This is a genomic window from Mycoplana sp. BE70, assembly GCF_031455855.1.
Classification (GTDB): domain Bacteria; phylum Pseudomonadota; class Alphaproteobacteria; order Rhizobiales; family Rhizobiaceae; genus Mycoplana.
Genome location: NZ_JAVDTM010000009.1, coordinates 57,015 through 114,100 on the forward strand (window position 1 = coordinate 57,015; position 57,086 = coordinate 114,100).

A 57,086-nucleotide genomic window follows, 5' to 3' on the forward strand; every position below is an offset into this window, starting at 1 on the left:
CGCCGCCCTCGATCAGTTCGTCCTTGATCTCGGAAAAATTCTCGATGATGCCGTTGTGGACAACGGCAATTCCGTCGGTGAAATGGGGATGGGCATTGCCCTCGGTCGGCGCGCCATGCGTGGCCCAACGGGTATGGGCGATGCCGATCGCTCCGGCGAGCGGCTCCTCGGCGAGCCGTGCCTCGAGATTGACGAGCTTGCCCTCGGCCCGCCTGCGCTCAAGCCGTCCGTCCCTGATGGTGGCAACCCCGGCCGAATCGTAACCACGGTATTCAAGGCGCTTGAGCGCCTCGACAAGCCGCCCGGCAACGGGCTCGCTACCGACGATGCCGACAATACCGCACATGAAATCACTCCATTCTGGGACGACGCGCCAACCTTTGTCCCTTGGCGAACAAGGGATGGTCGGCGTTCTGATTCGGCGCACATTCCGCAACGAAAATCGATTCCGCCTTTTGGAGATATGCAGTGGAAACTGCCGCATTCAGGTAGCGATTTCTGCAGTAAGCGCAATGGGTTCGCGCTCACTTTCGGTATCAGTCGTTAACGCCGCTCGGCTGAACTACGCCTTTTTCTTTGCCGCCTTGATCGCAGCATTGCGTTCGCGGATCAGCTTCGCCCGCTCCGGCTTGTTTTCCTGCCGGGCGCGGCCGAACGCGACGGCGTCGTCGGGTACGTCCTGAGTGATCACGCTGCCCGAGGCGACATAGGCGCCATCGCCGATCGTGACGGGTGCGACAAGCGCCGAATTCGAACCGATGAACGTGTTTGCCCCGATGCGGGTCTCGTGCTTGTTGATGCCGTCATAGTTGCAGGTGATGGTACCTGCACCGATGTTGCTGCCAGCGCCGATGAACGCGTCGCCGATATAGGTCAAGTGGTTCACCTTGGCGCCGGCGCCGATCTCAGCCTTCTTGACCTCGCAGAAATTGCCCACCTTGGCCTCGGCGCCGAGATTGGCGCCGGGTCGCAATCGGGCGAACGGACCGACGGCCGCCCCTGCGCCGACATGCGCACCTTCCAGATGTGAAAACGCGTGAATGACGGCACCGCTCTCCACCGTCACACCCGGGCCGAATACCACGTTAGGCTCGATCGTCACGTCGCGATCGATCCTGGTATCATGGGACAGGAACACGGTTTCCGGCGCGATCATGGAAACGCCGGACAGCATCATTTCCGTGCGCCTGCGCTGCTGCCAGAGCCGCTCGATGAAGGCGAGTTCGGCGCGGGTGTTGCAGCCGGTCAGTTCCTCCTCGGGCGCCTCGACGGCGGTGGTACGCCCGCCGGACGCGCGGGCAACCTCTACGATGTCGGTCAGATAGTATTCGCCCTTGACGTTGGCGTTGCCGATCCTGTCGATCAGCGCCAGCGCCTTGCGGCCGTCGATCGCCATCAGGCCGCCGTTGCAATAGGTAATCGTCCGCTCTTCGGCCGACGCGTCCTTTTCTTCGCGGATCGCGACCAGTTCGCCGTTCTCGACGATCAAACGCCCGTAGCCAAAGGGATCGGCGGCGCTGAAGCCAACGACGACGACGTCGCTGCCCGCCGCCAGGCCAGCGCGCGCCGCCTGGAGCGGCGCCGGCGTCAGAAGCGGCGTGTCACCGAACACGACCAGCACGTCGTCATAGCCCTTTTCAATCGCCGCTCGCGCGGCAAGGACCGCATGCGCTGTCCCCAGCCGTTCGTTCTGGATGTAGGTCTCGCCGCGGACCTGCGGATTTCTGGCCGCGGCTTCCACCTTCTCGGCGTCACGGCCGAGCACGAGCGCCACGTCCGTGATTCCCGCACCGGCCAGCGCATCGACCACATGGGCGATCATGGCGCGGTTGCCGATCGGATGCAGCACTTTCGACAGGGACGATTTCATGCGGGTGCTTTCCCCCGCGGCCAGTATGACAGCCAGGCAACTGCGGGTCGTCTCGTCCTTGCGCATGGTGCTCCTCGTTTCACTCGTGTGGATGCGGCCGGTTAACAACGGCACCCATAAACAGACAAAGGACTTTTCGCTACTCGCTGTTTCGCAATCGGCTTTCGACCAATAGCCCGCTCTCGTCGAGAATGGGATAGGCGACCGACACCAGATGCGCGTTGATGCGCTTGAGGTCGCGCAGCATGTCCAAATGGAGGGAACTGGTCTGCAGGCTCTCCAGGCGGCCATCGCGAAGACGTGAAAGGTGGCGCTCCGACGACTCCTTCTCCAGGCGCCGCACAGCGACCTTCACCTCCACGAGTTGCCGAGCCAATGCGAAATCGCGCGTGACAAGGATCGTCTGGGCGATGCGCAGGTTCTCGATCGTCAGGTTGAACAGCCCGGTCAGCTCGGCATAGCCATCGGCGGAGAAGCGCAGCCCGTTGGCGATCTTCTTGCGCACCTGCTCCTGCAGCCCCTTCTCGATGATGTCGCCGACATGCTCAAGGTTGATGGCGTAGTCGATGATGACGATCGACTGGGCCGAGTTCTCTTCGTTCAAACCCTGGTGACCGAGGCGGGACAGGTAGATCTTGATTGCCTGCTGCAACTCATCGACCTGCTTTTCAAGTCCGCCGATCATTTCGAGCTCGGCGGCATTGTTGTCCTCGAAAGCCTTCATCGTGTGAATCAGCATCGTCTCGATCAGATCGCCCACGCGCAGGACCTCGCGGGTAGCGCCCGACAACGCCACGACCGGGGTGGCAAGCGCCGTTTCGTCAAGATGCTGCGGTCCTGTTTCCGCTCTCGGGTCGTCCGGCACCAGCCGCTCCATCAGGCGCGCCAAGATGGGCGAAAGCGGCCAGAAGAACAGGGCGACGACGATGTTGAAGGCAAGATGGGCATCGACCGGCAACTTCGTCGCCGGCAACGGCAGATGGGCGAGCGCGTCGGCAGCCACTCCCGCGAACGGCAGAACGATCAAGCAGCCGATGGCCCGCACGAGCAGGTTCCCGATCGTCACGCGCCGCGCCGGCGCTGGGAGCCTCAGTGTTGCGATCACCGGCGGTATAGCACCGCCGAGGTTAGCGCCGAGCACCAGAACGACAGTCAAGGCGGGCGACAGTATCCCCATCGTCGTCAGCGACAGGATCAGCACGACAATGGCAAGGCTGGAGGAGGAAACGAAGGCAAGCGCGGTCGAAAAGACCAGCGCCACGGGCCACGCGCCATCCAGCAGGGCAAGAAACGCGGCCAGTGCCGGGGATTGACGCATAGGTTCGGTCGCCAGGCTCAACAGATGCAGCGACAGCAACATCAGGCCGACGCCGACCAGTGCGGCGCCTGCCCCTTGCCGGAAGGTCGAGCGAGAGCGGTACAGGACCACCCCGATCAAGATGACAAGCGGCGAGACCCACTCGATGCCGGTCGCGACGATCCAGGCTGTGACGGCAGTCCCGACATTTGCTCCCAGCAGCACGATCTGTGCCATGCGTGAGCGAATAAGATTCTTTTCGACAAAGGAGGCCGTCATCAGCGCGGTCGCGGTGGAGCTTTGCAGGGCGATCGTCGACAGGAAGCCCGCGACGAACGCTCGAAACGGTCCGCCGGTACCAAGTGCCAGCCCCTTGCGCAGGCGCCCACCAAAGGCACGCGTCACCCCGTCCTTGACCTGCGCCAGGCCAAACAGGAGCAGGGCCACCGCACCGAACAGATTGATCGTCACTATGGTCGATTCCATGCGAACACCTTTCCAGATCCGCCGGCCGCCCTCCTCGCGACAGCCCGGCAAATCACCGATGCGAACTTCGCAGAATGCGCGTGTTCTGCAATTCATCAATTATATCAGACGAAAATCATTCGCCGACGAAGGATTTCGTCGAACTCCGGCCTGTTTGCGCCAGCGGTACGACACCAACCGATGATTGCACGCCTGAAGCCGCGTCGGCAACGTCGTGGCCGCGACCATTTCGGGCTTCCCCAATATACTTCTATTCCGCCGAACTTTCCGTTATGAGACGAACTCCGACGGCGAGCCGCCGAACCAGCTAGGAATGCGAAGTATGCTCGAATCTTTGAGAAAAGGCGCCCAGACCTGGGTTGCGAAAGCCCTGTTGCTCATTCTTGTAGCCTCATTCGGCGTATGGGGTATTTCCAGCTCGCTCGTGACGGGCACCTCGAGCGCGGTGGTGACGGTAGGAGACGTAAAGGTGTCTCCGACCGATTTCCGCCTGGCATACGAACGCCAGATCGCATCGCTGTCGCAACGCTTCGGCACGCGCCTGACGAGCGAGCAGGCCCGCGCGTTCGGGGTCGAGAACCAGGTCTTCGCCGAACTGATCGCCGGCGCCGCGCTGGATCAGCTTTCCCGCGACATGAGCCTTGGGCTCAGCAAGGACCGCCTGGCACAACTGATCGCCGACGATCCGGCCTTCAAGGGACCGAACGGCAAGTTTGATCGCGTCGCCTTCTCCTCCATCCTTCGCAATGCCGGCCTCCGGGAAAACGACTATATCAGCAATCGCAGCCAGGTGGCCGTCCGCAGCCAGGTCGTCGAAGCCGTCTCCGATGGCTACAAGGCTCCGGCGACACTGACGGACGCGATCAAACAATACAGCAACGAGACCCGCAGCCTGGACTATGTGCTGCTCTCCAACGCGAATATCGAACCGGTCAAGGCGCCGGCCGAGGACGTGATCTCCGCCTGGTTTGAGGAAAACAAGGACAAGTATCGCGCGCCGGAATACCGCAAGATCGTCTATGTCGCCCTCGCCCCCCAGGACATTGCCGATCCGTCGACCATCGATGATGCGGCGGTGCGCGAAGACTACGAGAAGAACAAGGAGAAGTACCGTACCGCAGAGACGCGCACGGTCGAGCAACTGACCTTCGCCGATCGCAAGTCCGCCGACGAGGCCGCAGCGAAACTGGCTTCCGGCACGACCTACGATGCGCTGGTCGCCGAGCAAGGCAAGATGGCAACCGACGTTCTTCTCGGCGATTTCAGCAAGGCGACGATGCCGGACCAGACGCTGGCGGAGGCCGCCTTTGCGATCGCCGCGGACGGCGGCACATCGCCGGTCGTCGATGGAATGTTCGGCCCCGTCATCCTGCGGGCGACGAATATCAGGCCCGAAAACACCAAGTCGTTTGACGAGGTCAAGGACGAGTTGCGAAACGAGTTGGCGCTGGCGCAGGCGAGCCAGGACCTGATGGCCGTTCACGATCGCTTCGAGGAAGCCCAGGCGAACGGTGCGAAGCTCGAGGAAGCCGCCAGCCAGACCAAGCTCAAGGCCGTGACCATTGAAGCCATCGACAGCACCGGCAAGGGCAAGGATGGCGAGGACATTACCCTGCCCGAAGAAAGCGCCCTCCTGGCCGAGGCATTCAAGACCGACGTCGGGCTCGAGAGCCCGCCGGTCAACTATGGCCGCGATGGCTACATCTGGTACGAGGTCCTCGATATCCTCCCCGCGCGCGACCGCACGCTCGACGAGGCACGCGAGAAGGTCGTGGCAGATTGGACCGCACAACAGCAGCGCGAGGCGCTGGCGAAGAAGGCGGCCGAGATTGCCGAACGGGTCCGCAAGGGTGAAAAGCTCGCCGACATCGCAACGGACATGGGCATAGCAGTCGAGATGAAGGCCGGCCTGCGGCGCGGTGCTGAGGACCCGGTGCTCAGCCCGGCAGCGGTCGCCGCCGCCTTTGCGGGTCCCCACGGCCATGTGGCCAATGCACCGGGCACCGGCGACGAAGGCCAGATCGTGCTGCAAGTCACCGACGTAAACAGCGAGGCTGCTGGCGATGCGCTTGCCGGCGCGGATCAGCAGATCGAGGCAGTCGCGCGCGCAAGCGGCGACGACATCCTCGACCAGATGGTCAGCAGCCTGCAGTCGGCCTACGGCGTCTCGATCAACCGGGCGCTTGCTGAACGCAGCATGCAATAAATCAGCCCTCACACGGAAGCGGACATGTCTGACCTCAAACCATTCATCGCCAAGGTTGCCGCAGGACTGCCGCTCGATCGCGAGGAGGCCCGCGCCGCCTTCGAGATCATCATGTCCGGTTCGGCGACGCCCTCGCAGATCGGCGGCTTCCTGATGGCGCTCAGGGTTCGCGGCGAAACCGTTGACGAGATCTACGGGGCCGTCGGGTCGATGCGGGCGCGGATGCTGCCGGTTTCGGTGCCGGCTGAGGCAATCGATATCGTCGGAACCGGCGGTGATGGAGCCGGCACCTACAACATCTCGACGCTGGCCTCCATCATCGTCGCCGGTGCCGGTGTACCGGTTGCCAAGCACGGCAACCGGGCGCTCAGTTCGAAATCCGGTACCGCGGACGCGCTGTCCTGCCTGGGGGTCAAGCTCGACATCGGCCCGGAGGTGATTTCTCGCTGCGTCGCTGAAGCCGGCCTCGGTTTCATGTTCGCGACATTGCATCACCCGGCGATGAAGCACGTCGGCCCGTCGCGCGTCGAACTCGGCACGCGCACGATCTTCAACCTGCTTGGCCCGCTCTCGAATCCCGGCGGCGTGAAGTTCCAGCTGCTCGGCGTCTATGCCGCACAATGGTTGGTGCCGGTCGCCGAGGTGTTGCGCGACCTCGGTTCCGAACGTGTCTGGGTCGTGTATGGCTCCGGCCTCGACGAGATCACGACGACCGGGACGACGCAGGTTGCCGCGCTCGAAAACGGCAAGATCCGCACCTTCGAGCTATCGCCGGCCGACTTTGGCCTGCGACAGGTCACGTTGGACGACATTCGCGGCGGTGACGGTGCCCACAATGCCGAAGCGCTACTTGCGGTCCTGGACGGCGCTGCGACGCCCTATCGCGACATTTCGCTCGCCAACGCCGCCGCCGCGTTGATCGTCGCCGGCAAGGCGGGCGCGATCGGCGAAGCCATGGACATTGCGCGACAGTCGCTCGAAAGCGGCAACGCCCGCACGGCGCTCACCCGCCTCATCGCGGTTTCCAACGCCGGCGAATAAGGATAGGTTTGCTTCATGACCGACATTCTCAAGAAGATCGAGGCCTACAAGCGCGACGAGATCGAGGCTGCGAAGGCACGCGTGTCGCTCGCCGATTTGCGCGCCATGAGCCACGATCAGGAACCGCCACGCGGTTTCTTCGCCAACCTTCTGACGAAACGCTCCGCTGGCAGTTTCGGACTGATTGCCGAGATCAAGAAGGCCAGCCCTTCCAAGGGGCTGATCCGGCCGGATTTCGATCCGCCGGCTCTTGCAAAGGCCTATCAAGCCGGGGCGGCCGCCTGTCTCTCGGTCCTGACGGATGCGCCTAGTTTTCAGGGGGCACCCGAGTTCCTGACACAGGCGCGCGCGGCGTGCGACCTGCCCGCGCTGCGCAAGGACTTCATGTTCGATGCTTATCAGGTCCAGGAGGCACGCGCCTGGGGTGCCGACTGCATCCTGCTGATCATGGCATCGCTTTCCGATGGCGAAGCCGAGAGACTGGAGGATTCCGCCTTCTCGCTTGGAATGGACGTGCTGCTGGAAGTCCATGACGAGGCGGAGATGGAACGCGCACTGAAGCTGAAATCGAAGCTCCTCGGCATCAACAACCGGAACCTTCGGACCTTCGACGTCGATCTGGCCGTTTCCGAACGGCTGGCGCGGATGGTACCCGACGACCGGCTGCTCGTCGGCGAAAGCGGGATCTTCACCCATGACGACTGCCAGCGGCTGAAGGCCTCGGGGATTTCCACCTTCCTCGTCGGCGAAAGCCTGATGCGCCAAGACGACGTTACCGCCGCCACCCGCGCCCTCCTCACCGGCGCCTCCAGCGTGATGGCGGCGGAATGACGAAGACTGCCAGCAGCGCATTGACCCACATCGGCGCCTCGGGCGAGGCCAACATGGTCGATGTCGGCGAGAAAGCCGAGACCGTCCGCGTCGCGGTCGCCGAGGGGACGATCCGAATGCTCCCTGAAACGCTGGCGCTGATCCGAGAAGGAAACGCCAAAAAGGGCGACGTGATCGGCACGGCCCGGCTCGCCGGGATCATGGCGGCAAAGCAGACCGCCAACCTCATTCCGCTCTGTCATCCGTTGATGCTGACAAAGGTCTCGGTGGAAATCGTCGAAGATCCCGCCCTGCCCGGCCTCCGCGTTGAGGCGACCGCCAAGTTGACCGGCCGGACCGGGGTGGAGATGGAGGCACTCACCGCCGTCAGCGTAGCGTGCCTGACGATCTACGACATGGCCAAGGCGGTCGACCGTGAAATGGAAATCGGCGGCATCCGGCTGGTTGCGAAATCGGGTGGTCGATCGGGTGACTACCTGCGCGGGGAGAACAGCTGACCATGTCGCTTTTGCCGGTCGAAGATGCGCTGGAACGCCTGTTGAACGCAGCTAGACCGCCGGAACGAACAGAAAGCGTCCCGTTGCACGAAGCCTGCGATCGGGTTCTGGCGAGCGATGTCCTCGCACGGCTGACGCAGCCCCCGTTCGACAATTCCGCGATGGACGGCTATGCGTTGCGCCACGCCGACATCCTCGAGGTCGGAACGAAATTGCGGATCATCGGCCGGTCAGCGGCAGGCCATGCCTTCACGGGCTCTGTCGGCCCGGGCGAAGCGGTCCGGATCTTCACCGGCGCACCAATGCCCGCCGGGGCCGACACGGTTCTCCTGCAGGAGGACACCGAAAAGCTGGACGACGACCGCATCCGGACCAGGTTCCTTCCAGCATTTGGCCGCCACATCCGCCCGCGCGGCCAGGACTTTACCGAGGGCGAAGCCGTCCTGAAGCGGGGCGACCTGCTCGACGCGGGCAGGCTGACTGTCGGCGCGGCGATGAACCATCCCGTTCTGAACGTCTACGCGCGGCCGAAGGTGGCTCTGCTTGCAACCGGCGACGAGCTGGTGCCACCGGGGTCCACCCTCGGCGCAAGCCAGATCGTCGCGTCGAACAGCTATGGGGTCGCAGCGCTTGCACGCGAGGCCGGTGCCGAGGTGATCGATCTCGGCATTGCAGCGGACGAGCCGAACGCGATCCTCGACGCCGTCGAATGGGCGAAGGCGTGCGGCGCGGATGTATTGGTGACGTTGGGCGGCGCGTCGGTTGGAGATCTCGATCTGGTCCAGCCAGTGCTGCTGTCGGCCGGGATGGAACTTGATTTCTGGAAAATCGCGATGCGCCCCGGCAAGCCCCTGATGGTGGGCAGGCTCGGCGGCATGCAGATCCTGGGCCTTCCCGGCAATCCGGTTTCCAGCATGGTCTGCGCTTTGCTCTTCCTGGAGCCGCTGGTCCGGCGGCTGGCCCGCCTTCCGCAACCCGATCGCCGCACCTTCGCCGTCGCCGGGGCGCGCCTGGCCGCCAACGACCAGCGCCAGGATTACGTGCGGGCAAAAGTGACCGCGCGGGAAGACGGCGCGCTCGAAGCAACGCCGTTCACGAAGCAGGATTCCTCGATGATGAAGCTCTTCGCCGCGGCCGATTGCCTGATCGTGCGGCCGCCGCTTGCGGAAGCAACCGAGATCGGCGACCCGTGCGAAATCCTGCTGCTCCGTCCGCCGGTCCGCGCCCTCTAGCACACCTGCAGCGCTGCTGCGGTGCTCAGTCCTTGCCGTAGAGACGCTCGATCTCTTGCCTGGCTTTTTCGGCCAGCGGGTCGTCTGGATGCCGCTCGATGAAGAGCTCCAGCGCTTCACGGGTGCCTTTTGCCTTGAGACGGGCATATTCTGCCGCTATCGCCTCACCCGCGTTCGGGCCTTTTTGCATGGGCTCTCCCATCTGGGGGTTGCTGGATGTAGCCAGACTTTCCGGCGCGGAACACAAGAGAAACGCCACGACAACGGTCAGTACAGCGGTTGGCAACATGATGGCACGCCCCGGTATTCGCGTCTGCAGATCAGTTCCTCATCAATTCTAGCAGGCTTCACCGAGGATTCGACCGTATCAACGCCCTAAAATGCAAAACTCGGCCAGTTGCGTCGCCTGCTTATGGACAAGGACTTTTGTGAATGACCGGAATTGGAAAGAAGACCAAGACAATTTCCGCCACTGGCTCTGACTTCGTCGACTCGATCCTCAGCGACACGGCCTGGAGCGGCAGCGTCACCTACGCCTTTCCGACCTCAAAGAGTCAGTACAACTACTCCGGCGAGCCAAATCAAGGTTTCCGTGCCGTGTCGGACGGCGTGAAGAAGGCGGCTCTGTTTGCGATGGAGAAGTCGTATGGCTCCGCCGCAAACGACGGGTTCTCGGTTGAGGGTTTCACCAATCTCAGCTTTTCCGAGGGCAACGCCAGCACCGCCACGCTTCGCTTCGCCGAGTCCACCTATGACAACCCCACGGCGAAGGCCTATTTTCCGGGCCAATATCAGGAAGCCGGCGATCTCTGGTTTGGAACGGCGGAGGCGGGCAGCCAAAATGACCTGCGCACTCCTAAGGCCGGCAACTACGCCTGGCACACGCTGATCCACGAACTCGGTCATGCGCTCGGGTTGGAGCACGCCCATAGCGGCGAAGGCCTGGCAACGATGCCCCAGGAGTACAACTCGGTCGAATACACGGTCATGACCTACAGCACCTATGTCGGAGACAAGGTCGATCATTACAACTATGGAGACAACGACGCGCCGCAGACCTTCATGATGGCGGACATCTATGCGCTCCAGCACATGTATGGCGCCGACTATTCGACAAACTCGGGCAACACGACCTACAAGTGGAACCCCGGCAGCGGCCAGACCTATGTCAACGGCGAGGTCGGCATCTCGCCGGGGGCCAACCGGATCTTTGCGACCGTCTGGGACGGCGGCGGCAATGACACCTACGACCTTTCCTCCTACACGAAAGCCCTGGAACTCGACCTGCGGCCGGGCTCCTACTCGATGTTCAGCAAAGCGCAGCTCGCCGATCTCGGCGGCGGCCCGAACGATGGGTATGCACGCGGCAACATCTTTAACGCACTGCTGTACAAGGGCGACACGCGCTCCCTGATCGAGAACGCCAAGGGCGGCTCCGGCAGCGACGAGATCATCGGCAACCAGGCGACGAACAAACTGTACGGGAACGGCGGCAATGACAGGCTGTATGGCCAGGAGGGCTCCGATTACCTGTATGGCGGCAGCGGTGCTGACAAGCTGTATGGCGGAAGCGGCACCGATACGGCGATGTATTCAACGGCCACGAAGGGCGTGGCGGCCAGCCTCTCCAGTCCGTCGCTCAACACAAACGATGCGAAGGGCGACACCTATTCGTCGATCGAGAACCTGTACGGCACGAAATACGCCGACAAACTGATCGGCAACGGCTCTGCCAACCGTCTGACGGGCGGCGCCGGCAACGACGTTCTGGACGGGAACGGCGGCAACGACACGCTTGTCGGCGGAGCCGGAAATGACGACTTCGTCTTCAGGAAGGGCTATGGGAAAGACACGATACTCGACTTTACAGACGGATTCGATCAGATCGATCTACGCAGCTACGGGTTTGGCAGCGTCTCGAAAGTCCTGAGTTACGCCGCACAGGCAGGCTCGGATGTGCAGTTCACGTTTGCGCCGACGGACATTCTGGTTCTGAAGCACTTCGACGTTGCCGACCTGAACAAGGGCGACTTCTTGCTGGCTTGAGACAGCGTACGCCGGGAGAGGAGCCGAGTGCGCAAGGGCCCTCTCTTCGATCGCTTTTCACATTGATGCCCATTGCGAAGCAGCAGCGCTGAAAACCGCGCATAACGGTTGCAGGCTCTGCATCGCCCGCTGGCGATGTTGTGATATATCAACCGAGTCGTCCGAAAGCGGGGGCGACGGTGGTATTTCACGGAAACTCAGCCGATGACGAGCGCAACCGGGTCACAGGCCCACCTCGCCTACCTGACCCTCGAAGGCCTGATCGTCACCCTCAAGCTGGAGCCCGGTGCACCGGTCACGGAAAGGGAGCTCATCGATCTTGCCGGCCATGGCCGCACTCCGGTGCGCGAAGCGATCCAGAAGCTGGCCTGGCAGCGGATGATCGAGGTTAAGCCGCGCGTGGGCCTCCAGATCGCGCTCATCGGTGCGGACGATCACGTGCATGTTCTCGCCGCACGCCAACGACTTGAACCGCTCGCCGCAGAACTCGTCGCGTCACATGCCTCCGCCGAGGACCGAGAGCGGCTGCTCGATACGGCTGAGGCGATGACTGACAGCGTGCTCCGATCGGACATGGAAGGCTTTCTCGCCGCCGACAAGGCCTTCGACGAGATCATGGAATCCGCCTGTCCGAACAGGTTTCTCACCGCTGCGCTTGCACCGCTGCAACCCCATGCCAGACGGCTTTGGTTTGCAAGGGCCGACAATCGTCACATGAAACGGTCTGTCGATCTCCACTTGAAGGTGATCGGGGCAATCCGCGACGGCGACGCCACGGCGGCGGCCGCCACCATGTCCAGTTTGATGACCTATATCGGCGAGTTCTAGAGCCTATCGCGCCATGCTTCAGTGCAGCACTTGCGGCAGGCTGGCCGCGTCTGGCGGCCATGCTTCGGGTCGTGACAAAGGTACGATCAAACTAGTCGACGAAGGCGCGCTCGATGACGAATTCGCCCGGCTTGCTGTTGGCGCCCTCGGTCAGGCCCGCCTGTTCGAGCAGGGCCTTGGTCTCCTTCAGCATCGCCGCGGAGCCACAGATCATCGCGCGGTCGACCGCGGGGTCGAAGGGGGCGACGCCCAGGTCGGCGAACATCTTGCCGTTGCTGATCAGGTCGGTGATGCGCCCCTGGTACGGGAACGGTTCGCGGGTAACGGTCGCGTAATGGCGCAGTTTGCCCCCCACCACCTCAGACAGAAGCTCGTCCTTGGCGATCTCCTCGACCAGATCGAAACCGTATTTCAGTTCGGAAACCTCACGGCAGGTGTGGGTCAGGATCACCTCGTCGAACTTTTCATAGGTTTCCGGGTCGCGGATCAGGCTCGCGAACGGCGCGATGCCCGTTCCGGTCGAAAACATGTAGAGACGCTTGCCGGGAGTGAGTGCATCGAGCACGAGCGTACCGGTCGGCTTCTTGCGCATCAGCACCTGGTCGCCCTGCTTGATTTGCTGCAGATGCGACGTCAGCGGGCCATCCGGCACCTTGATCGAGAAGAATTCGAGTTCTTCGTCCCAGGAGGGGCTTGCAATCGAATAGGCGCGGTAGATCGGCTTGCCGTCCACCACTAGCCCGATCATGGCGAACTCACCCGAACGGAAGCGGAAGCCATCGGGCCGCGTCATGCGGAAACGGAACAGCCGATCGGTATAGTGCTGCACGTTCGTCACCGTTTCGGCATAGACCCCGGCGGGAACGGTGGCTGCGAGATCTTCAGTCTTGGCTGGCGCGTTCATACGTGGTCGGTTCCTACATTCGATCGGAAGTTTGTGCGTATAGGCAGATATTATATCGTACGCGGCGAAGAAAGGCATTGCGTTCCAATGGAACCCGGCCATGCGCAAATTGCATTCGTTCGCTTCTGGTCTAGTCACCAGTTATATAGTTTTTAAAGCGGAAACGGAAAAGGCCCACCGCCGGAAGCAACCGGCGACGAGCCCCATTTGCGACAATATGTCGTCAACCGAAGCGGCGCCAGCTATAGGATTTCGCATCCGTCGACGGCCTGGCCGTCGGTTGGTAATGGTTGGCAATGCCCGGAAGGCGGTTCTCCGCAAGCCGCTTCAGTGCCGTGGCGTTGGCCACCGCGAAACTGTCGATGCCGCAACGGAGCATCAGTGGGATCTGGTCGATCAGGACGTCCCCAACCGCCCTCACCTCGCCGGCAAAGCCGAGGCGCGAGCGCAGCAGTGACGCATGGCTGAACGCGCGCCCGTCGTTAAAGGCGGGGAACGCCACGGCGACCAATGCGATGCGGTCCAGGTGTCCGGCAAGCAGGCGCACGTCGTCCGCCGGCTTGATCAGCACGCCGAACCCGCTCTCCTTGCCCTCCGCTGCCCGCGCCAGAAAGTCTTCCAGGCCGATGATCGCCTTCTCGTTGGAGCCGACCTTGGTCTCTTCGGTCTCGATCACCCAGGGATCGTCGCCGACGAAGCCGGTTTCTTTCCAGATTTTCGTCATGCCACGCGCTCCCTCTACGCCGCTTCTGCCGTATTGCCGTAGAGTGCAGCCTTGAACGGCTGCGGACCGACACGGCGATAGGCGGCAAGGAAGGTTTCGGACGGATCAAGGCGCAAGCCGAGATAGGTGTCGACGATGGCCTCGATGGCATCCGTTACCTTCTCCGGCTCGAAGCCGCGGCCGATGATCTCGCCAATCGAAGTGTTTTCATCGCCCGAGCCGCCGAGCGTGATCTGATAGAGTTCCTCGCCCTTCTTCTCCACGCCAAGCAGGCCGATATGGCCGACATGGTGGTGGCCGCAGGCATTGATGCAGCCGGAGATCTTGATCTTCAGCTCACCGATCTCGGCCTGCCGCTCCGGCGAGGCGAAGCGTTCGGAAATTTCCTGGGCGACGGGGATCGAGCGGGCGTTGGCCAGGGCGCAGTAGTCGAGCCCGGGGCACGCGATGATGTCGGTGATCAATCCGGCATTCGCCGTGGCAAGCCCGGCGACCACAAGCGCGCGATAAACAGGCTCCAGGTCGGCGAGCGCCACATGCGGCAGGATCAGGTTCTGCTCGTGGCTGACGCGGATCTCGTCGAAGGCATATTCCTCGGCGATGTCGGCAACCGCCTCCATCTGCGCGTCCGTCGCGTCGCCGGGAATGCCGCCGATCGGCTTCAACGAGATCGTCACCATGCCGTAATCGGGGTGCTTGTGCGGCTGGACGTTCTGCTGGACCCAGCGGGCGAACTCCGGATCGGCCTTTTTCCACCGCGCCAGGCTTTCCCAGCCCTCGGCCCGCGGCTCGAACGCCGGTGGGGCGAAATAGGCGGCAATGGAGCGGATGTCGACGTCAGGCAGCGTCAGTTCGCCGTTCTTCAGTTCAGCGAATTCCACTTCGACCTGACGCGCCAGTTCCTCGACACCGGTCTCGTGCACGAGGATCTTGATGCGGGCCTTGTACTTGTTGTCGCGGCGGCCGTAGAGGTTGTACACGCGCATGATCGCGGTGATGTAGGACAGCAGGTCGGCTTCCGGGAGGAAGTCGCGGATCTTCTTGGCGACCAGCGGCGTGCGGCCCTGCCCGCCGCCGACATAGACGGCAAAGCCGATCGCACCCTTGTCGTTCTTCTTCAGGTGCAGGCCGATATCGTGAACCTGGATCGCCGCGCGGTCGCGCTCGGCGCCGGTAACGGCGATCTTGAATTTGCGTGGCAGGAAGGAAAACTCCGGGTGGACCGAGGACCACTGCCGCAGGATCTCGGCATAGGGCCGCGGATCAGCCACTTCGTCGGCAGCCGCGCCGGCGAAGTGGTCGGCAGTGACATTGCGGATGCAGTTGCCTGAGGTCTGGATCGCATGCATCTCGACACTGGCTAGATCGGCCATCGCGTCGGGCATGTCGGCAAGCTTCGGCCAGTTGAACTGGATGTTCTGGCGCGTGGTGAAATGGCCATAACCGCGGTCGTACTTGCGGGCGACGTGGGCGAGCATCCGCATCTGCCGGCTGTTCAGCGTGCCATAGGGGATCGCGACGCGCAGCATGTAGGCGTGCAACTGAAGATAGACGCCGTTCATCAGCCGCAGCGGCTTGAAGGCGTCCTCGGCGAGCTCACCGGACAGGCGGCGAGCCACCTGGTCGCGGAACTGAGCGACACGGCCGGCAACAAAGGCGTGGTCGAATTCATCGTAACGATACATGTCTGGTCCTTCAGGCCGCGGCCGCGCGGATCGTCTTGAGCCCGGCATAACCGGCTGCATAGGGAATGGATGGACCTTCGGCCCGAATACGTTCGCGCATGCGCAGCGGCCGCAGGGCACCATCGACGTCCTCGACGTCGACAACGTTGACGTCGACCACCTTGTTGTCGGCAAAGGCCTGCCGGCCAGTTGTTTCCAGCGCTTCGACGGCCTCCTTGTGCCGGGCGACGAAAGCGGCCTGCAGCGACTCGTTCCAGTTGCCGGCGGCGTCGAGCCAAACGGATATGCCATCTGCAAGGCGATTTGCGGTCAGAACCTTCTGTACCATGTCATGCTCCCAAGAATGCGGTTTCCACCGTCTCGCGGTTGCGGACGAGCGGAACGGAATGTTCGAAATTGGCGCCGGCGACAGCGTCGCCGATGATGACCATGACCGGGCCGGTCAACTCGTCGCGATGCTCCAGGTCCGGCAGATCCTTGAGCGTGCCGTGCAGGAGGCGCCTGTCGGCCCGGCTGGCATTCTCGATCACAGCGACGGTGGTTTCCGAAGGCAGCCCGGCCTGCATGAGGCGCCCGGCGACAGAGGCGGCAACCGTGCGTCCCATATAGACGGCAATCGTCGCGCCGGACACGGCGAGCCGTGCCCAATCCGGCAGCACTGCGCCGGTCAGGTCATGGCCGGTCGTGAAGACGAGCGACGAGGCGACACCGCGCAGCGTCAGCGGCAGCTCGAAATCGGCGGCGGCGGCGAAGGCCGAGGTGATGCCGGGGACGATCTCATAGGCAATCCCCGCATGACGCAACGCGGCCATTTCCTCGGCAGCGCGGCCGTAGACGAGCGGATCCCCGGATTTCAGCCGCACGACGCGCTTGCCTTCCCGGCCGAGTTCCACCAGCAGGTCGTTGATCTCGTCCTGCGACTTCGAATGACAACCCTTGCGCTTGCCGACGGAAATCCGCTCAGCATCGCGGCGCCCCATGTCGACGATGGCCTGAGGCACGAGCGCGTCGAAGACGATCACGTCCGCCTCCATCATCACCCGCTGAGCCCGCAATGTCAGGAGATCCTCGGCCCCCGGACCGGCACCCACCAGCCAGACCCGTCCCTCCGCCTGCCCCGACCTGGCCAGCAGCGCATCCGCGGACCGGCGCGCAGCGCCGATATCGTTTGCATGCACCGCATCGGCCACATCGCCAGCGAAGAAACGGCGCCAGAATATGCGCCGCGACACGCCGCGCGGCACAAATCGCTCGGCGGCATCACGATACTCGGCCGCCAGACGGGCGAGCACGCCGAGCGACGGCGACAAAACCTGATCGATACGCGCCCTGATCAGTTGCGCGAGCACCGGTCCGGCTCCTTCCGTGCCAATCGCCACGGCCACCGGCGCGCGGTTGACCAGGGCAGGCGTGTAGAAGTCGCACAGCTCCGGCTGATCGACGGCATTGGCCGGGATCCGCTCGGCCCGGGCGGCTGCCACGATCGCCTCATCCTGCGCCGCATCGCCGGTCGCGGCAAAGACCAGTACCGCACCGTCGATCTGCCCGGCCGAAAATCGAGCCTTCACGTGCTCGACACCGTTGGTGTTTAGGAACTCCGCATATGGCCCGATCGGATCCAGGCCAAAGGCAACAATACGCGCCTGTGTGTTGCGCAACAGCCGGACCTTGGCAAAGGCCTCGTCGCCATCGCCGAATACCACCACCTTTTTTCCGGCGACGCGGAAAAAGGCGGGGAAGACAGAAAGGCGGGATTGGTTGCTCACGAACGGATCCTTCTTCACTAGGTCCGCCGTTATCGCAAATCGGATCCGGCAAAAGAAGAAACGGAATATCGCGTCGGAGGGCCGGCGTGCAATTCTGTTCCATCGATCCGCCGGGAAGCGCAAAACCGCCCCTCTCCCCCCATCCAAGGCTCATCCGGCGCTTGGCCCATGGCGGCACAAAAGTCCGATAACTCTTTCTTTAATCAAATTGAAACGCCCCTTTTTCCTAGAGAGGGCAAACGACTGGGAAAGTCCACCATGAACGCCTCTCCAAAATGCCTGAACCTCTGGTACTCCTGTGATGAAGACCGCCTGGACAAGGCGCGGCAAACCCTCTCCGACGTCGTCGCGGAACACGTCGACCGACTGGTCGAAAGGTTTTACGAAGTCTTCTTTCAGCATGAGGAGGCATCGAGCTTCCTCAACCATTCGGTGGTCGTCGAGCGTCTAAGTCCCTCCCTTCAGCGCTGGATGCTTTCGCTCGCGACCTTTGAGCCCAAGCAGGATCTGAAGACATTCGCCGAACGGCAGGCGAAGATGGGCGAGGTGCATGCGCGCATGAAGATCCCTGTCCATCTCGTTCTCGAAGGCGCGAGCCTGATCAAGACCGACGTGGCCAAGGTCCTTCTGGCCAATCACGGGAATGGTGAGGGAGCGACGGCGATCGTTCTCCTGAACGAGATCATCGACTATTCCATGCTGCTGATGAGCCAGGCCTATGTCACCGGTGTCGCGCAGCGCGCCAAGATCGAGGAGGCATACCGGCTGTTCACCCTCGGCCAGGACGTCAATGTCGAGCGCGAGAGCCAACGGGCCGCGCTCCTGGAGTGGAGCCAATCCACCATTTTCGGCCTGCTCGGGGCCGCTGGGAGCGCAGCTCTCAAGCCGATCTCGACATCGGAATTCGGACTCTGGTTCCGTCACCGCGCCAGCGTGATGTTCCAGGGATCGATCATGCTCAACAGCATCGACACAGCCATGAAGGAGATCGACGAGCAACTGCTTCCGACCATCGCAGGCCTCGCATCCCTGCACGGACCGGATGCCCTGCCGCTCGTCGCGAAACTGCAAACACGCGTTGAAGAGATCAAATTCCTCCTGTCGGACCTGTTCCAGAGCCTTTCCGCCGCGGCAGGCGGCCGAGATCCGCTGACGAGCACGCTCAGTCGAAAGTTCCTGCCGTCGATCCTCGGGCGAGAGATCGCACTGTGCCAGCAACACGGGACTCCCCTTTCCGTCATGATGATCGATGCCGACCATTTCAAGCAGGTCAACGACACCTGGGGGCATGCAGCCGGCGACGCAGTCCTGCGCCAGATTGCCGAAGTGATTGCCGACAATACGCGCTCTGCGGACATCGTGTTCCGCTATGGTGGAGAAGAATTTCTGGTCGCCCTAGTCGAAACCGGCCTGGACGGCGCCCTCGAGGTTGCCGAGAGGGTACGCGCCGCTGTCATGAACGCGGAAATCGCGATCGGCGATGCGACGCCGATCCGTGCGACGGTGTCGATCGGTGTGGCGCTCCACACGGGCCACCCCGACTATCAGCACCTGATCAACGCGGCCGACCAGGCGCTCTATCAGGCGAAAAACGACGGGCGTAATCGGGTTTCGGCCGCAGAGGCGCTGCCAATGAAAGTCGTTAACGGCTAGCCGGTGGAGCGTTTCGCGCTTCCCCTTGAGGATGTGCGGCCGTACAGTCCCCACATTTGACAGAGGATCCTCGACCTTGACCGCAGCCACGCTACCGCAACGCCTGCTCGACGTTGTCGAATACGACATTCTCCCCCTGACCGAGCGCGGGGTTGCCGCCGGCAACAAGGTATTCGGCGCCGCCATCCTGCGGAAATCGGACCTGTCGGTCGTGATAGCCGAAACGAACAACGAGCTCGAAAATCCGCTCTGGCACGGCGAAGTCCATGCGCTGAAGCGCTTCTATGAAACCGCCGGAGAAATCTCCACCAAGGATTTGATTTTTCTGTCCACCCACGAACCGTGCACGATGTGCATGTCGGCCATCACCTGGGCGGGATTCGACAATTTCTACTCGTTCTTCAGTCACGAGGATTCACGCGATGCCTTTGCGATTCCGCATGACCTGAAGATCCTGAAAGAAGTCTTTGGGCTTGAACCGGGTGGCTACCGCCGCAACAATGCCTTCTGGCACTCCTATTTCATCGCCGACCTCGTCGCGGCGCAAGACGAGCCGCTCAGAAACACACTGAAGGCCCAGACGGCTCGGATCAGGTCGGCCTATGATCGGCTCTCCGGCATCTATCAGTCGGGCAAAGACGCCAACAGCATCCCGCTCAACTGAGCGGCACCACGGAGAGAGCAGCATGCAGCCGTCCCGCGACATCCAGGGCCTGCTCGATATCATGGCAGCGCTGCGCCAGCCCGAGACCGGCTGCCCCTGGGATATCGTCCAGACGTTCGAGACGATCAAGCCCTACACGATCGAGGAGGCCTATGAGGTTGCCGACGCGATCGAGCGCGGCGACATGCATGACCTTTGCGACGAGCTTGGCGATCTGCTGCTGCAGGTCGTGTTTCACGCGAGAATGGCCGAGGAAGCAGGGGAGTTCGCCTTCGGCGACGTCGTCGACGCGGTGACGCGCAAGATGATTCGCCGCCATCCGCACGTCTTTGACCGCTCCGGCGCGGACACGCCCGAAGCGGTCAAGCTCCAGTGGGATACGATCAAGCAGGCGGAACGGCGCGAGCGGGCCGAACGGCGCGCGAAGCGCGGCCTGCCGCCCGAGACCGAACCGGGGTTTCTCGGCTCGGTGCAGCGATCGCTGCCAGCTCTCGTCGAGGCGTTGAAGCTCCAGGAACGCGCCGCCAAGGTCGGCTTCGACTGGTCCGAGCCGGAGCCCATTCTCGACAAGATCGAGGAAGAGGTCGGGGAGTTGCGCGAGGCGCTTCGTCACGGCGACCGCAAGAAGGTGTCGGACGAATTCGGCGATCTGATCTTCGCCGTGGTCAACATCGGCCGCCATACGGACGCAGATCCGGAGATGGCGCTGCGCGGCACGAATGCCAAGTTCCGCCGCCGCTTCGCTCATATCGAGACGGAACTTCAAGCCGCAGGCCAAACGCTCGAAGCCGCGACGCTGGAGCGGATGGAGGACCTTTGGCAGGCGGCAAAGGCGATCGAGCGGCAACTGGGCTAGACTATTCCGGCGAAGCGCCCAGCGGCCATTTGCTCGGACTTGCGCAATATCTACACACTGTTGCGGGGAAATGCGGACCTTGCGAGGAAGCGCGGTGAGCGCAGCCGCAATGCGAATCATTTTTCCCAGTCTTCGAGCGGCCGTCGAGCCCCATGCCCCAAACGGCGGTCGAGTTCTGCGGCCTCGGTCTCCGTCAGCCGGACGGCGATACGGACGCTGCCATCCTCCAGGTCCTCGCGCTCGTCCACGATCGAATGATCGTAGAGCCACGGCAGGAGTTGGAGCTTGTCCACGGGAAGAACGACGTCGCGATCCACCAGAACGCCGGACAGACGTCGGTTGACCTCGTCCAGAAGCTTGTCCACCCCTTCGCCCGTGAGGGCGGACACGGCGATTGTGTTTGGCGTTGCCGCCGCCTTTTGCACCAGCGCCTCGCGGGCTTCGCTCGGCAGGTCGTCGATCTTGTTCCAGACATCCAGGATGCGCTCGGCGCCGTCCTTCTCGTCGATTCCGAGATCGGCGAGGATCCGCAGCACGTCGCCGGCCTGCGCCCCGTTGTCGGGGTCGGACATGTCGCGCACGTGCAAGATCAGATCGGCCTCGAGAACTTCTTCCAACGTCGCCCGGAAGGCGGCCACGAGGTGGGTCGGCAGGTCGGAAATAAAGCCGACGGTATCGGAAAGGATCACGGTGCGGCCCTGCGGCAGCTTCATGCGGCGCAGCGTCGGATCGAGCGTGGCAAACAGCATGTCCTCGGCCAGCACCCCTGCCCCGGTAATCCGGTTGAAGAGTGTCGATTTACCGGCGTTGGTGTAACCGACCAGCGCCACGATCGGGTGCGGCACCTTCTTGCGCTTGGCACGGTGAAGCTGGCGCGTGCGACGGACTTGCTCCAGCTCGCGCTCCAGGCGCACGATCCGCTCCTGCAGGAGCCGCCGGTCCGCTTCGATCTGGGTTTCACCCGGACCGCCCATGAAGCCCGCGCCGCCGCGCTGGCGTTCCAGGTGGGTCCAGCTTCGGACCAGCCGGCCCTTCTGGTAGTTCAGATGCGCCAGCTCGACCTGCAGCGTGCCTTCCTTGGTCGAGGCACGGCGGCCGAAGATCTCGAGGATCAGACCGGTCCGGTCGATGACCTTTGCGTTCCACTCCCTCTCGAGATTGCGCTGCTGCACCGGCGTCAGCGGATGGTCAACAATCACAAGGCCCGCGTCGCTCTCATCGAGCGCGGTCTTGATTTCCTCGATCTTGCCGGTGCCGAGCAGAGTGCCTGGCTTCGGTTGCGTCACCGCTACGATCGCCGAGTGGACGACGTCGAGATCGATCGCTCGGGCCAGACCGATCGCTTCGGCCAGACGCGCTTCATCGGAACGCGCGACAGGGCCGGTCGCATCGACCGCCCTCGCCTTCTTCACAACCGGAGCGATCACGACCGCGCGCGAATCGTCGCGTTGCTTCTCGCGCTCCGGCACGATGGATTCTTGGCTTGTATCTCGCTTGCTAATGAGCCGTGACCTTGTCAGGAGGCGCTTTCTTCAGTCTCGAACATCTGCAGCGGCTGGCCGGGCATGATGGTGGAGATTGCGTGCTTGTAGACGAGCTGCGAATGCCCGTCGCGGCGCAACAGTACACAGAAGTTATCGAACGACGTGACCACGCCGGTCAACTTAACACCGTTGATCAGGAAGATCGTCAGGGAAATCTTTTGCTTGCGAACGGTATTAAGGAAAAGATCCTGCAAATTTTGAGAACGTTCCGCCATGGCGCCGCTACTTTCTTGATTGCCGATCCTGCTGATCGGTTGACTGATAAACAAAAATCCCCGGGAGCCATCAAAGCACTGTTTGCCGCCCCGTCGGATTTGGTATCAAATCGCTGTCTTCTCCGCAACGTCGAAAAATGCTTCCCGCAGCTTCTGGGCAGTGGTGCCCGGGTGGCCGTTGGCAATGACCTTTCCATCAACCTCGACCACCGGAAAGCAGATGCTCGTCGCAGCCGTGATGAACACTTCGCGCGCCGTCAGCATTTCCGAGACCGTGAAAGGACGTTCCTCGACCGTGAGTTCGAGCTTTTCCGCGACGACCATCAGCGTCGTCCGCGTGATCCCCCGCAGGATGCCGTGGTCGGCAGGCCGGGTACGGAGCTTGCCGTTTCCGTCGATAATCCAGACATTTGTTGCAGCCCCTTCCTTAACGTAGCCGTCGGCGTCGACGAAGATTGCTTCCTGCGCGCCCTGCTCCTTCGCCTGCTGGCGGGCAAGCACATTCGGCAAAAGGCCGACGGTCTTCACGTCAACCCGGTCCCAACGGTTCTCCGGCGCGGTGATCGCCTTGATCCCGTTGGAGTTCTTGGCCGCGATGATGCGTGGATCGGTCGGCTTTGCAGTGATGACGATCGACGACGGCGTGCCATCCGCGGGAAAGACATGGTCACGACGCGCCACGCCGCGCGTCACCTGCAAATAGAACAGGCCGTTTGTGACCTTGTTGCGCCTCAGCAACTCCCGGACCACGGATATCAGGGCTGATCGCCTCATCGGCCAGGCGATCCGGATTTCCCGCAAGGACCTGTCGAGGCGGTCAAGATGCCGCGTCAGGTCGACGATCATGCCGTGCCGCACTTCGCAAACCTCGTAGACCCCGTCGGCAAACTGATACCCGCGATCCTCGACATGCACCGCGGCATCGCTGTGGCGGACATATCTTCCGTTGACATAGGCAAAGCGTGGCATGGATACCGCCTGAAACCTCTAGAAGTATTGAATACTGACGCGGAAAAGCTGCTGGACGTGCCGCACGGCGTCACCCGTAGCGAACAATACCACCCGGTCCTTGGCCTTGATCTTCATGTCGCCATCGGGACGCAGGACGTTTCCATCGCGATAGATCGCACCGATGCGGATGCCGTCGGGCAACTCAAGTTCGCGGAAAGCAGTGCCAACTAGCGGAGACGTCTCCAGCGCCTCTGCCTCGATCACTTCCGCCGACCCGCGCTGCACGGCATAGACCGAGCGAATCCGCCCCTTGCGAACGTGCTGGAGGATGCCAGACATCGTCACCGCGCGCGGATTGATATGCGCGTCGATCCCGAGACTCTTGGCGAAGTCCTGGAACGACGGTTCGTTCAGAAGCACGAGGTTCTGCTTGCAGCCGAGCTTCTTCGCCATCACGCTGCCGAGAATATTGATCTGATCGTTGTTGGTCAGGGCGACGACAAGGTCCGCGTCCTGGATATCGGCCTGCTGGAGCAGCTTCTGGTCCATTGCCGACCCGTGAAGGACAACCGCGCTTTTCAGCTGATCCGCAATATGGACCGCGCGATCGCGATCGCTTTCGATAATCTTGACGCGCGTCCTCGGCTGGAACTCCTCGATCGTCTTTGCCACGAAGAAGCCGATGTTGCCGCCTCCGGCAATGACGATCCGCGCCGCTTCCTTTTCCTCGTGACCGAACAGCGAAAGGGTGCGACGGACATGAGTGCTTTCGCAGACGACATAGGCGAGGTCACCAGTCTGCAGTTCATCGGTCGAATGCGGGACGAACAGCCTGTTGTCCCGGTAAATTCCCGTCACCGTCGCCTTCAGGTCGGGAAACAGATCCGTCAACTGCCGCATCGAGGCATTGACGACAGGACAATCCTCCATGCACTCGATCGCCACCATGACGATCCGGTCGTCGGCGAAGCGCACGACGTCGGTGGCGCCGGGATAGGAGATGCGGCGGAGCACCATCTTGCCGACTTCGATTTCCGGCGAGATCGCCACATCGATTGGCACATCGTCACGGGAGAACAGATCGGAGTATTCCGGTGCCAGATAGTTCTGCGCGCGAATACGCGCAATCTTGGTCGGGACCTTGAAGAGCGAATGGGCCACCTGGCAGGCGACCATGTTGATCTCGTCGTGCAGCGTGACGGCTATGATCATCTCGGCCTGGTCGGCGCCCGCCTTGGCGAGCACGTCGGGATGGGCGCCATGGCCGACGACGCCACTGACGTCCAGCGTATCGGTGATGGCCGCGATGAGCGGCGCCGAGGTGTCGATCACCGAGACGTCGTTGCCCTCCTGGGAGAGGCGCTCGGCGATCCCGTAGCCGACCCGGCCCGCCCCGCAGATAATGACCTTCATTCCCTACCCCTTGCGGCGCCCGCCGAACTAGACGCCAAGCGACTTCAGTTTGCGATGGAGCGCGGAACGCTCCATGCCAACGAATTCCGCCGTACGCGAAATATTGCCGCCGAACCGGTTGATCTGCGCGATCAGGTAGTCGCGCTCGAACATTTCGCGGGCTTCGCGCAGCGGCAGCGTCATGATGTGTTGATCGCCTTGCGAAGATACCCTCGGCAACATGTCGCCGACATCGGTCGGCAGCATGTCGGCGGTGATCGGGCTGTTCGGGCCATCGCTGCGGGCAAGGATCATCAACCGCTCGATGTTGTTGCGCAACTGGCGGATGTTGCCCGGCCAGTCGTGGGCCTGCAACACCGCAAGCGCGTCCTCGCCGATCTTGCGCGCACGGATGCCGGCCTGCTCGCTGATCTGCCGCATGAACATATCGACCAGAAAGGGGATGTCCTCACGTCGCTCCGCAAGCGGCGGCACGCGCACGGGCACCACGGCGAGACGATGGTAGAGATCTTCCCGGAACGCGCCTTCGGCAATCAGGCTCTCCAGGTTGTAAGCGGTCGAGGAAATGATCCGCACATCGACCTTGACCCGCTTGGAGCCGCCGACGCGCTCGAACTGCTGATCGACCAGCACACGCAGGATCTTGTTCTGGGTCTCGCGCGGCATCTCGCCGATCTCGTCGAGATAGAGAATGCCGCCATGGGCCTCCTCAAGGACGCCGGTCTTGCGCTGCTGGCCGCCACCGCCCTCGGTGCCGAACAGCGCAATCTCCATCCGCTCCGGCGTGATCGCAGCGGCGTTCAGCACCACGAACGGCCCGCCGGCGCGCGTCGACTTGCGGTGGATCATCCGCGCCACCAGTTCCTTGCCGGCGCCGGAGGGGCCGAGGATCATGATGCGGCTGTTGGTCGGCGACACCTTGTCGATCGTCTGGCGCAGTTGCGATACCGCAACCGATGTGCCGATCAATTCCACCGCATCGCCGGAGCGGCGCTTCAGATCCGTCACCTCGCGCTTCAGCTTGGAGGTCTCCAGCGCGCGCTCGGCGATCAGAATCAGCCGATCCGCCTTGAACGGCTTCTCGATAAAGTCGTAGGCGCCGCGACGGATGGCCGAAACCGCAGTCTCGATATTGCCGTGACCGGAAATCATCACGACCGGCAAGTCCGGATGCCGGCTCTTGATCTCGTCAAGCAGCGCCAGCCCGTCGAGCTTGCTGCCCTGCATCCAGATGTCGAGGAAGACGAGGCGCGGCACGCGATCACTGATCGCCTGAAGCGCACTGTCACTATCGAAGGCGGTCCGCGTCTCATGGCCCTCGTCGGACAGAATCCCGGACACGATCTCGCGAATATCCTCTTCGTCGTCCACCACCAGAATGTCAGAGGCCATGGGTCAGTTCCTTGTCAGTTTCATCCGCATCGACGGCCAGGGTGTCCTCGACGGGCAGGATCACACGGATCATTGCCCCATGGCCGTGGTCGAAGTCCGGCGGCGCATCGTGCAATTCGAGTTGTCCACCGTGGTCTTCGATAATCTTCTTCACGATCGCGAGACCGAGGCCCGTGCCCTTCTCGCGCATCGTCATATAGGGTTCGAGTATCCGATGCCGGTTCTCGGTCGGCAGACCCTTGCCGTTGTCGACAATGTCGACGACGAAATGGCCGCTCTCCTCCCGGCGTGCCCGGACGAGAATCTTACGCTCCCCGCGCGGCGCTTCCGCCGGCAGCGCCTCGATCGCCTCAACGGCATTCTTGATGACGTTGCCGAAGGCCTGGCCGAGCATGCGGGCATCGAAATTGCCGATGAGGGGCTCGTTTCCGAATTCCTTCAGGAAGGCGACATGGCTGTTGCCCATCTCCCGCAGGAACACGGCATCCTTGAGGATTGCCCGCAGATCGGACTTGTCCTTGGTCGGCTTCGGCATGCGCGCAAACGACGAGAACTCATCCACCATCCGGCCGATGTCCTCCACCTGTCGCACAATCGTGTCGGTGCACTGGTCGAAGACTGCGCGGTCCTCCTGGTCGATCTGCTTGCCATAGCGCCGCTTGATCCGCTCCGCCGACAACTGGATCGGCGTCAGGGGGTTCTTGATCTCGTGGGCAATCCTTCGGGCCACGTCGGCCCAGGCGGTGGAACGCTGCGCGATGACGAGATCGGTGATGTCGTCGATCGTGATGACGTAGGATTCGACCGCATCCTTCGTCTCTTCCCGCGTCACCTGCACGTTCAGGGTGCGTTCGGTGCCGCCGCGCATGATGTTGATCTGCCGGCGATGGTCGTTGCGGTATCGATGCGAGGCCTCCTGCAGCACGGCGTCCACTTCGGGCGCTATCTCCGCGAGGCGCGCACCGACAAGTGTTCCAGAGCTGTGGCCGAACAACTGCTCGGCCGACGAATTGGCGATCGTCAGTCGGCCACCCTCTTCGACGCCGATCACGGCAGCCGTCACGCCGGACAGCACGGCTTCGATGAAGCGGCGCCGATGATCCATCTCGTCCTTGGCGTCGAGAATCTGGCCCTGCTGGGCGCGGATCTCGGCGATCATCTTGTTGAAGGTTCGCGACAGGCTGCCGACATCGCCATCGGCGCTCTTCACCGGCACCTCGGTTTCGAGGTTACCGGCGGCAACGGCGTCGGCGGCGCCGATCAGCAGGCGAATCGGCCGCACGATCCGATCCGCCACCGCAATCGCAGTCCAGATCGCCGCCAGGAGCACGATAAGAGCGAAGCCGAGATAGAGCACGGCGAAGGCGACCTGGAGCGACGTCCGCCCGGCCTCCAGCGCGCGGTATTCGGCGGTATTGTCCTCCATCAGCCGCATGGAGCGCATCACTTCCGGATCGACCGTCCGCACCGTGTAGAGGTAGGTATCCGGAATGTTGTCGATCTTGATGACGGCGCCGACGAGGTTGGTGGTCCCCGGCGGAATCAGCGTCGGCTGGCCTGCTGCTGCCGCCTTCAGAGCCTCGTCCGGGACCGTCGGCAGCGGCTTGTCGGTCGGAATGTTTGCCCGCAGGATCAAGGTGCCATCGCCGCGCACCAGGAACGCTCCCAGCATGCCGCGGCCGCGCGCCTGCCGCGTCATCAGATCAGTAAAGCCTGTACGGTCAAGACTGTAGAGCTGGCGGTTGCGCTCCAGATCGTTCGACATCGAAACGGTCTGGCCCTGCAGGTAGCTGGCGTTTTCCAGCACGTAAGCCTGCGCCACGTTCAGCGAAGAGCTGACGATCGACTGCGTCCTGATGGAAAACCACCGGTCGAGGCCGACGTCGAGCGTTATCGACGCAAATAGCGCCACGAGAATGGCCGGAGTGATGGCGACAACCGAGAACAGCGCGACGATGCGCACGTGCAACCGGGCGGCAGCGCGCCCCCGCGAGCGGGCCCTCAATAGCCGAACGATTTCGCGACCGATCAGGATCATCAGGCCAAGGACGAACAGCGCATTCACCGCCACCGAAGCGATGATGACATTCGTCACCGGCTTGATCGGCGTCAGGCCGAGCAGGATAAAGAGCGAAAGCGTCGCAGCGATCAGCGCCCCGCCGGCGAGGAGAAGTCCCGGGAGTGCAAACGATGCCCTACGGTCGCGCGTATTGCCCGCACTCTCGTCCCCGCCCTCGATCGAGGTCGCGTTCTCATCCATTCACTGCACTCGCTCCAACCGATCGAGACCGACCGGTGCCCTCGTTCGCACTGATGCCCCTCTTCGAGCGGCGACCGCTGTCCCGCATGGGAAACGGCGGAGAGACTCAGCCTATTCGCCAGCAGTGCATCTGTTACCACCAAGCAACACAATGTGGCGAAAATGCAACGCGGAGCGAAGCGAAGTCAAGCCAGACGGGAGCTGCGATAAACCGAGACGCCGAGTTCCCTGATCTTCTTGCGAAGCGTATTCCGGTTGAGGCCGAGAAGATCAGCCGCCTTGATCTGGTTGCCTCGGGTGGCCGTCAGCGCGGCAAGGATGAGGGGGTATTCCATTTCGGCAAGGACGCGGTCGTAGAGCCCGGGCGGCGGCAAACCATCGCCGAAACTGGCAAAGTACTGGCGCATGTTCTCTTCGACCGCCTGGGATATCGTGAGCGCACCATTGCGGGGCGCGGATTTCTCGATCGGGCTATCGGGAATATCCGCGCGAAGCTCGGATTCGATGATTTCCTTTGTAATCACATCCTGTGGATAAAGCGCGGTGAGGCGGCGGACGACGTTCTCCAACTCCCGCACATTGCCCGGCCAGGGATGCGCCTTCATCAAATCCAGCGCCTCCTGGTCGAATCGCTTGGCATCGAGTCCCTGTTTCTCGGCCTGCTGGACGAAATAGCGCACGAGGTCGGGTATGTCTTCCGACCGGTCGCGCAACGGAGGGAGCCGCAACGGCACGACGTTCAGCCGATAATAGAGATCCTCGCGAAACAGCCCCTGATTGATGGACTGCTTGAGGTCCTTGTTGGTGGCGGCGACGATCCGCACGTCGGTGCGGATCGGCGTGCGCCCGCCAACGGTCGTATATTCACCCTGCTGGAGGACGCGCAGCAACCGCGTCTGCGCATCCATCGGCATGTCGCCGATCTCGTCGAGAAACAGCGTCCCGCCCTCGGCTTGCTCGAAGCGGCCGGTCGAGCGGTTCTGCGCGCCAGTGAAGGCGCCCTTCTCATGGCCGAACAGCTCCGATTCGATCAGGTCGCGCGGGATCGCCGCCATGTTGATCGCGACGAAGGGTCCGTTGCGGCGCTTGCCATAGTCGTGCAGGGCACGTGCGACCAATTCCTTGCCGGTCCCGGACTCGCCGGTGATCATCAGCGTCAGATCTGTTTGCATCAGACGCGCCAGCACCCGATAGATCTCCTGCATCGCCGCCGAGCGGCCGACCAGAGGCATCCCGTCCTGCATGTCGTCATCGGGTCTCGCCGGCTTTTTCTTCGGCTCGGCCAGCGCGCGACCGACGATCGCAATCAGTTCGGTCAGATCGAAGGGTTTTGGCAGGTAGTCATAGGCGCCGCGTTCGGAGGCCTTGATCGCGGTCATGAAGGTGTTCTGAGCACTCATCACCAGAACGGGCAGATCGGGGCGCGCCTTCTTGATGCGCGGCAGCAGATCGAAGGCGTTCTCATCGGGCATGACGACGTCGGTCACGACGATGTCGCCCTCACCGGCGGCGATCCAGCGCCACAGCGTTGCAGCGTTGGAGGTGATCCGCACATCGTAGCCCGCTCTGCTCAGCGCCTGGTTGAGAACGGTTCTGATCGCCGCATCGTCATCGGCAACAAGGACTGTGGCGCCTGTCATCTGCTCGTTCCTTTGTTCTCGGGAGTATCGTCATCCTCGCTCACGCCTTTTGATGCCGGCATCAGCACGCGGAAGGTCGTGCGGTGGCCCGGGCTGTCGCATTCGATGATGCCGCCGTGAGCGCCGATGATCTTGGCGACGAGCGCCAGACCGAGACCCGATCCGTTGGTCTTCGTCGTGATGAAGGGGTCGAACAGGTGCGGCAGCAGGTCGGGCGGCACGCCGGGCCCGTTGTCGTGCACGCAGAACTCGAGCGGCAGCGACACCTTTTCCCTCGTCCCCGCCACCGACAGCCGGATACCCGGCCGGTACGCCGTCGTCAGCAGGATCTCTCCATCCGGCTTGTCGCCGATCGCCTCCGCCGCGTTCTTGATCAGGTTGAGAAACACCTGAACCAACTGATCGCGGTTGGCGAAGACCGGCGGCAAGGATGGGTCATAGTTCTCGCTGATCTTGATGTTTCGGGCGAAACCGGCGCGCGCCACTGCCTTCACGTGATCGAGCACGGCGTGAATGTTCAATGCAACGCGGTCGACCGGGCGCTCGTCGGAAAAAACCTCCATGCGATCGACAAGCGAAACGATCCGATCGGTCTCGTCGCAGATCAGCCGCGTCAACGCCCTGTCCTCGTCCAGCACGGAGGTTTCCAGGAGTTGCGCAGCACCGCGGATACCGGAAAGCGGATTCTTGATCTCATGCGCAAGCATCGAGGCGAGCCCGGTCACGGATCGGGCTGCTCCGCGATGCGTCAATTGCCGGTCGATCTTGTCCGCCATCGACCGCTCCTGCAGGACGACGACGACCGAGCCGGGTTCACTGGTGACCGGCGCGACATAGAGATCGACCAGTTTGTCGACCCCGAGCCGTGGCGAGCTGAGATCCACCCGGTACTCGTTGACCGCCGCCCGGCGTTCTCTGACCTGTTCAATCAACGTCAGAAGCGGACTTCCGAAGGGAATGAAATTGCTGAAATCATGCCGTGACAAATGGCTGGCGCTTGCCCCGAAGAATGACTCGGCCTCCCAGTTGGCAAAGGCGATATGGCCGGCTTTGTCGACCAGGACGACGGGGTGCTGGATCGCATTCAACACCGCAAGGGCGAGGCCGTTGCCGTCGAACTGATCTTCCGTTCCCGCGCCGCTCATGCCGCTTTCTCATCTCGCTTCGCCGGCCCGCCGACCTCGCACAGGTCTTCCGCCAATCGGGCCGCAACGAATTCGCTGTCGGTCGATGTCATCAGCGCCGCCTTTGCCGTGCGCTCCAGCCAGGGCGCATAGCGCTCCAGGTACCAGCCAACATGCTTTCGCGCATGGCGAAGACCGGCGACGGGGCCGTAGAAATCCAGCATCATCCGGTAATGCTCGACGGCGATGGCGGCGCGCTCTGCGCCGGTCGGCTCTTCACATGCCCCCCCGAGCACGGCGGGGTGCCATGGGCGTCCCTGCGCAGACCTGCCGACCATGACGGCGTCCGCGCCGGATCGCTGCAGGATTTCCACGGCGTCTTCCGCGGTGTCGACGTCACCATTGGCGATCAGCGGCACCGTGATCCGATCGCGAACCGCGCGAATGGCGTCCCAGTCCGCCCTGCCCTCATAGAACTGCATGCGGGTGCGGCCATGCACGGTGATGAGTTGCACGCCTGCTCCCTCGGCGCGCGCGGCGATGTCCGGCGCGTTCAGGCTGTCGTGGTCCCAGCCGAGCCGCATCTTGACCGTGACAGGCACCTTCACGGCTCCGACCGTAGCCTCGATCAGCCGCAAGGCATGGTCCGGCTCGCGCATCAACGCCGAACCGGAATAGCCGCCGATGACTTTCTTGGCGGGGCAGCCCATGTTGATGTCGATGATGTCGGCGCCGTTCGCCTCCGCAAGACGCGCCGCCTCCGCCATCCAATGCGCGTCGCGGCCGGCGAGTTGGACCATGTGCGGGCGAATTCCGCGATTGCGGATCCGCGCCCAGGATTCCGGTGCATTGCCTGCAAGCTCGCGGCTTGCCACCATCTCGGTAACTACGAGACCCGCGCCAAAGCGCCAAGCGAGTTCGCGGAACGGCAGGTCGGTAACACCCGACATCGGCGCCAGGACGACGCGATTACGCAGGGTCTGATTGCCGATTGTCAGCGGTGCTGAGAGATCCGCTTGAACCAAATGCTCATCTTTCATGCAGAGGAATATTGTGCATCATTTTTAACCAGACGATTTCCGCTTGCCAAGTCGTTTTGACCGTCTCCCGCAAATTTCCGCATATCGCTGGCCTTGTCGCGGCGAACGGTCTAAACCGGCCGAAACACCTGAAGCCGGAGGAAATGGCAGGGCATGGGCGAGAACAGCAGGCTCTCGTGCGGCGTGATCGTTGTCGCCGCAGGACGCGGAGAACGGGCGGGGTCGCACCCAGATGGCCCGAAACAGTACCGCAGCATCGGTGGCAGGCCGGTGATCGCGCGCACGCTCAACGCCTTCCTCAACTGGAGTCCGGCACGGGATGTCATCGCCGTGATCCACCCCGACGACAGCGGCCTATTTGCCAATGCACTTGCCCGGGTGCCGGACGGCACGGCGCGGATCCGCACCGTCATTGGCGGCCGGACGCGACAACAGTCCGTCCTGGCCGGGCTGGAAGCGCTCGCGGGGTCCGACATCACCCACGTCCTCATCCAGGATGCCGTCCGACCGTTTGTCGATCCTGATCTGCTTCGTCGAATCGAAACGGCCCTTGCCGCCGGCGACCGTGCCGTGCTTCCCGCTGTTGCCGTTGCCGACACGCTGAAACGCTCCAATACGGACGGTCACGTTGCCGAAACGGTACCGCGCGCCGGCCTGTTTGCCGCACAAACCCCGCAGGCCTTTCACTTCACAACCATCCTGGACGCCCACCGGCGCGCCGCCGCCGGCGGGCGCGACGATTTTACGGACGATGCGGCGATTGCCGAATGGGCCGGCGTCCCGGTGCGCCTGGTCGAAGGCGCTGTCGACAACGTCAAGCTGACGCTACAGAAGGATATCGCCATGGCCGATGAGCGCCTTTCCGAAACTGCCCTGCCCGACGTACGCACGGGCAACGGCTACGATGTCCACCAGTTGGTCGAAGGCGACGGCGTGACGCTCTGCGGCATTTTCCTGCCGCACGACCAAAAGCTTTCAGGCCATTCCGACGCCGACGTGGCGCTGCATGCGCTGACGGATGCGCTACTTGCCACCTGCGGCGCCGGCGACATCGGCGACCATTTCCCGCCATCCGATCCACAATGGAAAGGGGCCGCCTCACGCATCTTCCTCGAGCATGCGGCGAAGATCGTGCGCGCCAAGGGCGGTGTGATCATGAATGCAGACGTCTCTCTGATCGCGGAAGCGCCGAAGATCGGCCCGCACCGCGAGGAGATGCGGAAGAACCTGGCCGACATGCTCGGCATTGCGCTCGATCGTTGCTCGGTGAAGGCGACGACCAATGAAAAGGTCGGCTTCATCGGCCGCCGCGAAGGTATCGCGGCGATCGCCACAGCAACCGTCGTCTACCGATAAACGGAGCCAAGACCATGTGGCCTGCCGACATTGAGGATCAAGCCCGGTCGCTGGTGGAGGCGTTTTCAGACAGCGGCCTGCGAGTCGCCACGGCCGAATCGTGCACCGGCGGTCTCATCGCGGCCGCATTGACCGAGATCGCCGGCTCGTCGGCGGTGGTGGACCGCGGCTTCGTGACCTATTCCAACGCTGCCAAGACGGAGTTGCTGAAGGTGTCCGAGGCGACGCTGGCGCTCCATGGCGCTGTCTCGCAGGAGACAGCGATCGAGATGGCCCGCGGCGCGCTTGCCGCTTCGAACGCCGAGGTCGCTGTCGCCGTCACCGGTGTAGCCGGTCCCGGCGGCGGCTCGCAGGAAAAGCCGGTGGGTCTCGTCCATCTGGCCGCCGCGCGGCGGGACGGCCACTTGCGGCACCGCGAGATGCGCTATGGCGACATTGGTCGTCACGAGATCCGCCTGGCCACGGTTCGCACCGCCCTCGAGATGCTTTCAGAACTCGGCGGAGCCTGAGGTCCGACCGGGGCGGGGCCGAACGCATAAGTTGTTATCCGGGGACCCGCGTCCGTCCGGAGCGTCAGGGTTTCCGCCCCTCATCCGCCCTGCCGCGCACCTTCTCCCCGCAAGCGGGGAGAAGAAAACAAGCAGCTGCCGCTTGCCCCATACGGTCTCGCAACGTCCGAAACGGGCCGCTCCCCTCTCCCCGCGTGCGGGGAGAGGGTTAGGGTGAGGGGCGAAGGCCATGTCAGGTGCTGTGCCGTGTACTGTGAACTGAATCGCGCAGTTGCATACTTGGGCGCACTTTCGCGAGACAAGAGTTACTCAGCTTCGGTAGATCGTATCCGCGCGCTTCTCGAAGGCTTCGGAGAACATGTGGAAGGCCCGGTCGAACATCGACCCCATCAACGCGCCGAGGATCCGGCTCTTGAACTCGTAGTCGATGAAGAAGTGGACGTTGCATTCAGCCTCGCCAAGCGGCTCGAAACGCCAGCGGTTGTCGAGATACCGAAACGGGCCGTCGATGTATTTCACATCGATCGCCTGTTCGGTGCTGTTCAACAGCACCTGCGTGGTGAACGTTTCGCGGATCGCCTTGTAACCGACGGTCATGTCGGCGATCAGCAATTCCTTGCCGTCGCGCTCCTTGCGGGTGCGCACGACGAGCCCCTCGCAAAGCGGCAGGAACTCGGGATAACGCCCGACGTCGGCGACGAGCGCGTACATCTGCTCGGGCGTATGCGGAACGGGGCGGTGCGTTTCGAACTTGGGCATACTGACCAGATATTCAAACACACGTTGCGAAACAAGATGGTCCAGCGAACAAGCGCGTTGCCTGATCCGCTCACGCCATCCCGGAGGACACCCTTGCATAGGCCGCGAGGATGACTTCCGCAGCCATCTCGGCCTGGTCCTCGTCGGTCTGGTAGTTCGACACGGATATCCGCATCACCTGGCGGCCACGCCACTCAGCACCGCCGGCGAAGATCTGCCCCTCCTTCTGCAGGAGCGCGATCACATCCTGCGTCATGCGGTCCGTCGCCTCCGGCGCAAGGTCGTCGCCGAACTGCACGATGACCTGATTGAGTTGCACCGCGTTCAGCACGCGGATGCCGTCGCGCGCCGCGATCATGCGGGCAATCTCGGTTGCGGCATGGCAGTTTTTCTCCACAAGCTCGGCAATGCCGCTGCGACCGAGATGCTTGATCATCGCCCAGGTGGCAAAGCCGCGAGCGCGACGCGAAAGTTCCGGCACATAGTGCGACGGGTCGCGTTCGCCCGCCTGCGCCAGCGGCAGATAACTCGCGGCAATCGTCATCGCGCGCCGGTGCGCAAGTTCGTCGCGCACGATCGCATAGCCGCAGTCGTAGGGCGTCTGCAGCCATTTGTGTCCGTCTGTCGCCCAGCTGTCGGCTAGTTCGACACCCGCCGCAAGCAGGCGCTTCGCCGGGCAAGCTCGCGCCCAGAGACCGAAGGCGCCGTCGACATGCACCCAGGCGCCCTTTGCCTTTGCTTCCGGGATCAGTGCAGCGAAAGCGTCGAAGGCACCGGTGTTGATCTGCCCGGCCTGGAGAATGGCAATGGCCGGCCCCTCGATGGCTGCCAGGGCCGTTATGAACGCATCCGGTCGGATGCGCCCCTCCTCGTCGGTTGGGATCCTGATTACCCGGTCACGCCCAAGGCCGAGAAACTGCAGGGCTGAAAACACCGTGGTATGGGCATCGTCGCCGATCAATACGGTGATCGGCGGGGCTCCGAACAGCCCTTGCGCATCCGCATCCCAGCCCTGCCTGCGCAGCACTTCGCCGCGGGCAGCCGCAAGACAGGTGAAATTTGCGACCGTCGCGCCTGTGACGAAGCCGACCGAACTCTGCCGGGGCAGCCCGAGCAGTTCCAGCAGCCACCGCGCGGACAGTGACTCAACTGCGGAGGCAGCCGGTGCCGCGGAATGGTTTCCGGCATTCTGGCCCCAGGCGGAGGTGAGCATGTCGGCGGCGACGCCGACGGGATGCGAGCCACCGATCACCCAACCGAAGAAACGCGGCCCCGTCATCAGGTGCAGACCGGGTTCCGCCCGCGCCACCAGAGCCTCAATGACGGCACCCGGCTCGGACATGACCTCGGGCAACGGCTCCTCGAAGGCGTCCGACGCCGCCGCGTAGTCCTCTTTGGGTCGGTGCAGCCGCTCAGAAATGGACTTGCGATACCGGGCGGCCTCGTCTGCCGCCTGCCGGAACAGGACCTCGATATCCATGCGCAACCTCCCTCGCGGGCAACCGGCCACTCGCCGCCAGCGAGAGGCGACACCTGCACCCTACGCCCGCTAACGTTGGCCGACAACCGGATCCCCCAAAAGGATGCGGGCCGCGGTTTCACAACCACGGCCCGCACAAACTTGTAGATCGGAAACTATTCGGCCGCGGCGAGCTGCTTCTTCTCGCGGGCGGCCCTCAGCCGGGCGAAGTCGTCACCGGCGTGGTGGGAGGAGCGCGTCAGCGGGCTGGCGGAGACCATCAGGAAGCCCTTGGTGTAAGCGACCGTCTCGTAGGACTTGAACTCCTCCGGCGTGACGAACTTTTCCACCTTGTGGTGCTTGCGCGTCGGCTGCAGGTACTGGCCCATCGTCAGGAAGTCCACGTCGGCCGTGCGCAGGTCGTCCATCAACTGGAGCACCTCGTTGCGCTCCTCGCCGAGGCCCACCATGATGCCCGACTTGGTGAACATCGTCGGGTCAAGCTCCTTGACGCGCTGCAACAGGCGAACGGAGTGAAAGTAGCGCGCGCCGGGACGGACGGTCAGGTAGTTGCCCGGCACGGTTTCCAGATTGTGGTTGAAGACGTCAGGCTTGGCGGCGACGACGCGCTCCAGCGCGCCCGGCTTTTTCAGGAAGTCGGGGGTCAGGATCTCGATCGTCGTCGTCGGCGATGCGGCGCGGATCGCCCAGATCACCTTCTCGAAATGTTCGGCGCCACCGTCGTCTAGGTCGTCGCGGTCAACGGAAGTGACGACGACGTGCGACAGGCCCATCTGCTTGACGGCCTTGGCGACATTTTCCGGCTCATCCTGATCGAGCGCGTTCGGCTTGCCGGTGGCAACGTTGCAGAAGGCGCAGGCACGGGTGCAGATTTCGCCCATGATCATGAAGGTGGCGTGCTTCTTGTCCCAGCATTCACCGATGTTGGGACAGCCCGCCTCTTCGCAGACCGTCACCAACTTGTTGTCCTTCACGATGGAGCGCGTCTCCTGGTAGCCCTTCGAGACGGGCGCCTTGACGCGAATCCACTCCGGTTTGCGCAGCACTTCAGTGTCGGGACGATGCGCTTTTTCCGGATGACGGACGCGCAGTTCATCGCCATTGGTCCTGTCGAGAATCGTGACCATAAATACCTGCCTTTAACCGACTATGCTGCGAGAGCCGTCAACGCCTGACGAGTTTCGCGAGGAATAACAGAATGCAGGAGCCGACGAAACCCTGCACGAGGTAACCCAGCCAACCGCTGGCGACATGGATGCCGGCACGATCGAAGATCGCGTTCGCCAGAACTGCGCCGACCATACCGATAATGATGTTCATGAAAACACCGAAGCGGATATCCATCAGCTTGCCGGCGAGCCATCCCGCCACACCGCCGATGATGATCCCCGCGATCCACCCCACCTGCATTCACGCCTCCCTTCGATTGTCCGTCCGCCCTGGGCGACCGCTGTTGCTGCCCCCAAAAAGCAGCGGGCAACGCCACCCACTTCCGTCATGCCGGACTTGGTCCGCATCCAGCCCGCGCAAGTCCTTGCGCGAGAAAAGCATCATTTGCGCCGCAGACGCAGCGCTGCTGGATCCCGGATCAAGTCCGGGATGACGGCAGAGATAGGGCGCCGCCTTGCCCCAACGCGCGTACAAGCGGCCCGCTGGGCAGCGGCCGGCCGCGCGCTCAGGCGTTCAGCGCCCGCCCATAGGCGTCGAGCACGCTTTCCTTCATCGTTTCCGAGATCGTCGGATGCGGGAAGATCGTGTGCATCAGCTCTTCCTCGGTCGTCTCGAGGTTCATCGCCACGACGAAGCCCTGGATCAGTTCGGTCACTTCCGCACCGACCAGATGGGCGCCGAGCAGTTCACCGGTCTTCTTGTCGAAGATCGTCTTGACCATGCCCTGGTCCTCGCCGAGCGCGATCGCCTTGCCGTTGGCGACGAAGGGGAAGCGGCCGACGCGGATGTCGCGGCCCTGTTCCTTCGCCTTCGCTTCCGTCAGCCCGACCGAGGCGACCTGCGGATGGCAATAGGTGCAGCCGGGGATCTTCAGCTTGTCCATCGGATGGACGTTCGGGAGACCTGCGATCTTCTCGACGCAGATTACCGCCTCGTGCTCGGCCTTGTGGGCGAGCATCGGCGGGCCGGCGACGTCGCCGATCGCGTAGATGCCCGGCACGTTGGTCTTGCCGTAGCCGTCGATGGCGATGAAGCCGCGGTCGGTCTTCACGCCGAGCGCTTCCAGACCGATGCTTTCGACGTTCGCCTGCACGCCGACGGCCGAGATCATCCGGTCGGCCATGATCTTTTCGACCTTGCCGTCCTTCATCTCGACGTGGGCGGTGATCGAATTGGCCGCCTTCTCCACCTTGATGACCTTGGCCTCCAGGTGGATCTTCATGCCCTGCTTTTCGAACTGCTTCCTGGCGAGCGCGGAGATTTCCGCATCTTCGACCGGCATGACGGTCGGCATCACTTCGACCACCGTCACGTCGACGCCGAGGGTGCGGTAGAACGAAGCGAACTCGATGCCGATCGCGCCCGAGCCCATTACGAGCAACGACTTCGGCATTTCCTCCGGCTTCATCGCCTCGAAATAGGTCCAGATCAGCTTGCCGTCCGGTTCGATGCCGGGCAACGCGCGCGGGCGGGCGCCGGTGGCGATGATGATGTGCTTGGCGGTGTAGGTGCCTTCCGGCAGGACGTTCTTCGGCAGCGGCGCCTGCGGCTGCTGGATCGCCTTGGTCGTCTTCGACACGACGATCTCGCCGGGCTTCGTCAGCTTCGCCTCGCCCCAGATGATGTCGACCTTGTTCTTCTTCATCAAAAAGCCGACACCGCCGTTCATCCGCTGGGCGATACCGCGCGAACGGGCAACGATCGCCTTGAGGTCCGGCGTCACCATGCCTTCGATCTTGATGCCGTAATCGCCCGGATGCTTCGCGTAGTGGAAGATCTCAGCCGACCGCAGCAGCGCCTTGGTCGGGATGCAGCCCCAGTTGGAGCAGATGCCGGCCAGATGTTCGCGCTCGACGATCGCCGTCTTGAGGCCGAGCTGGGCGGCGCGGATGGCGGCGATGTAGCCGCCGGGACCCGAACCGATAACGATGACGTCGTAGGCGTTCGCCATGAGCGCTTCCACTCCTCTTTATCTCTCTTAGGGGCCGTGCGCAGAAGCGCCCTGCCGTCGTTGTCTGAGGAGCGGAAGCGTCTCCGACCCTCAGGGACGCTCCTCCGCAGTTTCCAGCCGCGTCAGCGTCCCGTAGATTTCGTCCTTGAGCCGCATTCGTTCCTTCCGCATGTCCGCCATGTGGAAGTCGTCCGCGGGCTCGATGTTCGTTTCCGCCCGATGGATCGCCCGGTTCACCACATCATAGTCTTCGGTGATGCGGTGGAAGTGTCCGTCGACCTCCCGCAAGTGCCGAATCTTGCCGACATATTCCGGGAATTCCTCAGCCAGTTGGTGCGGGGTGTTCGACATGGTCGCATCTCCTTTTCAAGTCGATGCAACCAGCCTAGACCGCGAAACGCGTAACTCCTTGATCTCCATCAAACATTGCCGTCAAAGCCCCAGCATCATGCGCACGACCGGTTCCACTCCGCGACCGATCGCCCGCGTGTTCTCCGCATCCAGATGCACCCCGTCGAGCGGCGTCGTCTGCGCCACCGAGCCCGCATCGAAGAAGCCGCAGCCTTTTTCGTCGGCCAGGTCCGCATAGAGCGTCGCCAGCATGGCCGACTGCTCGACCCCGCCGGAAAACATCGCCGCGAAGGCCGTGTTCGCCGTTTCGCAGAGCGGCGGCGGCGCAACGATCAGGATCTCCGGCTGTTCCTCGCTGTCGAAAGGCCAGGCGTGGTGGCGCACCAGGTTGACCAGCCGCTCCATGCCCTGCATCGCACCGAAGGCGGTCCCGCAGAGCACTGGCTTCATGTCGTTGGCGCCGAGCAGGAGGATGATGAGATCGATCGGGCCATGGCTATGCAGGACCGTCGGCAGGATGCGGGCGCCGTTCCTGTCACAATCGGCGAGATGGTCGTCATAGGCCGTGGTGCGGCCGTTCAACCCTTCGACGATCACCTGCACGTCCGGTCCGAGCGCTTTCTGCAGAACGCTCGGCCAACGGTCCTCCGGCGCATGGCGCCCGAGCGTTTCCGCGTCGTAGCCCCAGGTCAGGCTGTCGCCATAGCAGAGGATGGTTTTCATCGCGCATCCTCCATTGTTCTCGGCGGGGTTCGATTCACGCCAATTCCAATCCTAAAGTAGAGCCAGTGCACGGCGAACATAGCGAGGCCCGGTATCAGTGCTCCGACAAGATAGACGTACTCTAACTCAGTCCGCTCAACAGCAAGCTTCTGAAACAGCGTCAGCAAACCAAGTGCCATTGCGATTGCTAAAACCAGCATCGCCCAACCTATCGCGGCATTTGACCTCGTCATCAATTGTACAATCCACGAAGCGCATCCGATTGCTACGGCAGTGGGTACCACGTTGACGATGACAAGGAAGAAATCCTGATCCACAACCCAGTAGGAGACGGCCAGTTCCGCCACAAACAGAAACATGACGCAACCCGCCATCCCACTGAAGAATGCCGCACAAATGGACCTTCTGGCGGCGCGGAACGGATCCTTGATAAGAGAAGTCAATCCGCGCACACCCATCATCTTGCTTTCGCCTGCTAGACCAGCATCCCCATCGGGTTCTCGATGTAGCGTTTGAAGGCCTGCAGAAGTTCGGCCCCGAGCGCGCCGTCGACGCAGCGATGGTCCGTCGAGAGCGTGACCGTCATCGCCTGGACGATGACCATCTGGCCCTTCTTCACCACCACGCGCTCCTCGCCGGCGCCGACCGCGAGGATTGTCGCATGCGGCGGGTTGATGACGGCGGCGAAGTTCTTCACGCCCATCATGCCCATATTGGAGACCGAGGTGGTGCCGCCCTGGTATTCTTCCGGCTTCAGCTTGCGTTCCTTGGCGCGCTTGCCGAGGTCCTTCATTTCGTTGGAGATGGCCGACAGGCTCTTCGTTTCCGCATGGCGGATGATCGGCGTGATCAGGCCGCCCGGGATCGACACGGCGACGCCGACATCGGAATGCTTGTGCTTGACCATGGCCGAGTCCGTCCAGGAGACGTTGGCGTCCGGCACGTCCCGCAGGGCAAGCGCCATGGCCTTGATGACCATGTCGTTGACCGAGAGCTTGTAGGCCGGCTTGTCGTCCTTTTCGGGGGCGGCCGCATTGATCTGCGCGCGCAGCGCCATCAGCGCGTCGAGCTCGCAATCGACCGAAACGTAGAAGTGCGGGACGGTCTGCTTGGACTCGACGAGGCGGCGGGCAATCGTCTTGCGCATGCCGTCATGCGGCACGAGCTCGTAGGAGCCTTCCTCGAACAGCTTGAGGACGGCCTCGTCGGACGGGCCCTTGGCCAGCGCGGCAGGTGCAGCCGCGGCAGCAGCCGGTGCTGCGGCAGCCTTCTTCGCGCCACCGGAAACGGCAGCTTCGACGTCGGCCTTGACGACGCGGCCACGCGGACCGGAACCGGCGACCGCGGAAATATCAATGCCGGTTTCCTTGGCAAGGCGACGGGCGAGCGGCGAGGAGAAGGTGCGGCTGCCGTCGGCCTTGGTCGGGGCAGCAGCGGGTGCCGCGGACGCCGGTGCTGCGGCGGGTGCGCTAGTTGCAACAGGTGCCGGAGCCGCAGCCGGTGCAACTGCTTCTGCCTTCGGAGCCGGAGCGCCGCCAGCGGCAGCGCTTGCCGCCGCCTTGACGTCTTCGCCGTCGGCAGCCAGCACCGCAATCAGCGAGTTGACCTTGACCCCTTCGGTTCCGGCCGGAACGACGATCTTGGCAATCGTGCCCTCATCGACGGCTTCCACTTCCATGGTCGCCTTGTCGGTCTCGATTTCGGCAATCACGTCGCCGGACTTGATCTTGTCGCCTTCCTTGACGAGCCACTTAGAGAGGTTTCCCTCCTCCATGGTCGGCGAAAGGGCGGGCATGGTGATGTTGATCGGCATGTCTCCGCCCTCCCCTTACTTGTAGCAGACGGCTTTCACCGCCTCGATGACTTCGCCGACATTCGGAAGCGCCAGCTTCTCGAGGTTGGCCGCATAGGGCATCGGCACGTCCTTGCCGGCGATCGTCAGGATCGGCGCATCGAGATAGTCGAAAGCCTGCTGCATGACGCGAGTGGCGATCTCGGTGCCGACCGAGTTCTGCGGGAAGCCTTCCTCGACGGTGACGAGGCGACCGGTCTTCTTGACCGATTCGATGATCGTCGGCAGGTCCATCGGGCGGATGGTGCGCAGGTCGATCAGCTCGACGTCGATGCCTTCCTTCTCAAGTTCCGCCACCGCCTTCGTGGCATAGGTCATGCCGATACCAAAGGAGACGACAGTCACGTCCTTGCCCGGGCGATGGATGCGCGCCTTGCCGATCGGCAGGACAAAATCATCGAGCTTCGGCACGTCGAAGTGCTGGCCGTAGAGGATTTCGTTTTCCAGGAATATCACCGGGTTCGGGTCACGGATCGCAGCCTTCAAGAGGCCCTTGGCGTCGGCTGCCGTGTAGGGCATGACCACCTTGAGGCCCGGGATGTGGCTGTACCAGGCGGCGTAGCACTGCGAGTGCTGGGCGGCGACGCGAGCGGCCGCACCGTTCGGACCACGGAAAACGATCGGCGCGCCCATCTGGCCGCCCGACATGTAGAGTGTCTTGGCAGCCGAGTTGATCAGATGGTCGATCGCCTGCATGGCAAAGTTGAAGGTCATGAACTCGACGATCGGCTTCAGGCCGGTCATCGCCGCACCGACGCCAACACCGGCAAAGCCGTGCTCGGTGATCGGGGTATCGATGACACGGTTTTCGCCGAATTCCTGCAAGAGACCCTGCGTGATCTTGTAGGCGCCCTGGTACTCGGCCACTTCCTCGCCCATGACGAAGACGTCGCCGTCGCGGCGCATTTCTTCGGCCATGGCGTCGCGCAGAGCTTCACGCACGGTGGTCGAGACCATTTCGGTGCCGGCCGGGATGTCCGGATCGGCGGCAACCTGTGCGATCGGCTGGGCCGGAACCGAGGCTGCGGCCGGAGCCGGCTCTGCCTTGGCGGCTGGCGCTTCGGCGGCCTTGACCGGCTTCACCTCGTCCTCGCCAATGCCCTTGTCGAGCTGGTCGACGTCTTCGCCTTCGGCGGCGAGCACGGCGATCAGCGCATTGACCTTGACGTTTTCGGTGCCGGCCGGAACGACGATCTTGGCAATCGTGCCTTCGTCGACGGCTTCCACTTCCATGGTCGCCTTGTCGGTTTCAATCTCGGCGATCACGTCGCCGGCCTTGATGGCGTCGCCTTCGTTCTTGAGCCACTTGGACAGCGTGCCCTCTTCCATCGTCGGCGACAGGGCGGGCATGAGAATATCGATCGGCATGTTGGTTCCTCCGCCCGGATCAGATCAGAATGTCGGTGTAGAGCTCGGATACATCCGGCTCCGGATCGGACTGGGCGAAGTCGGCGCTGTCGGCGACGATGTCACGCACTTCCTTGTCGATCTGCTTCAGCTCGTCCTCGGTGGCCCAGCCCTTCTCCAGCAGGCGCGCCCGCACCTGTTCGATCGGGTCGTGCTCGGAGCGCATCTTCTGCACTTCGTCCTTGGAGCGGTACTTCGCCGGGTCCGACATGGAGTGGCCGCGATAGCGGTAGGTGAGCATCTCGAGGATGATCGGCCCCTTGCCCGAACGGCAATGCGCAACAGCCTCTTCGGCGGCGGCCTTTACGGCGCGGACGTCCATGCCGTCGACCTGGTAGCCGGGGATATTGAAGGAGGCGCCGCGCTGCGAGAAGTCGGTCTGCGCCGAGGCGCGCGAAACGGAGGTTCCCATCGCGTAACGGTTGTTCTCGATGATGTAGATCACCGGCAGCTTCCAGAGGGCTGCCATGTTGAAGCTCTCGTAGACCTGGCCCTGGTTGGCCGCGCCGTCACCGAAATAGGCGAGCGACACGTTGTCATTGCCGCGATACTTGTTGGCAAAGGCGAGACCGGTGCCGAGCGACACCTGGCCGCCGACGATGCCGTGGCCGCCGTAGAAATTCTTCTCCTTGGAGAACATGTGCATGGAGCCGCCCTTGCCCTTGGAAAGGCCGCCGCGGCGTCCGGTCAGTTCCGCCATCACGCCGCGCGCGCTCATGCCGCAAGCCAGCATGTGACCATGATCGCGATAACCGGTGATGACCTGGTCACCCTCCTTCAACGCCGCCTGCATGCCGACGACGACGGCTTCCTGGCCGATGTAGAGGTGACAGAAGCCGCCGATGAAGCCCATGCCGTAGAGCTGGCCGGCCTTCTCCTCGAAACGCCGGATCAGCAGCATTTCGCGATAGGCCTTGAGGTCGTCTTCCTTGGAAAAATCGGCGATGATACCGCCGTTGAAGTCTTTCTTGACAGGCTTTGCCGCACTCTTGCGGCTCGATACGGTCGCGGTTTTACGCGGAGCCATACAGTCCTCCCCGGGTTCATGCCTTTTGTACAAACCATAGGGGAAGGACGACGCGCGAGCAATGCCATAAATGCATGGCTCGCATTCCGTGCAAGCAACTGAAATAGCAGCGGTATTATCGATTAACTTGATTTCAGTTAATCGACCTTGTCAGTGGAAAATAACGATCTCGTCGCTTCGCGACATGTTGAGTGCGAAGCGCGCTTTTTCGTCCAGAATGTCCCTTTCCAGCGAGCCGTCGCTCATCAGCGCGACCTCACGCTCCAACCGCTTACGCTCCTCGACCAGCACGTCAAGCCGCGCCTGGCGGGTAATCCGGTGGCGCTCGAACTGCTCCATCGCACGCAGCCCAAAGCCACCGTGGATCGAATGATAGCTGAAATAGGAGAGGAAGGCGATCGTGATCGCCGGAACGACAAACCGGCCCAGCCGGCGTTGCTTGTGATGTTTGGTCCACATGGAGGAGCCTCGATACGCAGTACGAGCTCACTGTAACGCCGACCGGTTAACCGAGCGTTGACCATGTGGAGGGAGTGGCGTGGCCGGGTGGCTTCCGCTGGCAACGTCAATAGCCCCTCATCCGCCTGCCGGCCCGTTCTCACCGCAAGCCGGGCGAAGGACGCAAGCGGCCACGCTCCATCAGACACCGAAATGGAAGGTGAAAGAGCGACAGCTTAGAATACCGGCTCGCACCAGGCGGGCGATCAGGACATGCGGCGAGAAATGGAGTCCCGTCCGGACAGGTCTCGCCCCCTCTCCCCGCTTGCGGGGAGAGGGTTAGGGTGAGGGGCGACGGCCCAATCGCTTCGGTGTCGCGACCCCGTATGCCTATGGCTGCCTCAGCCGCGCAGGATCGAGCTGCCGGCGTACTTAGCCTGCGGGCCGAGCTGCTCCTCGATGCGGATCAGCTGGTTGTACTTGGCAGTGCGGTCGGAGCGGGCCAGCGAGCCGGTCTTGATCTGGCCGCAGTTGGTGGCGACGGCGAGGTCGGCGATCGTCGAATCCTCGGTTTCGCCGGAACGGTGCGACATGACGGCGGTGTAGCGCGCTTTGTGGGCGGTCTCGACCGCGTCGAGCGTCTCGGAGAGCGAGCCGATCTGGTTGACCTTGACGAGGATCGAGTTGCCAACGCCCATCTTGATGCCGTCGCGCAGGCGGGCGGAGTTGGTGACGAACAGGTCGTCGCCGACGAGCTGGACCTTGCCGCCGATCTTGTCGGTCAAGAGCTTCCAGCCGTCCCAATCGTCCTCTGCCATGCCGTCCTCGATCGAGAAGATCGGGTACTTGGCGCAGAGTTCGGCTAGGTAGTCGGCCATGGCGCCGGGTTCGAGCGTGCGGCCCTCGCCTTCGAGCACGTACTTGCCGTCCTTGAAGAATTCGGTCGAGGCGCAGTCGAGCGCGATATGAATGTCCTCACCCGGCTTGTAGCCGGCCTTTTCGATCGACTTCATGATGAAGTCGAGGGCGGCGGGGGCGGATTCGAGGTTCGGCGCAAAGCCGCCCTCGTCGCCGACATTGGTGTTGAAGCCGCCGGCCGAGAGCTGCTTCTTCAACGTGTGGAACACTTCCGAGCCCATGCGGACGGCGTCGCGGATCGTCTCGGCGCCGACCGGCACGATCATGAACTCCTGGAAGTCGATCGGGTTGTCGGCATGGGCGCCGCCGTTGATGATGTTCATCATCGGAACCGGCAGGACGCGGGCGTTCGGGCCGCCGACATAGCGATAGAGCGGCAGGCCGGAGGCCTCGGCCGCCGCCTTGGCGACGGCGAGCGAGACGCCGAGGATGGCGTTGGCGCCGAGGCGCGCCTTGTTTGGCGTGCCGTCGAGTTCGATCATCGTCTGGTCGATCAGGATCTGGTTTTCGGCGTCGAGGCCGCCGACCGCCTCGAAGATCTCGCCGTTGACCGCTTCCACGGCGCGCTCGACGCCCTTGCCGAGATAGCGCGCGCCGCCGTCGCGCAGTTCGACAGCCTCATGGGCGCCGGTCGATGCGCCCGAGGGAACGGCGGCACGCCCGAAGCTGCCGTCTTCAAGGTGAACGTCCACTTCGACGGTCGGGTTGCCGCGGCTGTCGAGGATCTCGCGGCCGATGATGTCGATGATTGCGGTCATGGTACTCTTCCCTGGTTAGGAGCTGGGTCAGCGATATTCCAATCGACTAAGCGTCGACTAAATTGAAAGTGCGCGTTCACGGTGCCGGACTAGCGCAGTCTTGTGGCACCGTGTTGATGAGGCGCCAAGCACGTCGCGATCTTCAGGTCGCTTGCCGTGCTTTATTTCCTCACATGTCTTTGTCCCGAAACCGCTTCCCACGTTCGGGAGACCTTCTTTAGGCCTTTGCCACGGCGTCGAACGCCAGCAATTTTTCCAGCAGCCGCGGCATATCCGTCAGCGGCACCATGTTCGGGCCGTCCGAGGGCGCGTTGTCCGGATCCTCGTGCGTCTCGATGAAGAGGCCGGCGACTCCGACGGCAACCGCCGCACGCGACAGCGTTTCCACGAATTCGCGCTGACCGCCGGAGGAACCGCCCTGCCCGCCCGGCTGCTGGACCGAATGGGTCGCGTCGAACACGACCGGTGCGCCGAACGAGGCCATGATCGGCAGTGAACGCATGTCGGAGACCAGCGTATTGTAGCCGAAGGAGGCGCCGCGCTCGCAAAGCAGGACGTTGGGGTTGCCGCTCTCGGTGAGCTTCGCCAGCACGTTCTTCATGTCCCAGGGCGCCAGGAACTGGCCCTTCTTGATATTGATGACACGGCCAGTCTTTGCGGCAGCGACGAGCAGGTCGGTCTGCCGCGAAAGGAAAGCCGGAATCTGCAGGACGTCAACAGTCGGAGCGACCAGGCCGCACTGCTCTTCCGTATGGACGTCGGTAACAACCGGGAAACCATATTCCTTCTTCAGATCGGCAAAGACTTCCATCGCCTTTTCCAGGCCGATGCCACGCTTGCCGGAGAGAGAGGTACGGTTGGCCTTGTCGTAGGAGGACTTGTAGACCAGTCCCACACCAAGCGCCCGGCACATCTCGACGAGCTTTCCGGCTATCATGAAGGCGTGGTCGCGGCTCTCCATCTGGCAGGGGCCCGCCATCACAACCAGCTTCTCGTTCTGTGAAAAGACGACCTTGCCGCGCCCTTCGCCAGCGGTGACGATTGCATTCGTTTTCATTGTCATTCTCCAAAGACGAAAAGGGCACCCTGCCCCGGAGCCGGCGCGACGAGCAGGTGACCGCCACGCTCGGTGAATTCAATGTCGTTGCGCTCAAAATGGCGACGGCAACGCGCCATGTCCGCGACGCGGAAGACCACCGCCTCACCCTTCAGGCCGCGATCGGCCCCAGCGGCCTCGATGCCGTAGAAGCCGCGCATGCCGGCGCTGTTGAGCACCGTGATCCGTCCGCGCGGCGTATCCACACTCATCCCGAACGAATGCGCTTCCACCTCGCGTTCGTCGGCGGCCAGCTGGACGAGGTACTGGAAATCCGTCGGATTCTGCTCCGAAAGCACGACTTCAGACAAGGCCACGACACCGTTCTGGTGCTGCTCCAGCGCCGCACGGTCCGACGGTAGCGCCGCGACGCGCTGCGAGGCGAAGAAGAAGAAGTCGGGAGCGCGCAGATCGGCGGCGAATGCCAGCCGGAAGCTGCCGGTCGCGCTGCGGCCGTCCGGCAACAAAATGTCGCGTGAAAACTCCAAAACCTCGCCAGCCGAATAGCCTTCCGCGGTGTAGCGGTGATCGTCGGCCCATGCGTCGCCGGTCGTCATCGCGATCGCAGAAAAGCCGTCCGCACCGCGCCGGAACCGAAAGGCCTGGTCGCGAGCGATAAAAACGTTGCCCGCCCGCGCAGCCGCCTCGCATTCTTCCCGGTTGGCAATGCCAAGCGGCTCAAGGTAGCAGCCGTCCGACAAGAAAACGCAGCAGTTTTCCGTGCCGAACGGATGGCGCGCATCTGCCGCGACGGTAAATCCGAGCCGCGTCAGCCGCTCGCGCGCAACAGACAAATCGCAAACTGGCATGACCAGATGGTCGATCGATCGGGGCGTCGTTGGTTTTGCTTTCATGACGGCATCCGGGCTTCCATTTGGCGCGTGCTTTGCCCTTTTTGACGCGTCTTGGCAAGGGCAGGCCACCGTGGGAGCCACTTGCGCAACTTACGCAGCGTCAGGTGGAAATGCGTCGAGGCAACGCAAAAAAGTTGTTAATTACTCTTAACTCGCGACGCGGACCGCCGCCACCATTTTGACAAGATTGCCCGGAGCGTCTTACCTGCCGGTCCAGGTCAATGACGTCGCCGCCCTAACTGAAGATGCTGAAATACTGAAATATTTAAGCAATTTGAAGCCGCTGGGAAGTGTAGTCGCAGGCTGCAGAAATTTTGACTTTTGGACCCGGGGCGCAAGGGATGGTCATGAGTTTTTTTCGTCGCAGTGAAGACAATGGCAGGGTGGCGGCAAAGTTTGACGCGCAACGCCCGACGGTGAGCGCGCGTGCTACCTCAGCCCAACCCGTCGAAACCAGTGTTCCGGCCGCGTCAGCAGAAATCGTCGACTATGAAGCCTTCGGCCTGGCGCTGGAGGAGAACAAGCAATCCTCCGAGGAGCTGGTAGCCAGCCTCTCCTTCGTGCAGGACCGTGTGACAACCTTGCTCACAGCCCATTCCCGCTCTTTGAACGAGACCGGAACGCTGCGTATCGAATGCGCGCGGCTCGGTTCGCTGCTGGAATACGAGGGCACCACGCGCCGCAAGCTCGATCAGGACAATGGCCGACTTGCCGTCGAGAACAAGGAAGTCCGGTCCGACAATGCTCAGCTTCGGGTCGAGATCGACGCAGTCCGCCAGGAACATGTCAAGCTGCAAGCCCTGCATGGCGTGACCTGCGAAGAGCTGTCGATCATCGAAACGCGGCTGGCGGATGCCGAACGCGAAATGTCCGACCGAAGCGGGCAGTTCGACGAGGCGACCGCAATGGTTAAGCGGACGCAGCAGGAACTCGAATTGCGCGGCCGCGAACTGGCGACCTTGCGAGAAAAGCTCGACATCGAGAGCACCGCCCATCAGTTGCTGGCCGAGACGTCGCGACGGGAAAGCGCCGCACAGTCGCGCGAAATGACCCGCCTGAACGAGGAAAAGAACCAGCTCAAGAACACGCTGTCACAGCAGGAGGTCCTATTGCGGAGCCTGCAGGCCAGCGCGGCCGGACTCCGTCAGGAGATTGCGGTTCTGGAGGAGAAAAACCGCCACCTCGAGGAGGAACTGGAGGGACTGCAGAACTCGACTGCGCTGCAGATCGCGCACATGAACACGCGGCAGGAAGCCCTCGGCTCGAAAGCGGAACTGGCGGAGAAGCTGCTCGCAACGGCGAACGGTCGCAACCGCATGACGGACGAAGAGCTTCGCTCGGCCCGCGCCGAACTGAAGCGGCTGAAGTCGGACCTGCATTCGACCACCTCGCGCACCGAGCGGCTGTCGGAGGAGTTGTCGCGCGCACGGGCAACGGGCGCGGAAAGCGAGAACGCCCGTCGCAATCTCGCCGCGCAGAACAGCGAACTGGCCTTGAAACTGCGAGAACTGGAAGGCCTGCGCAACCAGCGGGAGCGCGACTGGGAAGGATCTCGTCGCGATTTTGAAACGCGATCCGAAATGGACCGGCACGAAATCGGGCAACTGCGGACGAGCCTGGAGATCGCAAAAGCGGAAATCCGCCAGCTCCGCACCGAAAGAGCGATCTTGAACGGCCAGCTTGAAGCCGCCCGTGGCGAACGGCCGGGTTCCACCTCGCTGCGGCAGGACGACGAACTGGAGCAATCGCTCCAGGCGGCCCGGGCTGCCCAGCCAGTCATCGACATCTCTGAAAAATCTCTGCGCGGCCGCGCCAATCCGGCCAGCGCGGAAGGAATCGGTGACAAACTGCAGACGATGGATGTCAGCGAGTTGCCGCCGGCCGAATGAGCCGGATTGCCGGCGGGGGACATGACGTGCTCCGCCGGCAACTATGACCGACCTCCGAGCATCATTCGTTCGGCGAATAGTCGTGCTCGACAAGAATCGCTATGGTTGCGTCCTGCCGCATTTGCCCGATGGTCGCACCATGCTGATTGCCATTCTTTCAGACATTCATGCCAACCGCGAGGCCTTTGAATCGGTGCTGGCCGCAACCAAGGTCGCGGGCGCTTCGGAGGTCGTTATCCTCGGCGATCTCGTCGGCTATGGGGCCGATCCCGTATGGTGCACCGAGCGCGCCATGGCGCTGGCGGAAAGCGGTGCGATCGTATTGCGCGGTAACCATGACGAGGCCGTATCGGACACCGCGACCAGGATGAACCCTACCGCCGCGCTGGCGATGGAGTGGACGCGCCGGCAACTTGGCGAGGAAGCACGCGCATTTCTTGCCGCCCTGCCGATGGAGGCGCGGGAGGGAGGCCGCTACTATGTTCATTCTGATGCAACGGCCCCGGATCGATGGAACTACGTCCTGAACAGCGCGGATGCCCATGCACACCTCATAACTTGCCTGGAGCGTGTCAGTTTCTGCGGTCACGTGCACGTCCCGGCGCTTTACTGCACCGGCCCGACGAACAAGACGACGCCGTTCGAGCCGCGCGACGCCACGCCCATCCCGCTCCTGCCGCAGCGCAAGTGGCTGGCGGTTGTCGGATCCGTGGGGCAACCCCGCGACGGCAATCCCGCAGCCGCCTTCTGCCTTCTCGATACTGAGACCAACGAGCTTCGTTTCATGCGCGCACCCTATGATGTCGAACTGGCCGCGGAGAAGATCCGTGCAGCCGGGCTGCCGCGCTCGCTCGCAGATCGCCTTCTGGAAGGGCGTTGACGGATGCCCAACGGTCGCATCCACACCGGTGATGTCGTCGATGGTTTCACGATCGGCGAACTTGCCCACACGGGCGGCATGGCCCGCCTGTGGAGCGTGTCGCGCCCGGACATCGATTTTCCGCTCCTGATGAAGATCCCGATGCTCGGTGAAGGTGACGATCCGGCGGCGATCGTCAGCTTCGAGATGGAGCAGTTGATCCTGCCGCGGCTCTCGGGGCCGCACGTGCCGCGTTTTGTGGGCAGCGGCGACTTTTCCTCATTGCCCCATATCGTCATGGAACGGGTCCCCGGCGCCTCCCTCGCCACGCTCTCGGACCGCCTGCCGCTGCCGCCCGACGAAGTCGCCCGACACGGCGCGAACGTCGCGATTGCGCTCGATGCGCTGCATCGCCAACACGTCGTCCATCTCGACATCAAGCCCGCCAACGTGTTGATGCGCGAAACCGGAGAAGCGGTGCTGATCGACTATGGCCTCGCCCGCCACAATCTGCTGCCGGACCTGATGCAGGAGGAATTTCGCCTGCCCTACGGGACCGCGCCATACATGGCGCCCGAGCAGGTTCTCGGCCGGCGACACGATTACCGCAGCGACATTTTCGCCCTCGGGTCGATGTTGTATTTTTTCGCGACCGGCGAGCATCCCTTCGGCGACCCGCAGCGCCTTGGCGGTCTCAAGCGACGGCTCTGGCGCGATCCGTGGCCGCCTCGTGCCCGAAACGGCGCCATCCCGCATGTTCTGCAAGAGGTCATTTTGCGCTGCCTCGAGGTCAATCCGGCCTGGCGGCACCTCACCGCGGCCGAACTTGCCGCCGACCTGCAGGACCTGTCGCGGGTCAAATTGACGGCACGCGCCTCGAGGATGAAAAGGGATCCCTATCTCGAGGTGATCCGCCGTCGTTTCAATCCCGTTCCGATCGAGACTTTGAACCAACAACCGGATACCGCGCAGAAGGGGGACCCGCGCATGGTTCTCGTCGCCCTCGACCTTGGCGCGGCAGCGTCTGCCACGGCCGGCCCGCTGCGACGCGCCGTCACTTCCATCGTCGACGGCATGCCGGGCGCCCGCATCGCCTGCGTCAACGTTCTGCGCATCAATCGGGTCGCAATCGATACGTCCCTCGACGACGAGGGGCGCAACAAGCGCGTCCTACGGCTTGCGGAATTGAATGCTTGGGCCGCGCCACTGAAGGCGCGCGGCGGGCCGATAACATTCCACGTTCTGGAGGCCGTGTCGCCAGCCGATGCGATCCTGGAATTTGCCCGGCAGAACCGCGTCGACCAAATCGTCATGGGCGCCCGGGGTGAATCGCGGATGCGCTCCATGCTCGGCAGTGTCTCGGGCGCGGTCGCAGCCCACGCACCTTGCACGGTCACGGTTGTGCGGCAGCGTTTCGAGACAGATGGTCAAGCACCTGCAGACAAAGTGCCGATCCCCGGATCGGCGCCGCCCGTCACGACGGAATAATCCACGAATTCCAAACGTAAATGACAGGAACCGGGCATCACCGGTCAGAACAACAAGCAACAGCTGGCAGATCTCCACGTGGCTACAACCTTCCAATCCTCCGACGTCACGCCCAGCTCAGCGCGCCTCCGTTCGCTTGTGGCCCGCCCGGTCGCGATCCTTGTTCTGCTCTTTGCCCGAGCGATTACGGCCGTTCGCGCCGTCTGGTCGGACGAGGGGCCACCGTCACGGCAATGCATCTACTTCGCCAACCACAGCAGCCATGGCGATTTCATTCTGATCTGGACGGTCCTGCCGCCCAGGCTGCGCCGGCAGACGCGCCCGGTCGCCGGCGCGGACTACTGGCTCAAATCGAGGCTCAATCGCTTCATCGGGTGCGACGTGTTCAACGCCGTGCTGATCGAGCGCAACCGGGAAGCCCGCAGCGAAGAACCCGTCAGCCGCATGGCGCAGACGCTCGACGAGGGCGCCTCGCTCATCCTCTTTCCGGAAGGCACGCGCAACCAGACGGACGATCCGCTCCTGCCCTTCAAGAGCGGCCTCTTCCACCTCGCCTCCACCCACCCCGAAATCGATCTGGTCCCGGTGTGGATCAGCAATCTCAACCGCGTCATGCCTAAGGGTGAGTTCGTGCCGATCCCGCTCATCTGCACCGTGACGTTCGGCCAGCCGATGCGGGTTCGCCCCAACGAGGCGAAGGACGCCTTCCTCGCACGCGCCCGCGCCGCCCTCCTGGCACTCTCACCACATTCGGACGCGATTGCATGAGCCAGGCCCGTTCGGATCTTCTCGCCCTCGTCCTCGGCATCGGCATCTTCCTGATTGTCGCCTCCGTCATCGGACAGGTGCTGCAGCGGCGCCTGTCGCCGGACCGTTCCAATGCCGCGATCGAGAATTTGAACGCGCGCATCAACGCCTGGTGGGTAATGGCGGCCCTGCTGGGCGTCGCCTTCCTCGCGGGTCGCGCTGGCGTCATCGTCCTCTTTGCCTTCTGCTCCTTCGCCGCCCTGAGGGAATTCGTGACCCTGACAAGCACCCGGCGGGCCGACCATTGGGCGCTCGCCGCCGCCTTCTTCGTCGTCCTGCCGGTGCAGTACTACCTTGTGGCAACGGATTGGTACGGTCTCTATGCGATCTTCATTCCGGTCTATGCCTTTCTGCTGATGCCGATCATTGCCGTGCTGAGGGGCGACACGGAACGGTTCCTCGATCGCATCGCCGAAGTGCAGTGGGCGCTGATGATCTGCGTCTTCTGTGTGTCGCATGTTCCCGCCCTGCTGACGCTGCAGATCCCGGGCTACGAAGGCCGCAATGTCCTCTTGATCGCCTTCCTGGTGATCGTCGTGCAAATGAGCGATGTGCTGCAATACGTCTGGGGCAAGCTTTTCGGCCGGCACAGGATCGCGCCTAAGCTGTCGCCGTCGAAGACGGTCGAAGGCTTTGTCGGCGGCGTGGCGAGCGCTACGCTGATCGGTGCTGCGCTATGGTGGATCACGCCATTTACGCCCTTGCAGGCGGGGCTGATGGCGCTCGTCATCACGCTGATGGGCTTCTTCGGAGGGCTCGTCATGTCGGCGATCAAACGGGATCGCGGCGTGAAGGACTGGGGTCACATCGTCGAGGGGCACGGCGGGCTGATTGACCGGCTGGACTCGGTCGTGTTCTCGGCGCCGATCTTCTTCCACATCGTACGCTATTGGTGGTCACTGACATGAGCCGCCTCCGGCGCCTGTCTGACAGCAGCATGACGCGCCTGAGCCGCCTGTAACTATTCGCTTTATCGCCGGAGTACCCTACGCCATGACCGACAGCGGAGACCGCCGCCCCCTTGCCAGCCGCGACACCCATTGGGCGCAGTCCATTGCCCGTTGGCTCGCCAAGCGATCGATCACGCCGAACCAGATTTCTCAGGCGAGCATGGTCGCCGCTGCCTTGGCGGGCCTCAGTTTCTGGATCGGCGGTTTGAGCGAGGGTGTCAACCACACCGTCCTCCTCCTTGCCGCGGCCCTCTTCTGCCAGTTGCGGCTGCTGTGCAATCTCTTCGACGGCATGGTTGCCGTCGAGGGCGGCAAGGGCGAGGCGGATGGCCCGTTCTGGAACGAGTTTCCCGATCGCGTGGCGGACACCCTGATCCTGGTTGGCGCGGGCTACGGCGCGAGCACGCCGGCGCTCGGCTGGGCGGCCGCGGCGCTCGCCATCCTGACGGCTTACGTTCGCGAACTCGGGCGCGCGACAGGGGCTGCCGCCGACTTTTCCGGCCCGATGGCAAAGCAGCACCGGATGGCCGTCATGACCGCTGCCGCGGTGATCTCGGCACTTGCGGCTACGTGGGACGATCGCTTGCCCGTTGTGGAGATAGCGCTCTGGATCGTCGCTGTCGGTGCTGCCGTCACAGCCTTGCGACGCGGGCGCAATCTCATAAGCCATCTCAAGGGCTAACGACGTCGAATCGAGCAGGCGTGTTTCCGCGGTAACACCCGGCGGCTCGCCGATGGATTGATATAGCCGACATGTACCAGCGCACGTTGACAAGCAAATCATTGCATTCGCATATCGTCACCATTGAGGGGTTATCGGGAAATTTCATGCGCAGGCTGACAGCAGGCATTGCCGCCTTGGCGGTCCTGGGCGGTGTTGCGCCGGCCTTCGCGGATCCCTATCCGCGCATCTCGGCTGCGGATGGTTCGGTGATTTCCCGCCGCTCCGGCGAAGAAGTGCGTTTCAACGATGTGCCGGATTGGCGCGGGGTCGAGGTCAACCAGGACCTGCTCGCCGGCGATACACTGCGCACCAACGCCTATGGCAGCCTGGCCATTCTCTTCTCCGACAGCACGCAGATGCGCATGGGGCGCAACACCACACTGATCGTGAAAAAGATCGACGGCCAGTCGAACAGCGAGGTCGAGTTGTCCTCCGGCGTGATCTGGGCGCGCGCCAAGCGCGGCGGCAGCGGCCTCATCGTCGAGACCCCCGCCGCCGCCGCCGCCATCCGCGGCACGGACTGGACGCTGCGCGTGGATGGCAACCAGACGACGCTGACCGTTCTGGAGGGAACGGTGGAACTCGCCAACGCACAAGGCTCGGTGACCGTGAACCAGGGCGAAGGTGCCATTGCCGCGATCGGACAGGCGCCCCGCAAATATACCCTCGTCAACCTGGAGGAACGCGAGCAGGTCCTGCTCTATGGCGAACTGCGCGGCGCCTTCGCCAAATTGCCGGCAAGCGGGATGGACGGCCCTAGCACGCGCGCCGAACGCGCCCGCATCCTTGCCGTTCCCGAAGCCGAGCGCACGCAGGCCGACTGGCTGGCGCTCGCCGAGGCCGCACTGTCCCTCGATGGCCGCGCCGCCGCCAGAACGGCACTGTCGCATCTCAAGCGGCCGCTGCCCGCCGTGCTGGAAGCGCGGGCAAAACTCGTCGAGGCGATGATTGCCGGACAGGAATTGCGCTATCCCGAGGCGGCGTGCCTGTTTGCCGAGGCCCTGCCCGGCCTGCCGGCCGATCGCAAGGCATCGGCGACCTACGGCCGCTGGTTCGCGGCAACGCTCGCCGATCCCGACAGCAAGGCAAGTCCGCCGCCCGAGAACGCCTTTGCCTCGGACCCGGCGGCCGTGATCGCGCGCGCGACCGCCCTTGCCCATGTCGGCGGGACAGCGGCTGCGATCGATCTTTTGCGGGAGGCAGAAAAGCGGTTTCCAAATGACGCGCGGCTGCCCGCGATGCGCGCCGGGCTTGCCTATGAACTCGATCGCCGGGATGAGGTGCGCGAGGCGCTCGAGCGCGCCCGCGGGCTCGATCCCGACGACCCGACCCTGCTCCTGATCAGCGCGCGGTCCCGCGCGACCGTTTCGAGCGATCTCGACGGCGCGCTCGCCGATCTCCGCCGCGCGGCCGAAGTTGCACCCGGCGCCGACGCGATCTGGAACGAGCTCGGGATCGTCTACCAGGACCGCAATGCCCCGATCGAGGCAAACGCGGCGTACCGGGAAGCGATCGCGCTCAATCCCGAGAATGCGGTGCTCTACGCCAACTATGC

Annotated in this window: 52 protein-coding genes (2 of these 52 cut by a window edge); 19 read left to right on the top strand and 33 right to left on the bottom strand. The window is 63.1% G+C overall.

Annotated features, from left to right (window positions below):
• The 3 genes from glmS to J2Y48_RS17320 form a co-directional block, all read right to left on the bottom strand.
• On the bottom strand, positions 1-346 hold the 5' end (the start) of the coding sequence (gene glmS, locus J2Y48_RS17310; RefSeq protein WP_310420460.1) for a glutamine--fructose-6-phosphate transaminase (isomerizing). Its footprint begins 1,481 nt before the window's first position; 346 of the gene's 1,827 nt are visible here — the first part of the coding sequence; the start codon lies at positions 344-346; its stop codon lies beyond the left edge, outside the window.
• A gap of 216 nt (positions 347-562) precedes the next feature.
• Positions 563-1,936: a bifunctional UDP-N-acetylglucosamine diphosphorylase/glucosamine-1-phosphate N-acetyltransferase GlmU gene (gene glmU / locus J2Y48_RS17315; RefSeq protein ID WP_310420462.1), complete on the bottom strand. Its 1,374-nt coding sequence runs from the start codon at positions 1,934-1,936 to the stop codon at positions 563-565.
• 73 nt (positions 1,937-2,009) lie between these two features.
• Positions 2,010-3,653 carry a Na/Pi cotransporter family protein gene (locus J2Y48_RS17320; protein ID WP_310420464.1) on the bottom strand — a complete coding sequence of 548 codons (1,644 nt, stop codon included), beginning with the start codon at positions 3,651-3,653 and terminating at the stop codon, positions 2,010-2,012.
• 322 nt (positions 3,654-3,975) lie between these two features.
• Here J2Y48_RS17320 and J2Y48_RS17325 point away from each other — a divergent pair, with 322 nt between their 5' ends.
• From J2Y48_RS17325 to glp, 5 genes are read left to right on the top strand one after another with little or no spacing between them, the layout of a single operon-like run.
• Positions 3,976-5,859 carry a SurA N-terminal domain-containing protein gene (locus J2Y48_RS17325; protein WP_310420466.1) on the top strand — a complete coding sequence of 628 codons (1,884 nt, stop codon included), beginning with the start codon at positions 3,976-3,978 and terminating at the stop codon, positions 5,857-5,859.
• A gap of 24 nt (positions 5,860-5,883) precedes the next feature.
• Entirely contained in the window at positions 5,884-6,900 is a 1,017-nt protein-coding gene (gene trpD / locus J2Y48_RS17330) for an anthranilate phosphoribosyltransferase (protein ID WP_310420467.1), read from the top strand.
• A 15-nt stretch (positions 6,901-6,915) separates the two neighbouring features.
• Positions 6,916-7,731, top strand: a complete 816-nt coding sequence (gene trpC, locus J2Y48_RS17335) for an indole-3-glycerol phosphate synthase TrpC (protein WP_310420469.1) — start codon at positions 6,916-6,918, stop codon at positions 7,729-7,731.
• Positions 7,728-8,228: a cyclic pyranopterin monophosphate synthase MoaC gene (moaC, locus tag J2Y48_RS17340; RefSeq protein ID WP_310420471.1), complete on the top strand. Its 501-nt coding sequence runs from the start codon at positions 7,728-7,730 to the stop codon at positions 8,226-8,228. Before trpC ends, moaC begins: the two co-directional genes overlap by 4 nt.
• Positions 8,229-8,230: 2 nt before the next feature.
• On the top strand, positions 8,231-9,460 hold the full coding sequence (gene glp / locus J2Y48_RS17345) for a gephyrin-like molybdotransferase Glp (RefSeq protein WP_310420473.1): 1,230 nt from the start codon (positions 8,231-8,233) through the stop codon (positions 9,458-9,460).
• A 25-nt stretch (positions 9,461-9,485) separates the two neighbouring features.
• Here the strand turns inward: glp and J2Y48_RS17350 are convergent, their stop codons facing one another.
• Positions 9,486-9,650 (bottom strand): hypothetical protein, encoded by a 165-nt coding sequence (locus tag J2Y48_RS17350; RefSeq protein ID WP_310420475.1) that lies wholly within the window; start codon positions 9,648-9,650, stop codon positions 9,486-9,488.
• Between the two features lie 242 nt (positions 9,651-9,892).
• Here J2Y48_RS17350 and J2Y48_RS17355 point away from each other — a divergent pair, with 242 nt between their 5' ends.
• Positions 9,893-11,506 carry a M10 family metallopeptidase C-terminal domain-containing protein gene (locus tag J2Y48_RS17355; RefSeq protein WP_310420477.1) on the top strand — a complete coding sequence of 538 codons (1,614 nt, stop codon included), beginning with the start codon at positions 9,893-9,895 and terminating at the stop codon, positions 11,504-11,506.
• A 204-nt stretch (positions 11,507-11,710) separates the two neighbouring features.
• Positions 11,711-12,334: a GntR family transcriptional regulator gene (locus J2Y48_RS17360; protein WP_310420479.1), complete on the top strand. Its 624-nt coding sequence runs from the start codon at positions 11,711-11,713 to the stop codon at positions 12,332-12,334.
• 91 nt (positions 12,335-12,425) lie between these two features.
• Here the strand turns inward: J2Y48_RS17360 and J2Y48_RS17365 are convergent, their stop codons facing one another.
• The 5 genes from J2Y48_RS17365 to cysG form a co-directional block, all read right to left on the bottom strand.
• A complete protein-coding gene (locus tag J2Y48_RS17365; RefSeq protein ID WP_310420481.1) occupies positions 12,426-13,238 on the bottom strand; it encodes a ferredoxin--NADP reductase in 813 nt (270 codons plus the stop codon).
• 223 nt (positions 13,239-13,461) lie between these two features.
• A complete protein-coding gene (locus J2Y48_RS17370; protein WP_310420483.1) occupies positions 13,462-13,962 on the bottom strand; it encodes a DUF934 domain-containing protein in 501 nt (166 codons plus the stop codon).
• Between the two features lie 14 nt (positions 13,963-13,976).
• Positions 13,977-15,647 (bottom strand): nitrite/sulfite reductase, encoded by a 1,671-nt coding sequence (locus tag J2Y48_RS17375; protein WP_310420485.1) that lies wholly within the window; start codon positions 15,645-15,647, stop codon positions 13,977-13,979.
• 10 nt (positions 15,648-15,657) lie between these two features.
• Positions 15,658-15,975 carry a DUF2849 domain-containing protein gene (locus J2Y48_RS17380; RefSeq protein WP_310420487.1) on the bottom strand — a complete coding sequence of 106 codons (318 nt, stop codon included), beginning with the start codon at positions 15,973-15,975 and terminating at the stop codon, positions 15,658-15,660.
• Between the two features lies 1 nt (position 15,976).
• Positions 15,977-17,413, bottom strand: a complete 1,437-nt coding sequence (gene cysG / locus J2Y48_RS17385; RefSeq protein WP_310420488.1) for a siroheme synthase CysG — start codon at positions 17,411-17,413, stop codon at positions 15,977-15,979.
• Positions 17,414-17,671: 258 nt separating this feature from the next.
• Here cysG and J2Y48_RS17390 point away from each other — a divergent pair, with 258 nt between their 5' ends.
• Genes J2Y48_RS17390 through mazG form a run of 3 tightly spaced genes read left to right on the top strand, consistent with a single transcriptional unit; the run spans position 17,672 to position 20,586 of the window.
• Positions 17,672-19,066, top strand: coding sequence for a GGDEF domain-containing protein (locus J2Y48_RS17390; protein ID WP_310420490.1), 1,395 nt, complete (start codon positions 17,672-17,674; stop codon positions 19,064-19,066).
• Between the two features lie 31 nt (positions 19,067-19,097).
• On the top strand, positions 19,098-19,730 hold the full coding sequence (locus tag J2Y48_RS17395; RefSeq protein WP_405030248.1) for a deaminase: 633 nt from the start codon (positions 19,098-19,100) through the stop codon (positions 19,728-19,730).
• Between the two features lie 22 nt (positions 19,731-19,752).
• Positions 19,753-20,586 (top strand): nucleoside triphosphate pyrophosphohydrolase, encoded by an 834-nt coding sequence (gene mazG / locus J2Y48_RS17400; protein ID WP_310420494.1) that lies wholly within the window; start codon positions 19,753-19,755, stop codon positions 20,584-20,586.
• Between the two features lie 116 nt (positions 20,587-20,702).
• Here the strand turns inward: mazG and hflX are convergent, their stop codons facing one another.
• The 9 genes from hflX to dusB all read right to left on the bottom strand — a co-directional run bounded on the left by hflX (position 20,703) and on the right by dusB (position 32,165).
• Complete coding sequence (gene hflX / locus J2Y48_RS17405) at positions 20,703-22,058, bottom strand: GTPase HflX (RefSeq protein WP_310420866.1); 1,356 nt, start codon at positions 22,056-22,058, stop codon at positions 20,703-20,705.
• A 44-nt stretch (positions 22,059-22,102) separates the two neighbouring features.
• A complete protein-coding gene (gene hfq / locus J2Y48_RS17410) occupies positions 22,103-22,345 on the bottom strand; it encodes an RNA chaperone Hfq (protein ID WP_310420496.1) in 243 nt (80 codons plus the stop codon).
• Positions 22,346-22,450: 105 nt separating this feature from the next.
• On the bottom strand, positions 22,451-23,314 hold the full coding sequence (locus tag J2Y48_RS17415) for a D-amino-acid transaminase (protein WP_310420498.1): 864 nt from the start codon (positions 23,312-23,314) through the stop codon (positions 22,451-22,453).
• 18 nt (positions 23,315-23,332) lie between these two features.
• Complete coding sequence (gene trkA / locus J2Y48_RS17420; protein WP_310420500.1) at positions 23,333-24,709, bottom strand: Trk system potassium transporter TrkA; 1,377 nt, start codon at positions 24,707-24,709, stop codon at positions 23,333-23,335.
• Between the two features lie 27 nt (positions 24,710-24,736).
• Positions 24,737-26,101: a sigma-54 dependent transcriptional regulator gene (locus tag J2Y48_RS17425; RefSeq protein ID WP_310420502.1), complete on the bottom strand. Its 1,365-nt coding sequence runs from the start codon at positions 26,099-26,101 to the stop codon at positions 24,737-24,739.
• Positions 26,091-28,361: a PAS domain-containing sensor histidine kinase gene (locus J2Y48_RS17430; RefSeq protein WP_310420504.1), complete on the bottom strand. Its 2,271-nt coding sequence runs from the start codon at positions 28,359-28,361 to the stop codon at positions 26,091-26,093. Before J2Y48_RS17430 ends, J2Y48_RS17425 begins: the two co-directional genes overlap by 11 nt.
• 185 nt (positions 28,362-28,546) lie before the next feature.
• Positions 28,547-30,001, bottom strand: a complete 1,455-nt coding sequence (gene ntrC, locus J2Y48_RS17435; RefSeq protein WP_310420506.1) for a nitrogen regulation protein NR(I) — start codon at positions 29,999-30,001, stop codon at positions 28,547-28,549.
• Complete coding sequence (locus J2Y48_RS17440; RefSeq protein ID WP_310420508.1) at positions 29,998-31,146, bottom strand: nitrogen regulation protein NR(II); 1,149 nt, start codon at positions 31,144-31,146, stop codon at positions 29,998-30,000. Before J2Y48_RS17440 ends, ntrC begins: the two co-directional genes overlap by 4 nt.
• Positions 31,143-32,165: a tRNA dihydrouridine synthase DusB gene (gene dusB / locus J2Y48_RS17445; protein ID WP_310420510.1), complete on the bottom strand. Its 1,023-nt coding sequence runs from the start codon at positions 32,163-32,165 to the stop codon at positions 31,143-31,145. Before dusB ends, J2Y48_RS17440 begins: the two co-directional genes overlap by 4 nt.
• 153 nt (positions 32,166-32,318) lie before the next feature.
• On the opposite strand from dusB, the gene J2Y48_RS17450 reads away from it, so the two are divergent.
• Both J2Y48_RS17450 and J2Y48_RS17455 read left to right on the top strand, forming a co-directional pair.
• Positions 32,319-33,521 (top strand): bifunctional 2-C-methyl-D-erythritol 4-phosphate cytidylyltransferase/2-C-methyl-D-erythritol 2,4-cyclodiphosphate synthase, encoded by a 1,203-nt coding sequence (locus tag J2Y48_RS17450; RefSeq protein WP_310420512.1) that lies wholly within the window; start codon positions 32,319-32,321, stop codon positions 33,519-33,521.
• 14 nt (positions 33,522-33,535) lie between these two features.
• A complete protein-coding gene (locus J2Y48_RS17455; RefSeq protein ID WP_310420514.1) occupies positions 33,536-34,030 on the top strand; it encodes a CinA family protein in 495 nt (164 codons plus the stop codon).
• 309 nt (positions 34,031-34,339) lie between these two features.
• On the opposite strand, the gene J2Y48_RS17460 is transcribed toward J2Y48_RS17455, so the two are convergent.
• The 15 genes from J2Y48_RS17460 to J2Y48_RS17530 all read right to left on the bottom strand — a co-directional run bounded on the left by J2Y48_RS17460 (position 34,340) and on the right by J2Y48_RS17530 (position 48,814).
• Entirely contained in the window at positions 34,340-34,789 is a 450-nt protein-coding gene (locus J2Y48_RS17460; protein ID WP_310420516.1) for a type II toxin-antitoxin system RatA family toxin, read from the bottom strand.
• Positions 34,790-34,859: 70 nt separating this feature from the next.
• Positions 34,860-36,269: an aspartate aminotransferase family protein gene (locus J2Y48_RS17465; RefSeq protein WP_310420518.1), complete on the bottom strand. Its 1,410-nt coding sequence runs from the start codon at positions 36,267-36,269 to the stop codon at positions 34,860-34,862.
• A gap of 155 nt (positions 36,270-36,424) precedes the next feature.
• A complete protein-coding gene (gene lipA / locus J2Y48_RS17470) occupies positions 36,425-37,396 on the bottom strand; it encodes a lipoyl synthase (RefSeq protein WP_310420520.1) in 972 nt (323 codons plus the stop codon).
• A gap of 37 nt (positions 37,397-37,433) precedes the next feature.
• The gene (locus J2Y48_RS17475; RefSeq protein ID WP_310420522.1) at positions 37,434-37,679 is read right to left on the bottom strand and encodes a GlsB/YeaQ/YmgE family stress response membrane protein; all 246 of its coding nucleotides are present in this window, start codon (positions 37,677-37,679) and stop codon (positions 37,434-37,436) included.
• A 265-nt stretch (positions 37,680-37,944) separates the two neighbouring features.
• A complete protein-coding gene (gene lpdA, locus J2Y48_RS17480; RefSeq protein WP_310420524.1) occupies positions 37,945-39,390 on the bottom strand; it encodes a dihydrolipoyl dehydrogenase in 1,446 nt (481 codons plus the stop codon).
• Positions 39,391-39,480: 90 nt separating this feature from the next.
• Positions 39,481-39,741 (bottom strand): DUF465 domain-containing protein, encoded by a 261-nt coding sequence (locus J2Y48_RS17485; protein WP_310420526.1) that lies wholly within the window; start codon positions 39,739-39,741, stop codon positions 39,481-39,483.
• Between the two features lie 81 nt (positions 39,742-39,822).
• Positions 39,823-40,464, bottom strand: coding sequence for an SGNH/GDSL hydrolase family protein (locus J2Y48_RS17490; protein WP_310420528.1), 642 nt, complete (start codon positions 40,462-40,464; stop codon positions 39,823-39,825).
• Positions 40,461-40,925 carry a hypothetical protein gene (locus J2Y48_RS17495; protein ID WP_310420530.1) on the bottom strand — a complete coding sequence of 155 codons (465 nt, stop codon included), beginning with the start codon at positions 40,923-40,925 and terminating at the stop codon, positions 40,461-40,463. The genes J2Y48_RS17490 and J2Y48_RS17495 overlap by 4 nt, the downstream gene beginning before the upstream one ends.
• Before the next feature lie 14 nt (positions 40,926-40,939).
• A complete protein-coding gene (locus J2Y48_RS17500) occupies positions 40,940-42,277 on the bottom strand; it encodes a pyruvate dehydrogenase complex dihydrolipoamide acetyltransferase (protein ID WP_310420532.1) in 1,338 nt (445 codons plus the stop codon).
• 15 nt (positions 42,278-42,292) lie between these two features.
• Positions 42,293-43,684, bottom strand: coding sequence for a pyruvate dehydrogenase complex E1 component subunit beta (locus tag J2Y48_RS17505; protein ID WP_310420534.1), 1,392 nt, complete (start codon positions 43,682-43,684; stop codon positions 42,293-42,295).
• A 19-nt stretch (positions 43,685-43,703) separates the two neighbouring features.
• Entirely contained in the window at positions 43,704-44,750 is a 1,047-nt protein-coding gene (pdhA, locus tag J2Y48_RS17510; protein ID WP_310420535.1) for a pyruvate dehydrogenase (acetyl-transferring) E1 component subunit alpha, read from the bottom strand.
• A 150-nt stretch (positions 44,751-44,900) separates the two neighbouring features.
• Positions 44,901-45,209 carry a septum formation initiator family protein gene (locus J2Y48_RS17515; RefSeq protein WP_310420537.1) on the bottom strand — a complete coding sequence of 103 codons (309 nt, stop codon included), beginning with the start codon at positions 45,207-45,209 and terminating at the stop codon, positions 44,901-44,903.
• A 380-nt stretch (positions 45,210-45,589) separates the two neighbouring features.
• The gene (gene eno, locus J2Y48_RS17520) at positions 45,590-46,864 is read right to left on the bottom strand and encodes a phosphopyruvate hydratase (RefSeq protein ID WP_310420539.1); all 1,275 of its coding nucleotides are present in this window, start codon (positions 46,862-46,864) and stop codon (positions 45,590-45,592) included.
• 217 nt (positions 46,865-47,081) lie between these two features.
• Positions 47,082-47,921 (bottom strand): 3-deoxy-8-phosphooctulonate synthase, encoded by an 840-nt coding sequence (kdsA, locus tag J2Y48_RS17525; protein ID WP_310420541.1) that lies wholly within the window; start codon positions 47,919-47,921, stop codon positions 47,082-47,084.
• 2 nt (positions 47,922-47,923) lie between these two features.
• Positions 47,924-48,814, bottom strand: coding sequence for a VOC family protein (locus tag J2Y48_RS17530; RefSeq protein WP_310420543.1), 891 nt, complete (start codon positions 48,812-48,814; stop codon positions 47,924-47,926).
• A 347-nt stretch (positions 48,815-49,161) separates the two neighbouring features.
• Between J2Y48_RS17530 and J2Y48_RS17535 the strand changes: the two genes are divergently transcribed.
• The 7 genes from J2Y48_RS17535 to J2Y48_RS17565 all read left to right on the top strand — a co-directional run.
• Positions 49,162-50,703 carry a hypothetical protein gene (locus tag J2Y48_RS17535; RefSeq protein ID WP_310420545.1) on the top strand — a complete coding sequence of 514 codons (1,542 nt, stop codon included), beginning with the start codon at positions 49,162-49,164 and terminating at the stop codon, positions 50,701-50,703.
• Positions 50,704-50,842: 139 nt separating this feature from the next.
• Positions 50,843-51,583 (top strand): metallophosphoesterase family protein, encoded by a 741-nt coding sequence (locus J2Y48_RS17540; RefSeq protein ID WP_310420868.1) that lies wholly within the window; start codon positions 50,843-50,845, stop codon positions 51,581-51,583.
• Positions 51,584-51,586: 3 nt separating this feature from the next.
• Positions 51,587-53,050, top strand: a complete 1,464-nt coding sequence (locus J2Y48_RS17545; RefSeq protein ID WP_310420546.1) for a bifunctional serine/threonine-protein kinase/universal stress protein — start codon at positions 51,587-51,589, stop codon at positions 53,048-53,050.
• Positions 53,051-53,188: 138 nt separating this feature from the next.
• Positions 53,189-53,818 (top strand): lysophospholipid acyltransferase family protein, encoded by a 630-nt coding sequence (locus J2Y48_RS17550; RefSeq protein WP_405030256.1) that lies wholly within the window; start codon positions 53,189-53,191, stop codon positions 53,816-53,818.
• Positions 53,815-54,765 (top strand): phosphatidate cytidylyltransferase, encoded by a 951-nt coding sequence (locus J2Y48_RS17555; RefSeq protein ID WP_310420550.1) that lies wholly within the window; start codon positions 53,815-53,817, stop codon positions 54,763-54,765. The genes J2Y48_RS17550 and J2Y48_RS17555 overlap by 4 nt, the downstream gene beginning before the upstream one ends.
• A gap of 85 nt (positions 54,766-54,850) precedes the next feature.
• A complete protein-coding gene (locus J2Y48_RS17560) occupies positions 54,851-55,489 on the top strand; it encodes a CDP-alcohol phosphatidyltransferase family protein (protein WP_310420551.1) in 639 nt (212 codons plus the stop codon).
• 146 nt (positions 55,490-55,635) lie between these two features.
• Positions 55,636-57,086, top strand: partial view of a FecR domain-containing protein gene (locus J2Y48_RS17565; RefSeq protein WP_310420553.1) — the 5' portion only. The gene runs 2,155 nt beyond the window's last position; the window shows 1,451 of its 3,606 coding nt (coding positions 1-1,451); its start codon is at positions 55,636-55,638; its stop codon lies beyond the right edge, outside the window.

Bases quoted from the DNA above. Each gene is read 5' to 3' on its own strand.
- glmU (WP_310420462.1), bottom strand. From the start codon at position 1,936: ATGCGCAAGGACGAGACGACCCGCAGTTGCCTGGCTGTCATACTGGCC.
- J2Y48_RS17320 (WP_310420464.1), bottom strand. From the start codon at position 3,653: ATGGAATCGACCATAGTGACGATCAATCTGTTCGGTGCGGTGGCCCTG.
- J2Y48_RS17325 (WP_310420466.1), top strand. From the start codon at position 3,976: ATGCTCGAATCTTTGAGAAAAGGCGCCCAGACCTGGGTTGCGAAAGCC.
- trpD (WP_310420467.1), top strand. From the start codon at position 5,884: ATGTCTGACCTCAAACCATTCATCGCCAAGGTTGCCGCAGGACTGCCG.
- trpC (WP_310420469.1), top strand. From the start codon at position 6,916: ATGACCGACATTCTCAAGAAGATCGAGGCCTACAAGCGCGACGAGATC.
- moaC (WP_310420471.1), top strand. From the start codon at position 7,728: ATGACGAAGACTGCCAGCAGCGCATTGACCCACATCGGCGCCTCGGGC.
- glp (WP_310420473.1), top strand. From the start codon at position 8,231: ATGTCGCTTTTGCCGGTCGAAGATGCGCTGGAACGCCTGTTGAACGCA.
- J2Y48_RS17350 (WP_310420475.1), bottom strand. From the start codon at position 9,650: ATGCAAAAAGGCCCGAACGCGGGTGAGGCGATAGCGGCAGAATATGCC.
- J2Y48_RS17355 (WP_310420477.1), top strand. From the start codon at position 9,893: ATGACCGGAATTGGAAAGAAGACCAAGACAATTTCCGCCACTGGCTCT.
- J2Y48_RS17360 (WP_310420479.1), top strand. From the start codon at position 11,711: ATGACGAGCGCAACCGGGTCACAGGCCCACCTCGCCTACCTGACCCTC.
- J2Y48_RS17365 (WP_310420481.1), bottom strand. From the start codon at position 13,238: ATGAACGCGCCAGCCAAGACTGAAGATCTCGCAGCCACCGTTCCCGCC.
- J2Y48_RS17370 (WP_310420483.1), bottom strand. From the start codon at position 13,962: ATGACGAAAATCTGGAAAGAAACCGGCTTCGTCGGCGACGATCCCTGG.
- J2Y48_RS17375 (WP_310420485.1), bottom strand. From the start codon at position 15,647: ATGTATCGTTACGATGAATTCGACCACGCCTTTGTTGCCGGCCGTGTC.
- J2Y48_RS17380 (WP_310420487.1), bottom strand. From the start codon at position 15,975: ATGGTACAGAAGGTTCTGACCGCAAATCGCCTTGCAGATGGCATATCC.
- J2Y48_RS17390 (WP_310420490.1), top strand. From the start codon at position 17,672: ATGAACGCCTCTCCAAAATGCCTGAACCTCTGGTACTCCTGTGATGAA.
- J2Y48_RS17395 (WP_405030248.1), top strand. From the start codon at position 19,098: ATGTGCGGCCGTACAGTCCCCACATTTGACAGAGGATCCTCGACCTTG.
- mazG (WP_310420494.1), top strand. From the start codon at position 19,753: ATGCAGCCGTCCCGCGACATCCAGGGCCTGCTCGATATCATGGCAGCG.
- hfq (WP_310420496.1), bottom strand. From the start codon at position 22,345: ATGGCGGAACGTTCTCAAAATTTGCAGGATCTTTTCCTTAATACCGTT.
- J2Y48_RS17415 (WP_310420498.1), bottom strand. From the start codon at position 23,314: ATGCCACGCTTTGCCTATGTCAACGGAAGATATGTCCGCCACAGCGAT.
- trkA (WP_310420500.1), bottom strand. From the start codon at position 24,709: ATGAAGGTCATTATCTGCGGGGCGGGCCGGGTCGGCTACGGGATCGCC.
- J2Y48_RS17425 (WP_310420502.1), bottom strand. From the start codon at position 26,101: ATGGCCTCTGACATTCTGGTGGTGGACGACGAAGAGGATATTCGCGAG.
- J2Y48_RS17430 (WP_310420504.1), bottom strand. From the start codon at position 28,361: ATGGATGAGAACGCGACCTCGATCGAGGGCGGGGACGAGAGTGCGGGC.
- ntrC (WP_310420506.1), bottom strand. From the start codon at position 30,001: ATGACAGGCGCCACAGTCCTTGTTGCCGATGACGATGCGGCGATCAGA.
- J2Y48_RS17440 (WP_310420508.1), bottom strand. From the start codon at position 31,146: ATGAGCGGCGCGGGAACGGAAGATCAGTTCGACGGCAACGGCCTCGCC.
- dusB (WP_310420510.1), bottom strand. From the start codon at position 32,165: ATGAAAGATGAGCATTTGGTTCAAGCGGATCTCTCAGCACCGCTGACA.
- J2Y48_RS17450 (WP_310420512.1), top strand. From the start codon at position 32,319: ATGGGCGAGAACAGCAGGCTCTCGTGCGGCGTGATCGTTGTCGCCGCA.
- J2Y48_RS17455 (WP_310420514.1), top strand. From the start codon at position 33,536: ATGTGGCCTGCCGACATTGAGGATCAAGCCCGGTCGCTGGTGGAGGCG.
- J2Y48_RS17460 (WP_310420516.1), bottom strand. From the start codon at position 34,789: ATGCCCAAGTTCGAAACGCACCGCCCCGTTCCGCATACGCCCGAGCAG.
- J2Y48_RS17465 (WP_310420518.1), bottom strand. From the start codon at position 36,269: ATGGATATCGAGGTCCTGTTCCGGCAGGCGGCAGACGAGGCCGCCCGG.
- lipA (WP_310420520.1), bottom strand. From the start codon at position 37,396: ATGGTCACGATTCTCGACAGGACCAATGGCGATGAACTGCGCGTCCGT.
- J2Y48_RS17475 (WP_310420522.1), bottom strand. From the start codon at position 37,679: ATGCAGGTGGGGTGGATCGCGGGGATCATCATCGGCGGTGTGGCGGGA.
- lpdA (WP_310420524.1), bottom strand. From the start codon at position 39,390: ATGGCGAACGCCTACGACGTCATCGTTATCGGTTCGGGTCCCGGCGGC.
- J2Y48_RS17485 (WP_310420526.1), bottom strand. From the start codon at position 39,741: ATGTCGAACACCCCGCACCAACTGGCTGAGGAATTCCCGGAATATGTC.
- J2Y48_RS17490 (WP_310420528.1), bottom strand. From the start codon at position 40,464: ATGAAAACCATCCTCTGCTATGGCGACAGCCTGACCTGGGGCTACGAC.
- J2Y48_RS17495 (WP_310420530.1), bottom strand. From the start codon at position 40,925: ATGATGGGTGTGCGCGGATTGACTTCTCTTATCAAGGATCCGTTCCGC.
- J2Y48_RS17500 (WP_310420532.1), bottom strand. From the start codon at position 42,277: ATGCCGATCAACATCACCATGCCCGCCCTTTCGCCGACCATGGAGGAG.
- J2Y48_RS17505 (WP_310420534.1), bottom strand. From the start codon at position 43,684: ATGCCGATCGATATTCTCATGCCCGCCCTGTCGCCGACGATGGAAGAG.
- pdhA (WP_310420535.1), bottom strand. From the start codon at position 44,750: ATGGCTCCGCGTAAAACCGCGACCGTATCGAGCCGCAAGAGTGCGGCA.
- J2Y48_RS17515 (WP_310420537.1), bottom strand. From the start codon at position 45,209: ATGTGGACCAAACATCACAAGCAACGCCGGCTGGGCCGGTTTGTCGTT.
- eno (WP_310420539.1), bottom strand. From the start codon at position 46,864: ATGACCGCAATCATCGACATCATCGGCCGCGAGATCCTCGACAGCCGC.
- kdsA (WP_310420541.1), bottom strand. From the start codon at position 47,921: ATGAAAACGAATGCAATCGTCACCGCTGGCGAAGGGCGCGGCAAGGTC.
- J2Y48_RS17530 (WP_310420543.1), bottom strand. From the start codon at position 48,814: ATGAAAGCAAAACCAACGACGCCCCGATCGATCGACCATCTGGTCATG.
- J2Y48_RS17535 (WP_310420545.1), top strand. From the start codon at position 49,162: ATGAGTTTTTTTCGTCGCAGTGAAGACAATGGCAGGGTGGCGGCAAAG.
- J2Y48_RS17540 (WP_310420868.1), top strand. From the start codon at position 50,843: ATGCTGATTGCCATTCTTTCAGACATTCATGCCAACCGCGAGGCCTTT.
- J2Y48_RS17545 (WP_310420546.1), top strand. From the start codon at position 51,587: ATGCCCAACGGTCGCATCCACACCGGTGATGTCGTCGATGGTTTCACG.
- J2Y48_RS17555 (WP_310420550.1), top strand. From the start codon at position 53,815: ATGAGCCAGGCCCGTTCGGATCTTCTCGCCCTCGTCCTCGGCATCGGC.
- J2Y48_RS17560 (WP_310420551.1), top strand. From the start codon at position 54,851: ATGACCGACAGCGGAGACCGCCGCCCCCTTGCCAGCCGCGACACCCAT.